Annotated in this window: 56 protein-coding genes and 1 rRNA gene (1 of these 57 running past the window's edge); 36 read left to right on the top strand and 21 right to left on the bottom strand. The window is 52.7% G+C overall.

Going from position 1 to position 51890, the window contains the following annotated elements:
• Together BA066_00610 and BA066_00605 are read left to right on the top strand one after the other, a co-directional pair.
• On the top strand, positions 1-809 hold an 809-nt coding region (locus BA066_00610), incomplete at its 5' end, for a hypothetical protein (protein ID RDD54283.1).
• Between the two features lie 9 nt (positions 810-818).
• The gene (locus BA066_00605) at positions 819-1904 is read left to right on the top strand and encodes a (Fe-S)-binding protein (protein ID RDD54282.1); all 1086 of its coding nucleotides are present in this window, start codon (positions 819-821) and stop codon (positions 1902-1904) included.
• 7 nt (positions 1905-1911) lie between these two features.
• Here BA066_00605 and BA066_00600 read toward each other — a convergent pair whose 3' ends face one another.
• Together BA066_00600 and BA066_00595 are read right to left on the bottom strand one after the other, a co-directional pair.
• The gene (locus BA066_00600; GenBank protein RDD54281.1) at positions 1912-3297 is read right to left on the bottom strand and encodes a nucleotide sugar dehydrogenase; all 1386 of its coding nucleotides are present in this window, start codon (positions 3295-3297) and stop codon (positions 1912-1914) included.
• A gap of 96 nt (positions 3298-3393) precedes the next feature.
• Positions 3394-3597 (bottom strand): 30S ribosomal protein S17e, encoded by a 204-nt coding sequence (locus BA066_00595; protein RDD54289.1) that lies wholly within the window; start codon positions 3595-3597, stop codon positions 3394-3396.
• Positions 3598-3806: 209 nt separating this feature from the next.
• Here BA066_00595 and BA066_00590 point away from each other — a divergent pair, with 209 nt between their 5' ends.
• Positions 3807-5021: a DNA primase gene (locus BA066_00590; GenBank protein ID RDD54280.1), complete on the top strand. Its 1215-nt coding sequence runs from the start codon at positions 3807-3809 to the stop codon at positions 5019-5021.
• 19 nt (positions 5022-5040) lie between these two features.
• On the top strand, positions 5041-6114 hold the full coding sequence (locus BA066_00585; GenBank protein ID RDD54279.1) for an mRNA surveillance protein pelota: 1074 nt from the start codon (positions 5041-5043) through the stop codon (positions 6112-6114).
• Positions 6115-6116: 2 nt separating this feature from the next.
• Here BA066_00585 and BA066_00580 read toward each other — a convergent pair whose 3' ends face one another.
• On the bottom strand, positions 6117-6719 hold the full coding sequence (locus BA066_00580; protein ID RDD54288.1) for a DNA polymerase subunit beta: 603 nt from the start codon (positions 6717-6719) through the stop codon (positions 6117-6119).
• 120 nt (positions 6720-6839) lie between these two features.
• Between BA066_00580 and BA066_00575 the strand changes: the two genes are divergently transcribed.
• The 3 genes from BA066_00575 to BA066_00565 all read left to right on the top strand — a co-directional run bounded on the left by BA066_00575 (position 6840) and on the right by BA066_00565 (position 9390).
• A complete protein-coding gene (locus BA066_00575) occupies positions 6840-7505 on the top strand; it encodes a hypothetical protein (protein ID RDD54278.1) in 666 nt (221 codons plus the stop codon).
• 24 nt (positions 7506-7529) lie between these two features.
• Positions 7530-8969: a proline--tRNA ligase gene (locus BA066_00570; GenBank protein RDD54277.1), complete on the top strand. Its 1440-nt coding sequence runs from the start codon at positions 7530-7532 to the stop codon at positions 8967-8969.
• A 79-nt stretch (positions 8970-9048) separates the two neighbouring features.
• A complete protein-coding gene (locus tag BA066_00565; GenBank protein RDD54276.1) occupies positions 9049-9390 on the top strand; it encodes a 30S ribosomal protein S26e in 342 nt (113 codons plus the stop codon).
• Between the two features lies 1 nt (position 9391).
• Here BA066_00565 and BA066_00560 read toward each other — a convergent pair whose 3' ends face one another.
• Positions 9392-11578 (bottom strand): hypothetical protein, encoded by a 2187-nt coding sequence (locus BA066_00560; GenBank protein RDD54275.1) that lies wholly within the window; start codon positions 11576-11578, stop codon positions 9392-9394.
• Positions 11579-11592: 14 nt separating this feature from the next.
• Between BA066_00560 and thiI the strand changes: the two genes are divergently transcribed.
• Positions 11593-12735 carry a tRNA 4-thiouridine(8) synthase ThiI gene (thiI, locus tag BA066_00555; protein ID RDD54274.1) on the top strand — a complete coding sequence of 381 codons (1143 nt, stop codon included), beginning with the start codon at positions 11593-11595 and terminating at the stop codon, positions 12733-12735.
• Here thiI and rrf read toward each other — a convergent pair.
• Positions 12730-12851: ribosomal RNA gene (gene rrf, locus BA066_00550) — 5S ribosomal RNA — on the bottom strand. The two genes, thiI and rrf, sit on opposite strands and share 6 nt — an antisense overlap.
• A gap of 77 nt (positions 12852-12928) precedes the next feature.
• On the opposite strand from rrf, the gene BA066_00545 reads away from it, so the two are divergent.
• The 7 genes from BA066_00545 (at position 12929) to BA066_00515 (ending at position 22944) form a co-directional block, all read left to right on the top strand.
• Complete coding sequence (locus BA066_00545) at positions 12929-15880, top strand: isoleucine--tRNA ligase (GenBank protein RDD54273.1); 2952 nt, start codon at positions 12929-12931, stop codon at positions 15878-15880.
• Positions 15862-17139 carry an aspartate--tRNA(Asn) ligase gene (locus BA066_00540; protein RDD54272.1) on the top strand — a complete coding sequence of 426 codons (1278 nt, stop codon included), beginning with the start codon at positions 15862-15864 and terminating at the stop codon, positions 17137-17139. Before BA066_00545 ends, BA066_00540 begins: the two co-directional genes overlap by 19 nt.
• Before the next feature lie 85 nt (positions 17140-17224).
• Entirely contained in the window at positions 17225-19636 is a 2412-nt protein-coding gene (locus BA066_00535; GenBank protein ID RDD54271.1) for a hypothetical protein, read from the top strand.
• The gene (locus BA066_00530) at positions 19627-20679 is read left to right on the top strand and encodes a hypothetical protein (GenBank protein RDD54270.1); all 1053 of its coding nucleotides are present in this window, start codon (positions 19627-19629) and stop codon (positions 20677-20679) included. The genes BA066_00535 and BA066_00530 overlap by 10 nt, the downstream gene beginning before the upstream one ends.
• A gap of 59 nt (positions 20680-20738) precedes the next feature.
• Positions 20739-21071: a hypothetical protein gene (locus BA066_00525; GenBank protein RDD54269.1), complete on the top strand. Its 333-nt coding sequence runs from the start codon at positions 20739-20741 to the stop codon at positions 21069-21071.
• 434 nt (positions 21072-21505) lie between these two features.
• The gene (locus BA066_00520) at positions 21506-22276 is read left to right on the top strand and encodes a tRNA 5'-guanylyltransferase (GenBank protein ID RDD54268.1); all 771 of its coding nucleotides are present in this window, start codon (positions 21506-21508) and stop codon (positions 22274-22276) included.
• A gap of 161 nt (positions 22277-22437) precedes the next feature.
• Positions 22438-22944, top strand: a complete 507-nt coding sequence (locus tag BA066_00515; GenBank protein RDD54267.1) for a metallophosphoesterase — start codon at positions 22438-22440, stop codon at positions 22942-22944.
• A 9-nt stretch (positions 22945-22953) separates the two neighbouring features.
• On the opposite strand, the gene BA066_00510 is transcribed toward BA066_00515, so the two are convergent.
• The 4 genes from BA066_00510 to tmk are packed head-to-tail and all read right to left on the bottom strand — an operon-like array spanning position 22954 to position 26662.
• Entirely contained in the window at positions 22954-24123 is a 1170-nt protein-coding gene (locus BA066_00510; protein ID RDD54266.1) for a pyridoxal phosphate-dependent aminotransferase, read from the bottom strand.
• Between the two features lie 32 nt (positions 24124-24155).
• The gene (locus BA066_00505) at positions 24156-25169 is read right to left on the bottom strand and encodes a UPF0104 family protein (GenBank protein RDD54265.1); all 1014 of its coding nucleotides are present in this window, start codon (positions 25167-25169) and stop codon (positions 24156-24158) included.
• A gap of 10 nt (positions 25170-25179) precedes the next feature.
• Positions 25180-26088, bottom strand: a complete 909-nt coding sequence (locus BA066_00500; GenBank protein ID RDD54264.1) for a carbohydrate kinase family protein — start codon at positions 26086-26088, stop codon at positions 25180-25182.
• Positions 26054-26662 carry a dTMP kinase gene (gene tmk / locus BA066_00495; protein RDD54263.1) on the bottom strand — a complete coding sequence of 203 codons (609 nt, stop codon included), beginning with the start codon at positions 26660-26662 and terminating at the stop codon, positions 26054-26056. The genes BA066_00500 and tmk overlap by 35 nt, the downstream gene beginning before the upstream one ends.
• Positions 26663-26711: 49 nt before the next feature.
• Between tmk and BA066_00490 the strand changes: the two genes are divergently transcribed.
• From BA066_00490 to BA066_00480, 3 genes are read left to right on the top strand one after another with little or no spacing between them, the layout of a single operon-like run.
• Entirely contained in the window at positions 26712-27617 is a 906-nt protein-coding gene (locus BA066_00490) for a ribose-phosphate pyrophosphokinase (protein ID RDD54262.1), read from the top strand.
• A 2-nt stretch (positions 27618-27619) separates the two neighbouring features.
• Positions 27620-28018 (top strand): hypothetical protein, encoded by a 399-nt coding sequence (locus BA066_00485; GenBank protein RDD54261.1) that lies wholly within the window; start codon positions 27620-27622, stop codon positions 28016-28018.
• A 50-nt stretch (positions 28019-28068) separates the two neighbouring features.
• Positions 28069-29106: a DNA repair and recombination protein RadA gene (locus BA066_00480; protein RDD54260.1), complete on the top strand. Its 1038-nt coding sequence runs from the start codon at positions 28069-28071 to the stop codon at positions 29104-29106.
• Here the strand turns inward: BA066_00480 and BA066_00475 are convergent.
• Entirely contained in the window at positions 29082-29792 is a 711-nt protein-coding gene (locus BA066_00475; protein RDD54259.1) for an N-acetyltransferase, read from the bottom strand. The two genes, BA066_00480 and BA066_00475, sit on opposite strands and share 25 nt — an antisense overlap.
• Positions 29793-29809: 17 nt before the next feature.
• On the opposite strand from BA066_00475, the gene BA066_00470 reads away from it, so the two are divergent.
• Together BA066_00470 and BA066_00465 are read left to right on the top strand one after the other, a co-directional pair.
• On the top strand, positions 29810-30028 hold the full coding sequence (locus BA066_00470; protein RDD54258.1) for a hypothetical protein: 219 nt from the start codon (positions 29810-29812) through the stop codon (positions 30026-30028).
• The gene (locus BA066_00465; protein ID RDD54257.1) at positions 30025-31014 is read left to right on the top strand and encodes a TIGR00269 family protein; all 990 of its coding nucleotides are present in this window, start codon (positions 30025-30027) and stop codon (positions 31012-31014) included. Before BA066_00470 ends, BA066_00465 begins: the two co-directional genes overlap by 4 nt.
• On the opposite strand, the gene apgM is transcribed toward BA066_00465, so the two are convergent.
• Entirely contained in the window at positions 30980-32275 is a 1296-nt protein-coding gene (gene apgM / locus BA066_00460) for a 2,3-bisphosphoglycerate-independent phosphoglycerate mutase (GenBank protein ID RDD54256.1), read from the bottom strand. The genes BA066_00465 and apgM overlap by 35 nt on opposite strands.
• A gap of 62 nt (positions 32276-32337) precedes the next feature.
• Here apgM and BA066_00455 point away from each other — a divergent pair, with 62 nt between their 5' ends.
• From BA066_00455 to BA066_00445, 3 genes are read left to right on the top strand one after another with little or no spacing between them, the layout of a single operon-like run.
• On the top strand, positions 32338-33105 hold the full coding sequence (locus BA066_00455) for a hypothetical protein (protein RDD54255.1): 768 nt from the start codon (positions 32338-32340) through the stop codon (positions 33103-33105).
• A 13-nt stretch (positions 33106-33118) separates the two neighbouring features.
• A complete protein-coding gene (locus BA066_00450; GenBank protein ID RDD54287.1) occupies positions 33119-33445 on the top strand; it encodes a PadR family transcriptional regulator in 327 nt (108 codons plus the stop codon).
• Complete coding sequence (locus BA066_00445) at positions 33442-34458, top strand: DUF354 domain-containing protein (GenBank protein ID RDD54254.1); 1017 nt, start codon at positions 33442-33444, stop codon at positions 34456-34458. The genes BA066_00450 and BA066_00445 overlap by 4 nt, the downstream gene beginning before the upstream one ends.
• 54 nt (positions 34459-34512) lie before the next feature.
• On the opposite strand, the gene BA066_00440 is transcribed toward BA066_00445, so the two are convergent.
• Entirely contained in the window at positions 34513-35865 is a 1353-nt protein-coding gene (locus BA066_00440) for a hypothetical protein (GenBank protein RDD54253.1), read from the bottom strand.
• A 46-nt stretch (positions 35866-35911) separates the two neighbouring features.
• On the opposite strand from BA066_00440, the gene BA066_00435 reads away from it, so the two are divergent.
• From BA066_00435 to BA066_00425, 3 genes are read left to right on the top strand one after another with little or no spacing between them, the layout of a single operon-like run.
• Positions 35912-36679 (top strand): hypothetical protein, encoded by a 768-nt coding sequence (locus BA066_00435; GenBank protein ID RDD54252.1) that lies wholly within the window; start codon positions 35912-35914, stop codon positions 36677-36679.
• An 18-nt stretch (positions 36680-36697) separates the two neighbouring features.
• The gene (locus BA066_00430; protein ID RDD54251.1) at positions 36698-37690 is read left to right on the top strand and encodes a prohibitin family protein; all 993 of its coding nucleotides are present in this window, start codon (positions 36698-36700) and stop codon (positions 37688-37690) included.
• A complete protein-coding gene (locus BA066_00425; GenBank protein RDD54250.1) occupies positions 37683-38105 on the top strand; it encodes a DUF296 domain-containing protein in 423 nt (140 codons plus the stop codon). The genes BA066_00430 and BA066_00425 overlap by 8 nt, the downstream gene beginning before the upstream one ends.
• Here the strand turns inward: BA066_00425 and surE are convergent.
• Complete coding sequence (gene surE, locus BA066_00420; protein RDD54249.1) at positions 38085-38969, bottom strand: 5'/3'-nucleotidase SurE; 885 nt, start codon at positions 38967-38969, stop codon at positions 38085-38087. The two genes, BA066_00425 and surE, sit on opposite strands and share 21 nt — an antisense overlap.
• Positions 38959-39666: a hypothetical protein gene (locus BA066_00415; GenBank protein RDD54248.1), complete on the bottom strand. Its 708-nt coding sequence runs from the start codon at positions 39664-39666 to the stop codon at positions 38959-38961. The genes surE and BA066_00415 overlap by 11 nt, the downstream gene beginning before the upstream one ends.
• 112 nt (positions 39667-39778) lie before the next feature.
• On the opposite strand from BA066_00415, the gene BA066_00410 reads away from it, so the two are divergent.
• The 5 genes from BA066_00410 to BA066_00390 all read left to right on the top strand — a co-directional run bounded on the left by BA066_00410 (position 39779) and on the right by BA066_00390 (position 43617).
• On the top strand, positions 39779-40339 hold the full coding sequence (locus tag BA066_00410; GenBank protein ID RDD54247.1) for a hypothetical protein: 561 nt from the start codon (positions 39779-39781) through the stop codon (positions 40337-40339).
• 187 nt (positions 40340-40526) lie between these two features.
• Positions 40527-41114, top strand: coding sequence for a pyruvate synthase (locus BA066_00405; GenBank protein ID RDD54246.1), 588 nt, complete (start codon positions 40527-40529; stop codon positions 41112-41114).
• Positions 41111-41386 carry a 4Fe-4S dicluster domain-containing protein gene (locus BA066_00400; protein ID RDD54245.1) on the top strand — a complete coding sequence of 92 codons (276 nt, stop codon included), beginning with the start codon at positions 41111-41113 and terminating at the stop codon, positions 41384-41386. Before BA066_00405 ends, BA066_00400 begins: the two co-directional genes overlap by 4 nt.
• A 6-nt stretch (positions 41387-41392) precedes the next feature.
• The gene (porA, locus tag BA066_00395; GenBank protein RDD54244.1) at positions 41393-42637 is read left to right on the top strand and encodes a pyruvate ferredoxin oxidoreductase; all 1245 of its coding nucleotides are present in this window, start codon (positions 41393-41395) and stop codon (positions 42635-42637) included.
• Positions 42637-43617 carry a pyruvate ferredoxin oxidoreductase gene (locus BA066_00390; GenBank protein RDD54243.1) on the top strand — a complete coding sequence of 327 codons (981 nt, stop codon included), beginning with the start codon at positions 42637-42639 and terminating at the stop codon, positions 43615-43617. Before porA ends, BA066_00390 begins: the two co-directional genes overlap by 1 nt.
• A gap of 99 nt (positions 43618-43716) precedes the next feature.
• Here BA066_00390 and BA066_00385 read toward each other — a convergent pair whose 3' ends face one another.
• The 3 genes from BA066_00385 to BA066_00375 form a co-directional block, all read right to left on the bottom strand.
• Positions 43717-43962 (bottom strand): hypothetical protein, encoded by a 246-nt coding sequence (locus tag BA066_00385; protein ID RDD54242.1) that lies wholly within the window; start codon positions 43960-43962, stop codon positions 43717-43719.
• An 85-nt stretch (positions 43963-44047) separates the two neighbouring features.
• Positions 44048-44449, bottom strand: coding sequence for a disulfide bond formation protein B (locus BA066_00380; GenBank protein RDD54241.1), 402 nt, complete (start codon positions 44447-44449; stop codon positions 44048-44050).
• 37 nt (positions 44450-44486) lie between these two features.
• Positions 44487-44741 (bottom strand): DUF504 domain-containing protein, encoded by a 255-nt coding sequence (locus BA066_00375; GenBank protein RDD54240.1) that lies wholly within the window; start codon positions 44739-44741, stop codon positions 44487-44489.
• Positions 44742-44802: 61 nt separating this feature from the next.
• Here BA066_00375 and BA066_00370 point away from each other — a divergent pair, with 61 nt between their 5' ends.
• From BA066_00370 to BA066_00360, 3 genes are read left to right on the top strand one after another with little or no spacing between them, the layout of a single operon-like run.
• The gene (locus BA066_00370; GenBank protein ID RDD54239.1) at positions 44803-45513 is read left to right on the top strand and encodes a metallophosphoesterase; all 711 of its coding nucleotides are present in this window, start codon (positions 44803-44805) and stop codon (positions 45511-45513) included.
• A 4-nt stretch (positions 45514-45517) separates the two neighbouring features.
• The gene (locus tag BA066_00365; GenBank protein ID RDD54238.1) at positions 45518-45850 is read left to right on the top strand and encodes a divalent-cation tolerance protein CutA; all 333 of its coding nucleotides are present in this window, start codon (positions 45518-45520) and stop codon (positions 45848-45850) included.
• Positions 45813-46514 carry a HesA/MoeB/ThiF family protein gene (locus tag BA066_00360; GenBank protein ID RDD54237.1) on the top strand — a complete coding sequence of 234 codons (702 nt, stop codon included), beginning with the start codon at positions 45813-45815 and terminating at the stop codon, positions 46512-46514. Before BA066_00365 ends, BA066_00360 begins: the two co-directional genes overlap by 38 nt.
• Here BA066_00360 and BA066_00355 read toward each other — a convergent pair whose 3' ends face one another.
• The 3 genes from BA066_00355 to BA066_00345 are packed head-to-tail and all read right to left on the bottom strand — an operon-like array spanning position 46515 to position 48890.
• Positions 46515-48041: a glycine--tRNA ligase gene (locus BA066_00355; protein RDD54236.1), complete on the bottom strand. Its 1527-nt coding sequence runs from the start codon at positions 48039-48041 to the stop codon at positions 46515-46517.
• Complete coding sequence (locus tag BA066_00350) at positions 48022-48603, bottom strand: phosphoribosyltransferase (protein ID RDD54235.1); 582 nt, start codon at positions 48601-48603, stop codon at positions 48022-48024. Before BA066_00350 ends, BA066_00355 begins: the two co-directional genes overlap by 20 nt.
• A complete protein-coding gene (locus tag BA066_00345) occupies positions 48600-48890 on the bottom strand; it encodes a nucleotide pyrophosphohydrolase (GenBank protein RDD54234.1) in 291 nt (96 codons plus the stop codon). Before BA066_00345 ends, BA066_00350 begins: the two co-directional genes overlap by 4 nt.
• Before the next feature lie 245 nt (positions 48891-49135).
• Here BA066_00345 and BA066_00340 point away from each other — a divergent pair, with 245 nt between their 5' ends.
• Positions 49136-50059 carry a hypothetical protein gene (locus BA066_00340; protein RDD54233.1) on the top strand — a complete coding sequence of 308 codons (924 nt, stop codon included), beginning with the start codon at positions 49136-49138 and terminating at the stop codon, positions 50057-50059.
• On the opposite strand, the gene BA066_00335 is transcribed toward BA066_00340, so the two are convergent.
• Entirely contained in the window at positions 50054-50551 is a 498-nt protein-coding gene (locus BA066_00335; protein ID RDD54232.1) for an Lrp/AsnC family transcriptional regulator, read from the bottom strand. The genes BA066_00340 and BA066_00335 overlap by 6 nt on opposite strands.
• Positions 50552-50675: 124 nt before the next feature.
• Here BA066_00335 and BA066_00330 point away from each other — a divergent pair, with 124 nt between their 5' ends.
• Positions 50676-51890: the 5' portion of a DUF2070 family protein gene (locus tag BA066_00330; protein RDD54231.1), read on the top strand. Its footprint extends 435 nt past the window's final position; 1215 of the gene's 1650 nt are visible here — the first part of the coding sequence; it begins with the start codon at positions 50676-50678; its stop codon lies beyond the right edge, outside the window.

The raw sequence follows: 51890 nt of genomic DNA, 5'->3' as shown, positions 1-51890 counted from the left end.
CCCTAGAACAACCCGGTCCCCCCAGTAAGAGGAATGCCATTGAGCTCATCGTCGGATCCGAGGGCATACTGGGCGTGATAGCCTCTGCCCTGGTGAGGCTCAGGTACCGTCCGGAGTCGAGGGTCTCCTACTACATGGAACTCAATGACGTCTCAGACTCACTTCTGATACAGGACTCACTGGAGAGGGCTGGCATCGAGGTCTCTGGGTTCGAAGTTTATCACAATTACAAGGAGCTGATGGAGGGAAAAGACTTCACCGGTGTTGAGGCCATAGGTTTCTTGGAGATCTCGGGAAGTCCCGAGTGCATCGAGAGATGGAGGTCTCGCGTCCATGAGGTGCTGTCTGAGATAGCGATAGAGCACAATGAGGTGGAGGGAAGCGAGGTGGACAGGGTCTGGGAGAGGAGGGAGAAGATATACAGGGTAGCCGGATCCAAGAAAGTTTCTATCAAGGTGGTGAGCATGCTATCTTACAAACATTTGATCAGAGATATCGTCCAGGAAATAGATAGGACCAGCGCGAGGATGAAGATCCCCTCAGTGACCGTGATAGACCCTCCCCTAGGATGGGTGACGGCCATCTTCCTCTATAACGCGAGGGATCCCAAGGAAGTTGAAAGGACGGAGAAGGCCTCACTCAACCTAATAGAGAGTGCATCCTCGCTGGGTGCATCCTTAGGATTCGGGACGGGAGTTGGTGTGCAGAGGATCAACGAGAATTTCGATGAGGGATACTTTCACATGATAAGAACTCTCAAGCAGATGCTGGATCCGAAAGGGATAATGAACCCCGGAAAGCTCCTATGAGGTGATCCCTTGGAGGTGGAGTTTGATCCTGAACTCTCCTCAGAGCTCTCCAGGTGTTTGGGCTGTGGTGGTTGCAACATACCCTGCCCCCTCTTCAATGCCGAGGACAGGCTCGAGAGCTCAGGTATGAGATCTAGGATGAAGATACTCTACATGCTCTCAAGAGGCAGCATTGAGCTAACTGAGAGCACTCTCAGGCACATATTCACATGCGCCAACTGCGGCCTGTGCGATCGCTACTGCCCCGTTGACATCAGACCCTTCGACCTGCTGGTCAGAACCAGAGGTTCATTCATAGACATGGGTTATGTCCCCCTAGTCACCGTCGGTATGAGGGACTCCTTCAGGAGATCAGGCAGTCCAATAGGTGGGGACCTGATAAAGGGCAACTGGCTTCCTCCGGATTTCCAGCCTAAAAGGGGATCAAGTGTTCTCTTGTTCGCCGGATGTTGGATGCATAAGGCCACTGAGATCGCCTTGAACACCATGAGGATCCTAGGGAAGGTCTCGGAAGATTTCACTACGATAGGTCCCGATGAGCCCTGCTCCGGCGCTCTTCTCTACATACTCGGAGAGAGGGATCTCGCCAGCGAGTCGAGGGAGAGGCTAATGAGCATGATATCGGAGCTCAGCCCCAAGGAGGTCATTTCAGGATGCTCGCTGACCCCTAGGGTTTATGCTGAACTCAACTTCACTGCTCTGACATCATTCATTCTCAGGTCGGTCAGATCCGGGGATCTGAAGCTGAGCAGGTACAAGGGTAAGGAGCTGAGAGTGCTGCCTCTACCCTCATGCAGCAGTGAGAGCTCCCTTAAGGTGCTACTCACGAGCATCGAGGGGATCGGTGTTATAGAGCCCCCCGAGTGGCTCTGCTGTGATTGCGGGTTCACATTATTGTATAGGGAAGAGGGGGAAAGGTTCTCTAACTGGGTTCAAAGGGTGCTGTCTCTCGCCAGCGCTCACGCCGCGACACACGTGGTGATAGAGGACGTGGGGTGCTATGCCATGTTCACCGATATTTTGGAGACGAAAGTTAGATCGAAGGGGATAAAAGCTTCCCATATATCCAGTTTCATGTTAGAATTTATAAAATAGTTATCCATTAGAGCCGAAGAATTTTTTGGATGGCAGGTCCCTTAACGCACCTCAGGGAGGTGATGTTCCCGACGGACGCGTAGATGAAACCAGAGTCCTCAGCTTTTTGCGCATCTAGGATGAGTCTGCCATCCAGAAGGAGGACAGGGTCTTCTCCAGCAAGGCTTCTCAGCTTCTTTAGATTCACTTCCTTGAATATGGAATGATCGCTCGCTATTATTACCACATCGGCCCCCCTCACGGCCTCCTCCAACTCATCGAAGAAGGTAGCTCCGAATGATTCGCGCACTAGCGGATCATGAACCCTGACCTCATGACCCCTTCTGACCAGCTCCCTTATCAGATAACCAGCAGGCGACTCCCTAGTATCAGGCACATCCCCTTTGTAGGTTACACCGAGGACGCAAACCTTTCCCCTTCCCTCCGGCCTCTTGCTCCTCAGGAACTCATCCACCAGCTCCGCATACCTGTAGGGCATCCGTTCATTGAGACTCCTCGCTGTGTTTATCAGCTCGGGCGAATATCCCTCCTCTACGGAGGCCCAGTAAAGGAAGAGAGGATCCTTGGTCAGGCAGCTACCACCTACCCCTATCCCGGGAACCAGCATCCTCACCCTAGGATGCCTGTTTACTATCTCCCTGACCCTCCTCACGTCCACTCCCAGGCTCTCACAGACCCTAGCAACTTCGTTCGCGAAGGCTATGTTTACGTCCCTATATGCGTTCTCAACGAGCTTCGATATCTCCGCAGTTAGGGGATCGGTGACTTCTATGCCTCCCTCAACGAACGACTCATATAGCAGCCTGGATATCTCAGCCGACCCCTCATCAATGGCACCTATTACCCTGCAGCTCCTGATGAGCTCCTCGATCAGATTTCCAGGCATGGCTCTCTCGGGGCAATAGGAGATGAAGAGATCTTCGCCTGGCCTGAAACCAAGTTCCACTACTTCCTTTAGTATTAGAGTCTCGAAGGTCTTGGGTGGGAGCGTGCTCTCAATGACTATCAGCCCACCCCTGTTGATCGAGGATAGAGCCGTCCTGAGCGCCTGCATGAGCATGCTCAGATCCGCAGATCCATCCCTTCTAGGAGTGGGAACCGCTATTATTATCACATCCGAACCCATGAGTTTCCTTTGGTCATTGGTTGGGAAGTATCTAGACCCTAGATGCTTGAGTAGGAGTCTCTTGATCTCCCTTTCCCCCTCAAGCCTAGTCTTACCGCTGGACAATTCTCCTATTACTCTCGGATCGATATCGTACCCCACCACCCTGAATCCGGAATCCGCTAGGATGAGTGCTATGGGAAGACCTATATAGCCCTGTCCTATCACGGAGATCTTCGCACTCCTACTCAGAACTCTCTCTCTTAGGTCGGAGGGGCGCTCATTCATTCCGATCCTCCTTCATGGCCCCCTCGTCGTACAAAAGCTATTCCATTGAAATCATTGAAATCGATGAAATCCAAGGGAGGGAAAAACGCTCTCAGCCTATATCAAGGTTCCCTGCCTCTCCCTGACCTTCAGGCGGGTTATGTACCCGGCTATCCGGTTTCTATATGTCTTGGATTTTATCTCAGCTATCTGAGATAGGATCACCTTGTTGTGCTCGAAATCCTCCGTCCAAAGATCCGGATACTGTTTCACAAGCTTATAGGCTGTTCTCTTGATGGCCTTCTCCCTGACGGTCCCCATAATCATCCGCTTCACCTCACGAGTGGGAGCTATAAGCGTTACCCCACCCTCACGGGGGTCGCCCGAAGAGATTATATTAGCGGCAAGTGTCGTATAATCACCGCCCGCCACCTCATGACCCCGGGGGTAGGGAGGAAAGCGTGGGCTGATCGATGACCCTCGGGGACTAGTTGGCGGGCGGACAGGCGGAATTAAGGGAGGTTTATCCGATGGAAGGTAGGAGAGATGTCTTCCATCCCAAGTACATAGCCAAGCTTGAGGTCTCCGTTAATGGGGTCGTGGAGACGAGCGATGTCATAGGCGCAATATTCGGACAACTCGAGGGACTACTGGGTCCAGAGTTGGAGTTAAAAGAGCTTCAAAGGACTGGAAAAATTGGTAGAATAAACATAAAGCTGAGAAGGGAGGGCGAAGGATCTAAAGGAGTGGTCGAGCTATACTCAGGGCTGGATAAAGTGAGAACCGCTCTCCTCATCGCCGCGATGGAGACCATCGATAAGGTAGGTCCCTATCAAGCCAACTTCAAACTCATAAAGGTGGTTGATGAAAGGGAGGAGAAGAGAAACGAAATAGCTAAGAGAGCCGCTGAAATACTGAGAAATTGGTCAATAGAGAGAGAAGATAGTTTCAGGAGGCTCATAGAGTTCGTAGAGAGGGAGAGCGCTAAGTCGAACTTCATACTCTATGGTGAGGAGCAGCTCCCGGCGGGCAGGGGAATCGAGGAGTCCCAGGAGATAATAGTGGTTGAGGGAAGGGCTGACGTGATGAACCTGCTGAAGTATGGCTTCGATAACGTGATAGCGATGGGCGGAGCTCTGGAAAGAGTTCCCAAATCTCTGGTAAAGCTTATATCGGAGAAGGAGGCTACAGCTTTTGTTGACGGGGATAGAGGAGGAGAGATGGTCCTCAGAACGCTCCTGGAGCAGACGGATATAGATTACGTGGCTAGAGCACCTGAGGGGAAGGTAGTGGAGGAGTTAACAGCGAAGGAGATAAGGAAGGCCCTATCCTCAGCTGTGCCCGCCGATGATGTGAGGAGGGAGCTCGGTATACCGGTAGTAGGGGAGAGGCAACATCAGGCAGGCCCTAAGTCCATTTCGGAGGGAAAGAAGTCAGCTTCTGAGGTGGATGAGAGGCTTTCCAGGATACCGGAGATTTTCAGAGGGTTCTATGAGAGAATAAGGAACACGGATAAGGTCCTCCTATTGGATGAGGGACTAAACGTCTTGAAGGAGATTTCTGTAGGAGATCTCCTTAACGAGCTCAACAGCCTCAAGGGAGTCAGCTACATAGTTTACGATCGAGTGATCACGCAGAGGATAGTCGATCGGGCTTACGAGATTGGAGTGAAGGCCATAGTCGCTAACGTGGCGAAGGACGTGGTGAGGAAGGGCGCCGGTCTAGCGATATACACGGTACAATGAGGATCGAAGGTGTAAAGACTTGAGGGTCTTGGAGGAGGATCTGAAGAAGGGATTCGTGAGGCTGAGGGTGGACAGCCTGAATGATATGTACTGGCTGTCCACGGTGCTCGAGAGGGGAGACCTAGTCACCATGAAGACTCTGAGGAGAGTCAAGCAGGATGGGATAAGGGCTGATAGTGGGGAGAGAGTGCCAATGACACTAACGATAGAGGTGGATAAGGTGAAACTTGATCACTACTCCTCCAAGTTGAGGGTATCTGGCATCGTCAGGGTGGGGCCTGATAAGTTCGGCATACAGGGGCAGCATCACACCTTCTCCGTCGAGGAGGGCTCTGTGTTAACAATAGTTAAGAAGGAGTGGAAGAGGTCTCACTTGGATATCCTCAGGAGGGCTGAGAGTCTCTCGGAGAAGGGAGAGTTGATTTTTGTGGCGATGGATGACGAGGGAGCTACTATAGCTAGGGTGAGTCCAACGAGAGCTGAAGAGGTTGCCTATGTAAGATCGAGGCTTCCGTCCAAGATGGAGGACCTGAGAGGGAGGGAGGGGGAGGAGAGAAGATACTTCTCCGAGGTCCTGGGCGTTTTACGTGAGTTGGATGGTAGGGTGAAACCTAGGGCAATAGTGGTTGGAGGTCCGGGGTTCACCAAGGAGAAGTTCATCTCCTACGTGAAGCTCAAGGACCCCGGGATCGGAGAGAAGGTGAGGGAGGGTGATGCCAGTAGCGCCACGTTCTCAGGAATAATTGAGATGTTGAGGAGAGGGGAGGCGGATAAGGTCCTGAGGGAGCTTGAGCTCATCAAGGACATGGTGAGCGTGGATGAGATCTTCAACCTACTGGCCAGAGGATCGGATCTCGTGACATACGGGCTCAAGGAAGTCATCGAATCTGTCAATCAGGGGGCGGCGGAGCTGGTCCTCATATCGAGCACCCTGTTCTTCGATCCGGACACTAGGGAGGAGATATTTAACCTGATAGAGGGATGCGAGAGAATAGGAGCTGAATTCCGAATAATAGATTCGGAGAGTGAACCCGGGGAGAGGTTGAAGGGCATAGGGGGCATAGCCGCCAAGCTGAGGTACAGGTTGCATTAGCGCTAGACACCCTCCCTCCTGAGTCTCTCGTCAAGCCATTTTTTGACCCCTCTGAGCCTTAAGAGGGCTTCTTCTATGGATTCCCCTGGCATCAGACGGTAATTGGCGTACAATCCCGTCTTGCCAACGACTCTTCTCTTGGTCAGGACTTTAACTCTCTCCTTAACGGATGCCTCATCTATCCCGAGTATCTTAGCTACAGCACTCTCGTGCCCCACTACTGGGAGCAGAAGGTGACCCGAAGGAGTGGGATATATCAGCTTGAGCTCTTTGTTCACCCCCGGTACTCTAATGCCGTTCCTCACTTCCTCTAACCCGATCCTTCCACCGAATTTGTAGAATTCCCTTTCCTTCATCCTCACCGTCCCCAAGGGGATGGAAACGACTAGTTCTTCATCGAAGTGTATGTGACACTTCGGTACGCTCCTCGGGGAGGCTTGAATTATCTCCCTGTAATAGGGCTCCCCCAGCTCGCCAGACAGCATATCCTCTATCAGCGAGGGAGGTAGGGAGCAGTCAAGGATCACCACATCTATATCACTCTCCCTCCTAACATCCCCCCTGGCTACACTCCCGTAAATGAATCCGATGATCCCTCTCCTCATGAGGATTTCTAAAACAGCTGTCCCTCTTTCCCTCTTCTCCCTCAGTATCTTCCATCTCTCCTCATCGTAAATCTCCTCCCCCTCCGGTTTTATATCGAATGAGCCCTGCACTCCGGATGGATGAGAGAGACCCCTAAAAACTTGATCCGTTGCTCCAAGTGCGGGGCTCCAGAGATCGTGGTAACCAGAAGGTACTCCGGCGAGAGCTTGTGCAGGAGATGCCTCAGGGACTCCCTCCTGAACAGGATGAGGAGGTTTGTCAGTAGGAATAACCTGCTCTCGAGGGATGATGAAATACTTTTCTTGAGGACCGAGTTGCCATACGATGATGTGCTTTCGGATCTTTTCTTCGAGATGGAATCGAGGTTCCCTGTAAGGATAAGCTCCTCCAAATTAAGCCTCGACTCCAGGGAGAGGATCCCTGAGGTGCTCCAAGAGGCCTTGAGAATGTTCAGGTCGAGGGATGAGAAAATCGTTCTCCCTCTGGTGCTCGATGATGTCGTGTACCTCCTGCTGAGATCGATATTCACGGGATCGCCGGATCTGCTGGTGATCTCAGGAAGGCTACACCTCGCTCTCAGGAGGATCGAGAACTTCATCGCACCGTTCAGCGAGATACCGCTGGAAGAGGCGATCGCCCTCTGCGGATGCGAAGTAGAAGGCCCATCTGACGATCCCTACATCAGAATGGTGGAAGAGCTTGAGAACGAGAGTCCGGGAATCAGATTCAATCTTTTAAGGTTCACCGAGAGGGCAGATTTTTTAAGAGCGATGGGGATCAGGTAGGCCAGCGGGTGGTGATGCAAAGACATGTCCGAGAGGGAAGCCTACGAGGTGGTGCCCAAGGAGGAGGACTTCTCCAGGTGGTTCGATGAGGTGATCTTCAAAGCGGAGATATTGGATGAGAGGTATCCAGTGAAGGGAATGTACGTATGGCTGCCTTATGGCTATGAGCTGATGGAGAATATAATGAACATCATGGAGAGGCTCCTCAGGCAGACAGGGCATAAAAGGGTTTATTTCCCATCGATAGTACCGGAGAGCGTTCTTAGTAGGGAGTTTCGTTTCATCAAAGGCTTTCAGGACTCGGTGTTTTGGGTGACCAGGTTAGGTAGGCAGGAGATAGAGGAGAAACTGGCTCTCAGGCCCACGAGTGAGGCAATAATGTATGAGGTTCTCTCTAGGTGGATAAACAGCTACAGGGATCTCCCGATAAGGATCTACCAGATAGCTCCGATCTACAGGTATGAGACCAAGGCGACGAGGCCCATGCTGAGGGTCAGGGAGGTCGCCTTCTTCAAGGAGGGTCATAGCTTTCACGCCACATACGAGGAAGCCGTTGAGCAGGTCAACCTGGAGGTCTGGATATACAAGAGCTTCTACGATGAGCTGCTCATTCCCTACATAGTCGTGAAGACGATGCCGTGGGACACATTCCCCGGCGCCCTCTACAACTACGACATCGTGACGATAATGCCGGACGGTAAGGCATTGGAGCTCGGTAGTGCCATAAATTTTGGAGATTTATTCGCCAAAACTTACGAGTTAAGATACATGGATGAGAAAGGAGAGAAAAGAAACGTTAATACTACTTCATTTGGGATATCCGAGAGATCGCTGGCCGCGGTTATAGCGATACACGGGGATGACAGGGGACTCAGGTTACCGCCGAAGATAGCCCCAATTCAGGTGGTCATAGTCCCAATACCCACGAAGGACTATGAAGAGAGGATAATGGATTACTGCAGGGAGGTGAGATCCGTTCTCTCCAGGGACTTCAGGGCGCACCTCGACGATAGCGATGAGAGACCGGGATACAAGTTCTACAAGTGGGAGATGAAGGGAGTCCCCATTAGGGTGGAGATCGGGAAGAAGGAACTCGAAAATAGGGAATTAACGATATTCAGGAGGGATAAGATGGAGAGAATGACTACACCATTTGAGGGGGTCACTAAATTCATCGATGAACTCTTGAGGGATATCGAGAGGGTACTCGCAGAGCAGGCGTGGAGCTACTTCAAGCAGAGGATTTATCACGCTAGGAACCTAGAGGAACTCATTGAAAACGTCAAAACAAAGGTGGTGTCCTTCGCCTGGTGCGGGAAGGAGGAATGTGGACATGAGGTAGAGGAGAAGGGTGGTTATGGACTGATAGGATATGAGGAAGGCGCCTTGGAGGGGAAGGGCGAGAGGTGCATCATCTGCGGGGAAGAAGCTAAGCATAGGTGCTGGATAGGCAGGTCCTACTGAGCACCCCCACGGCGAGAGCGCGGGCCCATGGGAGAGAAACCTTTTATTCTCATGAGGATCATAGGAGCTGGGTGAGTGTATGCCCAAAAAGAGGAAGAACAGGGGTAGGAAGTTAGGCGGTTCCGGCCATGAGAGAACAGTCCAATGCTCCCAATGTGGCAGGGTGGTTCCGGCTGATAAGGCCGTGAAGGTCACTAGATGGGTATCTCCAGTGGGCGGGAGCTTGGGAAAGGATCTTGAGAGGCAGGGCGCTTACATATCGAAGAGGCTTGAGACCAGGTACTACTGCGTCAGTTGCGCCGTCTACCTGGGTATAGTCAGGCCAAGAGCAGAGGAGGAAAGGAAGGAGTCCCTACCACTCAACAGGGCCGCCACGAAGAGGCAGGTATCGAACCTACCGCTCAAGTTCCTCAAGGTCTGATTCAGAACCAGTCCTCCAACCCTCCCTTCTTACCCCCTGGGGAGAGCTTAAGGGGTGCGAGGGTCCTCTCGATCACCTGATCGAACAAGTTCAAGTAGTATTCCGTATCCGCGTCTTCAACATCAAAGAATTCTGCCGGTCTGGCCCTCTCCGTCACACTGCCCGGACCTTTGACGATTATCATCCTTATAACCTGACCTCTGTGCAGCTCGATCCCCTTCACCTCCTTAAGCCAGAGGGAGACCCTGAGACCCTTCGTCATCCTCTCAAACTTCTCCTCCTCCTTGCCAATCGTCTCAAATATTATCAGGTCCTCCTTATCGAGATCGCCACTGATTATCTTACTCCTGAACCCCTCCACTATCTCCCCTATTCTCTCCCTCTCCCCCCTGAGGATGGCCTCGACGACCGCGCGTTGGGCCTCCTTCACTATCTTGGGATAGTCCCTCCTCACGAACTCAAGGCCCTTAGCTATCACCTTGCCATCCTCCAGCATGTGAGCATACTTCTTCTTGGCCAGGTAGATCCCCCTCAGGGCCCTGTAGCGGAGCTCGAGTTTCAGGGGTATCACCTCAACTATCTCATCCAACACACCCTCACACTCTCCCCTGATGAATTGAATCCCATCCGTGTCCATGTATATGACATCTAGGCCCCTCGACTCCAAGAACTCCTTGACCTTCTTTATGTAGAACCTACCGTAAGCGGATGTGAGCCTTGCTGCCGCTAGATTCTTGAAAGTGGCACCTTCCCATCCCATGTACCCGTACATAGCGTTCGTCACAACTTTTATTGCCTTCTGAGCGGCTTCAAGTCTCCTGTATTCTGGATCATCGTACCCGAGTTTCCTTAGAGACTCCTTGATCCTCGATCTCTCCTCCATCAACATCCCAACGACGTCGGGAATCAACCCCCTCGCGTCCCTGCAGAGCTTGGCCCTGACTCCCTCCACGTTGACCTCCTCCACCTCCCCGCACAGGCCCTCCTCAGGGTTGACCGTTTCGAAGCTCAGGTTGTGCAGGCTCATTATCGAGGGATACATGCTCGCGAAGTCTAGGTAGCAGATGTCCTCATATACTCCGGGGGATTTCATCCAGACGAGGCCTCCCTCATACTCCCCCTCAGATTTCTGGGCCGACTGGGAGACCACCCACCCCCTGTTCCTAGCCTCCTTGAGTAAAATAGCCTCCACTATCTCACCGACGGAGCTCCTCAGCAGCCTGTGAATCGGGATCAGGGACATTCTACATAGCTCCACTTGGTGGTCTATTATTTTATTGTATATTCCAGTTATAGTAATTAATTTCTTTTTTAGATACTCTAGAGCTGCATCTCTATCGCTCTTCCAGACCTCAGGGATCCTGAACTTCATCATTACCTTGGGCCTGCTGACGCCAAGCTCATCGGCTAGCTCGTACCAAGTCCTCTCGGGGAGGTATGGGAAGTCCCTCCAGGCCACCGAGAACAGATCTAAGTTCGCTCTACCCCTAACCCTAGTCTCAACTATGATCGTTCCCCTGAAAAACTTCCCGGTTTCAACAGGCTCAGATCCATCCCTACCCACTTGAAATCTGATCCCTAGCGCTTTCGCCCGCGCCATTATATGCTTGAATTCATCCGCATCCTGGCCATACCCTATCAGGACGTCGGGATCCTCCTTGGCTATTACTGAGGAGAACTCCTCTATCAGGGAGGCATCGTCTAGGTCGCTGACCGACATGATCTCCACAGGGCCCTCGTCCACGGCGTAGGAGATGGCAACCAAGGGACTCTTCCCCTCTATGGGAAAACCATCTTCGCTGTAGATCATGCCGGAGAAGAAGAGCTTCCTCAGTTCCTCCATTCCCTTCTGCTCTCCCGAGTCGGGAGCCGTGAAGGGGACCAAGTTCTCATCAATCACGTATTTGAACCAGGAGGGCAGCCCCGCCTCCATGGGGTTCCTCACGCCCTTGGCGGCCCTCTTCATGGACCTCTCATCCTTGAAGTGAAACTTCACTAGCTCCCTCTCAACTCCCATGACCTTCCTCTTGACTCTCTCCTTCTCCAAGAAGCCTGTGACATTTCCCTCTTCCTCCGGAAAGACGTAGAAGTAGGGTCTAAACTTGACCTTCCTGCTGGATCCTCCCGAGAACCAGAGCGTCAAGCCTTCCTCGGACTCCTCTATGTGGAAGTACATGCCCTCTCCCATGCTGATTCCGTTATATACGCTGGATCCCGAGTATAATAATTGTGAGGGAGTTCAACTCGCTAGTTGTGAGGTACTCGGAGATAGGCCTCAAGAGCTCTACTGTGAGGCATCGGATGGAAAGGATCCTTCAGAGGAATTTAGAGGAGACATACAGGAGTGAAGGTGTCCATTTCTTTAAGATAGTCAAGAGAGCAGCTAGATTGATAGTCTACACGTCAGATCCTAGAGTCAGGGATTCCACAAGGCTTGTCTTCGGTGTGAGTTCGTACAGCCCCTCCATCGAGGTTGAAGCCGACCTTGATGGGGCCGTTGAGCTTGTATCCAGTTGGGGGAATGGTAGTTTCGCTATAAGGGTCCAGAGGGTGACCAAAGAATTTCCAAAGACCTCCTTAGAGTTGGCTAAGGAGCTGGGATCCATCGTTAAGGAGAGAACAGGAAGACCGGTCAACTTGGATGATCCGGATCAGGAGATAATCGTGGAGCTGATCGGAGGCTATGCTTACGTTTCGGATGAGAGGATAAGTGGATACGGAGGGTTGCCGGTGGGCACTCAGGGTAGTGTTGTGGCCCTCATCTCGGGTGGAATCGATAGCCCAGTGGCGGCTTGGTTGATGATGAAGAGAGGGGCTAGGGTGATCCCGGTGCACTTCTCCAAGAGCGAGGCCGAGGAGGAGACGTTCAGGAGGATAATTGAAGTGCTGAGGAGATACTCTTATGGTTATGAGTTTAAACCTGTGGTGGTGGAGCATGCGGGCTTCCTAAGCGAGGTCGTCAGCAGAGGCGCCAGGGAGTGGACCTGCCTTCTCTGTAAGAGGAGGATGCTCATCATCGCAAATAGATTGGCCAAAGAACTAGGGGCCCATGCCATCGTTACGGGAGATTCCTTAGGGCAGGTGGCATCTCAAACGCTGGCAAACCTAGAGGTCGAGAGCAGATGTCTGGAGAAGCCCGTACTCAGACCTCTCATAGGCATGGATAAGGAGGAGATCGTTAGGCTGGCAAAGGAGATTGGAACCTACGACATCTCGATATCCCACAAAGATCCGTGCCCCTTCGTACCGGCGAAGCCCAAGACCTCAGCGGAATGGAGGAGTTTCTCGAGGGTCGTTGAGAGGATCGGATTCAAGGAGATCTTAGAGGATTGTAAGGGGGCTTAGCAGCTTCCGCGTTTCCCGAGCCCTTGGGGAGCTCAGTACTCCGCGGAACGCGGCCAGGCTTAACTTCCGGGTTCGGAATGGGTCCGGGTGTGTCCCTGGCCGCTATGGCCGCTCGCCCCCGTGACGCGAGGGGTGACTCACTTTAAAAACTTGCGTCCCCGGAGTAGGGGGACAGCCGGAGGGGTGCGAAGCCATGCATAAGATGAGGAGACTAGGAAGAAAATTTGATCCAAAAAGCTATGAATCAGAAATTCTTAAGTACTGGGAGGAGGAAAAGATATATGAAAAGCTCAGGGAGTTGAGAGCCAGGGCTAACAAGTTTCATTTCCTAGACGGTCCGCCTTACCCCTCATCGGACACACCTCACCCCGGCACCGTGTGGAACAAGATCATTAAGGATGCTATAGTGAGATTCAAGAGGGGAGAGGGATTCTCCGTATTGGATAAGCCTGGATGGGACACTCACGGGTTGCCCATAGAGGTGATGACGGAGAAGACCCTTGGGTTCTCCTCGAAGAAGGATATAGAGAGCTTTGGGATAGATAAGTTCGTGGAGATGTGCAGGGAACTGGCCTCCAGAAACATAGAGTCCATGACTAGGCACTTCAAGGAATTCGGGGTCTCCTTGGACTGGAGCTCCCCGTACAGGACGTACGATAAGGAGTACATAGAGAGCGCCTGGTGGGGTCTTAAAAAGATATGGGAGGAGGGAAGGCTTTATCAGGGAGAGAGAGCTGTGCATTGGTGTCCGAGATGCGAGACAGTGCTTTCTGATTATGAGGTCAGTGAGAGCTACAGGGACATGATGGATCCCTCGATATTCGTCAAGTTCAAGGTGGTCGGGAGGGATGAGTACCTAGTCATCTGGACCACGACCCCCTGGACCCTACCGGCCAACGTGGCCGTGATGGTCCACCCCGAGGAGAGGTACGTGAAGGTTAGGACGAGCGAGGGTGTCCTGATAATGGCGGAGAAGAGACTTGAGCACGTGCTTAAGGAATCCGGCCTCAGAGAATATGAGATTCTGGAGGAGTTTCAGGGGAGAGCGATGGAGGGTTTGAAGTACGAGCATCCACTCGAGGATGTGGTAGACCTTCAGAGGGACATCAAAGATTTTCACAAGGTGATCCTGAGCTCCGAGTACGTCAGCATGGAGGAGGGAAGCGGCTGCGTCCATGTAGCACCCGGACATGGGAAGGAGGACTTCGAGATGGGTATGAGATACGGGCTTCCAGTGAAAAGTCCCGTCGATGAGAAGGGCGTTTTCACCCCCGAGGCCGGAAAGTACGCTGGCTTGCAGGTGAGAGAGGCCAACGGTTTGATAATCAAGGATCTGGAGGATAGAGGATTTCTCCTGGCTAAGGGCACGATAGTACACAAGTACCCGGTCTGCTGGAGATGTGACACCCCCCTGATAATAAGGACGACGAGGCAGTGGTTCATCAAGCTCTCCGATATAAGGGAGAAGCTCCTTAACGAGAGCGATAGCGTCAAGTGGGTTCCCAAGTGGGGTGGGGAGAGGAGGTTCAAGGACTGGCTGCTGGGCATCGAGGACTGGATAGTGTCGAGGCAACGTTACTGGGGAATACCTATGCCGGTATGGATCTGTGACAACTGCGGTAACATCGAGCTGATTGGATCGTCAAGGGAGCTCGAGGAGAGGTCCGGTGTGAATTTGAGTGATTTGCACAGGCCATGGGTGGATGGAATTTCTTTCACTTGTAAGTCCTGCGGGGGTACCATGAGGAGGATACCTGACATAATGGACGTCTGGTACGACTCCGGAATATCGTTCTTCGCCAGCTTCGGTTATCCGTACGAGAACGCTGACTCCTTCAGTGAGATATTCCCGGTCGATTTCATAACCGAGGGTCACGACCAGGTGAGGGGATGGTTCTTCTCCTTGCTCAGGATAGGGGTCCTGCTCTTCAACAGGGCTCCCTACAAGTCCGTTCTGATGCACGGCTTCATGTTGGACGAGAAGGGGAGGGAGATGCATAAGAGGCTCGGGAACTACGTGCCCCCTCAGGAGATAATAAGGAGGCATGGAAGGGACTGTTTTAGAGCTTTCGTGCTCACTAAGGTTCCTTGGCAGGATCTGAGGTTCTCTTGGAAGGGTATGGAGGAGATGGAGAGGAAGCTGAACATAATATGGAACGTCTACGTCTTCGCATCGACTTACATAGGGGACAGGGAAGTTGAGTCCCTGAGCCCGGATCGGGTGAGGGATCCCATAAACAGGTGGTTGATCTCGAGATTGAATACCGTGATGAAGAACTTCAGGCACGCCATGGAGAATTACAACACACATATCGCTTCAAATGAGATAATTAACTTCCTCATAGAGGACGTGAGTCATCTCTATCTGAGGATCTCGAGGAAGAAGATAAGATCTAGAGATGAATCTGTCTCCTCAGAGTGGTCCAGTGTGCTATATCACGTGCTTAAAAGCGTTCTACCCTATCTGTCCATCGTCACTCCTTTCCTAGCTGAAAAGATATACTTGGATTCTTTCAGGATGGAGGGAGAGCCTGAGAGCGTTAACATGCTCACCCTCCCGCAACCCGATAGCTCCCTAATAGATAGCGATCTGGAATCCCTTATGGAAGTGGCAAGGGCGATAATAAGCTCTTCGGGTCAAGTCAGGGCCAACGCAGGATTAAAGAAGAGACAGCCCCTCAGGGAGATGATAATAGTCCCGGAGAACCCCCTCGTCAGAAGGGCCGTTGAGACGTTCGCCGAGGTCATAGAGGCGGAGGCTAACGTGAAGAGGATAGCCATAGGAGGCCCGCCTGAGGGTAAGGGATGGGCTGAGGGCAGTTTCGATGGAGGAAAAATCTATGTGTCGCTGGAGATAGGTGAGGAGGAACTCCTCGAGGGTCTCTCTAGGGAAATAATAAGGAGGATTCAGCTGATGAGAAAGGAACTGGGTCTTACCTTGGGTGTCGAGAGGATAGAGGTTTACATACAGGGAGATGAGACCGTGAGAAGGGCTGTAGAAAGCTTTTATGACGATATAGCTTGGAACTCAGATGCGGATGCTATTCATCTGGTTAATAGTCCGGAGGAGGTCTCAGGCATCTCCCTAGGTAAGGAGTGGGAGGTCGATGGAAGGAGGGTGTTCGTATGGGTGAGGAAGCTCTAGTTAGGCTACACGGCTGGGTGAGTGAGGTCAGAAATTTGGGAAAAGTTAGGTTCATAGTGATCAGAAATTGGAATGAAAGAGTTCAGATAACGCTGAAGAAGGGCATCGTTGATGACAGACTATTCGAGATATCTGAGAATCTGACACAGGAGTCGGTAATAGAGGTCCTCGGGAGGGAGGTACGGGAGAAGATCGCAGTGGGTGCTGACAGAGAGGTAATACCGGAGAAGATAGTGGTGCACTCTTACGCGAGTCCTCAGCTTCCTCTAGATCCCAATTGGAAGGTTCCCGCCCAAGTTCACACCAGATTCGACAACAGACCACTCGATTTGAGAAGACCCGAGGTTCAGGCAATCTTCAAGATAGAGTCCTCCCTGCTCGATGGTATGGAGGACTGCCTACGGAGGAGGGGGTTCATCAGGGTCTTCACGCCATCTCTGATAGGAGCAGCCAGTGAGAGCGGCGCGGAGGTCTTCAGGGTCGATTACTTCGATAAGGAAGCTTACTTGAGGCAAGATCCTCAGCTTCACAGGCAATTGACAATTCTGGGAGGTTTCGAGAAGATATATGATTTAGGAACGAATTGGAGAGCGGAATTAAGTCGCACCCCTAGGCATCTGAGCGAGTTCAGGTCGCTGGCAGTAGAGATGGCCTTCATCGAGAGCGAGCAGGATACCATGAGGATAGAGGAGGAGATCATCAGGGAGGGAATAAAGAGGGTGATTGAGGAGAGATCCAAGGAGCTGGAGATACTTAAGGTGGATCTGGATGTCCCTAAAATCCCCTTCCCTGAGCTCAGGTTCCCAAAGATTTACGATATATTGGCTGAGTACGGGAAGGAGGTCGCCTACGGGGAGGATTACGATACAGAGGGCGAGAGGATCCTGTGGCAGTACGTAAGGGAAGAGTATGGTTCGGATTTTTTCTTTGTAAACCGCTTTCCGTTCAAAGTAAAGCCATTCTACGTGATGAAGGAGGATGACACTTGGGCCAGGAGCGTGGACCTCCTCTACAAGGGGTTGGAGCTGAGCAGCGGAGGTCAGAGGGAGCACAGGTATGAGGTCCTGATATCCCAGATAAGGGAGAAGGGACTTGATCCAAGGAGCTTGGAGTGGTTCACTAAGTTCTTCGCTTACGGAGCCCCGCCCCATGGTGGATTCGCGATAGGCATAGAGAGACTGCTGATGAAGATGCTGGACCTCAGTAGTGTTAAGGAGGCCTCTCTCTTCCCGAGAGATCCAGATAGAATATTGCCGTAAACTTGCGATCATGAGGACGGCGATCAACTCAGCAAAGAATAAAGTAGGGAGGTGAAAGTTCATAGGGATGGAACGGGTGCCCCGAGTGGTGAAGAAGCTGTGGTTTCTCCTCTTCCTATCGATGATAATACTCACTCACCTGAGGATCTGGGCTCAGCAGGAGGTCTTGAGATACGGGGGAGTCGTCGCTGTAGTGGGGGAAGGTCCTGAGTTGGTCAGCAGGGCTTACAGGGTCAGGCCGCTAGCTATCCTTCATTCGAGCGGTACGTCCCCTTTAATCGCACAGAATGATACGTTTAATAAGGTATCCTTCAATGGAACGCATGTGAGACTGTTATTGGAGAGAAACTCTTCGATCATCACGGTCGGAGATCTCAACGTATCTCTTCTCCCACCACTGCTGGTGAGCTCATCTGGTGGGACGGTCGAGGAGGTCAGCCTGCTGGAGGGAGCTTGCATGGGAGATCTTGAGATCACTGAAGCCAAGAAAGAAGGAATAGCGAGGATACGCTTGAATAACGAATCGCTCCAAGGGTATTGGTCGGCGAGCATTGGGGGGTGGATCTTCCGCAGGGATTGGAACTTGGAGGGAGAGCTGTCCTACATCACGCTCTTCGACAACGGAACATGCCTAGCATTCCGAGGGATCTCTAAGCCCCATGAAGATCTTGCTGTATTGGGGAATGTTACGGGATCCTATGATAGGATTGAGATCTCGGCAGAGGATGGGTCCGTCATCGTCAGGGCGTATGGGCCGCCCATCAAGCTCGCCAGATCCAGTTCTATTGAGCTGAGGAGCGGCCTCCTCCTCTACGAGGGTGAGGTTAAGGCGCTGCTGGAGATTGAGGAACTGAGTGGGGTTCCTTACAGGATAATCGAGCCATCCTCCTGCAGTACATGTGAGTTCAGCGGGATTAAGTATTACTTTGATCCAGGTCTCAGGCTGGACGTTGAGGCGGAGGTGCCGAGCGTCGTTCTGGGCGGTACCACGTTCCAGGTCATGTTAGCACCACCCGACCGCTCGAGGGAGGTCACATTGATCTTCGGAACTACATCGGTCATGTTAGAGGGGATGAATGTGCCGGTGAGAATAGAGATGAACGCACCCACCGTCGAGGTAGAGCGTACCATTAAGCTGCTCATAAGCGTAAGGACTGAATATGAGCTTTTCGGTTGGGAAAGGGACGTCAAAATTTTACCGGCATATGGGGTTTCCCTGGTAAATACCACCCGGGTGTACCTGCTGGGAGGGAGAGGTACCCTACATGTGAGGGTGAGCAACTCCGGTGACCTACCGGCTAGAGTGAGCAGTTTAATCGTGCAATTATCGGATGGAGGTTCCCCGATCAGGCTCTCTTTCCCGATGTATGAGCAGATTCCCCCGAGGTCCTCCATTGTCCTCCCGGTACCCCTGAGCATCCCGATGGGGGGGTATGCGGGGAAGCTCTCTCTCAACATCACGGACTACTCAAATAAAAATTACACAATAAATCTCCCTGATAGTATAATGGTGTATTCTGTTCCCGAAACTCCAATTAACATTATGACCTTCATATCACCTGAGGATCCGAACTTGGGCGATGAGGTGAGGCTCAGCATAAGCTTTAGCTCGATGGTACCTTTGAAGGGAGTCCTAATAAACGTCAGCTCATCCGGCATGGATCCGATATCAGATACCTCCAAGCTCCTAGCTGATATAGGTGAATGGGAGACAGTAAAGCTGGATTTCTCCTTCAGAGCCAAAACTGTAGGACCTTCCTCCATAATGATCTCCTTGCACTACCTCCCCGAGGGATACGGCTCATACAGAACCGTCTTCAAGGAGCTACCGATATTCATCGGGGAGGTGAGCGGGAGGGTCTACGCTGAAACCAGGAGGGCGAGGGTCATGGTTAATGAGAGCGTCGAGGTCAGCATCAGGGTAGAGACCCCCAAGGGTGAGGTCACTCTTGAGTTTCCGCGAGAGGCATCCGTTGTGGAGTCTCAGGGGATGCTGGTGGGCAATAGATTGAAAGTGACGGCCCCTTCTCAATTTAAAGTTGTGTTGCGCTTCAACGCATCGGGCAACTTCACGATCCCCAGCTTGGCGCTGTTTAATGACAGTAGGATCCTGAGGGTAGATGCCGCGCATATATATGTCGTGAGCGAGGCTACGCGTGAGAAGGAGAGGGAGATTCGATCGAAGCTGGCCGACCTCAGCAGGAGGTATAGAACCCTATTGGAGACATTGAGGGGATCTCCTCAGTACGAGGAGGCTTTAAGCACGGTAGAAGAGTTCCTTAAGGAGGGCGAGGCCCTGATAAATGAGGGCAGGATCTCCGCAGCTGAGGAGTCCCTAAAGAGAGCTGAAGATATCATCTTGAGTTTGGAGGAGCGAACTTATACGCAGATGGGAGCCATCCTCAACTTCCTGATATACTTCATCATAGGGGCAGGGCTTTCCCTCTTGCTCCTCATCTTGAGGAGGGCCAAGAGAGGTAGCCGCATATGGAAGTAGAGGGCTGGGCTGAGAGAGCTGCTCGCATCCTTGAGGACTCCCTGAGAGGGATCGAGAGGGTGGGGATCGTACTCCCACCTACTCCCGATGGAATAGCTTCTTCCGTAATCCTTTCCGAACTCTGCTCTCAGATGAGTATAGATTCTGAGTTCTTGGTCTCACTCCCCGAGACGAGTCTAGATGCCGTGGAGTCCATGGTGAGCAAGTGCGATTACTTGATCTTCCTAGAGCTTCCCCCTCACGGTTACGGTCCGATTTCAGTGGCTAGAGACCTCTACAAGGGTCTGATGGTGATAGATCATGGATCCACAGAGATTCCTACCAGCTGGAGCGTGAGCAGGGTGAGATATCCATTGGGTGGCGTTTCAACCAGCCTGATGCTCTACCTAATATCCTGCTATCTATCCAAAGAGAACGACTATCTCTCCTGGATAGCTTTATCAGGTTTCAGAAGCAAATGCTCCTCTGAGCTTTGTGATGATGTTAAGAGGAGATCACAGCTCTATTGGCCCGATTTAATGGAGGAGAATGCCATAGGACTTATCCAAAGAGCTCTATCAGCGGCCTGCTTTGAGGGGGAGGAATGGATCATGATCGCGATATCCTCCCTCCAGGACTCCATAGATGACCCATGGTGGTTTGTGAAGGGAAGTTCGGCCACATCGAGCATACTCAGGTCTAAGTTACCGGAATTCGAGAGGAGGATGAGGGAGCTTCTAGCTGAGCCTTTCATGGTAGAGGGAGGCACGGGCCTCTGGGAGGTGAATGAACCATATCAAAGGTTTGTAGTATCCATAGAAGCGAGGATGATGACTAGAGTAGCAGTATCCTTCTTCTATGATCCTCCACTTGGTCTAGTCTATGTCCTAGCACCTCAGAGTATCGACCTCTACGCTGAGGCATCTCATTTATTAAGGAACGAACCTGAATGGTCCGCTTTCGGAGGAATGGGTTTCCTGTCGATGATAATTAGCTCGAATGCTATGTTAAATGTGCTCATTAGATTAAAAGATAGGCTAAACAGCATGATCGGACGCGACTAAAAACATTAATATCTTCCCGCTCGCCGTAATTCCGGGCCTGACTGGGAGGATGAGAGGGTTTGCCCATTAGGGTGGCCGTTGCGACGGATGACGGTAAGAGCTTAAATGAAGGATCGTTTCACACTGCTAAATTCTTCGCCATATACGATGTTCTGGGTAAGAGCCCTACCAGGGTCGAAATGAGGGTTAACACGAGGAGGGAGAGCAGGAGAGGTCCGGCCTCCGTGTTAGAGATCCTAAGAGACTGTGAGGTCCTGATCGCTAAGAAATTCGATCCGAAGTTGAAGGAGATAGTTGAGGCTAGGGGGATAATAACGTTGGAGACCGAGAAGGAAGATGTTGAGTCAGCTGTACTGGAGGTCGCCGAGAACATCTCAAGGTTAAGCGGATGACTTCGTGCCCACGTTCCCACATGAAGGTCATCATGGGAAGCTTTTTGGCTCAGTTATGCTCTCCGTCTGGGGATGCTTCCTCCCGCCTCAGGTGAATTGGCGGAGTCGTTCCGAAGGATGAGGACGAGATCGCTTGATATGCCTTAAGCACCGCCCAGCATGCTTCCTGATGCTCAGCTACCTCGGACCATAAAAGTTTCAGTTCAAGCATCGGGATCTTCCCAGGAACCCATCTTAGCTTCCAGCTATCATTCCGAGGGCTCATGAGACCATTGCCTGGGATGCTCAGGAACCTGGGGTTCGCTTCGAGTTAGAGTGCTGGGATCTTGCATCAACCTCTTTGCTCGATTAAACTAGCTTGATGGACCAGCGAGGGCCATCTTGAGGCCCCACCTACCGAAGAGCATTTAAAAGATGTAGGGGATGGTTGATTTGTGCTGGAGAGGAAGTCTTATGAGATTTATAGAGATCAAGGTGCTTATTGGAAGAGCAGGGAGATCTTCTCCGCGCTTAGAGTGCCTTCAGATGACCCCGTGGTTGTGAGGATAGATGGGTGGAGGTTCCACAGAGTGGCTGAGGAATTGAAGTTAGATAGACCGTTTGACAGGAGATTAATCGAAGCTTTGTCACAGGCACCCCTCAGATTGATGCAGATGGGATTTCCTCTAGCCTTGTCTTTTCTGTTCTCGGATGAGATATCCTTCCTGCTATACCCCCCGATCCCGTGGAATGGAAGAATAGAGAAGCTGATCAGCGTGATTCCGTCTTACTCCTCCGCCATAGTGTCCACGGCCTTGAATTACCCCGTTTGCTTCGACGCTAGGGTAGTGATCATTCGGGACATTGATGATCTCCTGAACTACCTGAGCTGGAGGCAATCGGAGGCCTGGAGAAATGCCCTCAACTCATATGCCCTACTCGCCTTGGAGAGCAGCGGCTTGGGGAGGGAAGAGGCCGCGAGAGAGCTGGAAGGGAAAAAGGCCGAGCAGCTTCATGAGATAATCTTTGACAGGTTGGGGATCAACATAACCAAGGTACCGGCCTGGCAGAGGAGGGGTGTCATCGTCAGGAAGGGCCATGGGAGGGAGGCTTCAGAGGGGGTCAAGAGGAAACTCCCGCTCGTCGACTGGGAGGTTCCCCTGTTCTCGGCACCCGAGGGCAGGGATTATCTGATAGAATCCCTGAGGGCTTATGAGGAGTCCTGAACATCCACCTCCCAGCAAACTCCACGTCGGCAGGAAACTGTAAAATAATATAACTTGTCACCGATATTAAATGAATATTTTAATTAATATTCCATAAATTCACTAGATCCTAAGCGAAAGTCTTTTAAGACCTAACTCAGAGGACCCACAGGTGACATCCCATGATTCTGGGAATAATCTCGGACTCCCACGACGATGTTGAATCGCTGGAAAGAGCTTTAGAGCTCTTTCAGAGGTTTGGAGTCGATGAGTTAATCCATTTGGGTGATCTAATTTCTCCATTTTCCCTGGATCCAATTTTAAACTCCGGAATCCCATTCAGGGTATTGAGGGGAAACAACGACGCCGAGGTTCTAGTGGCCCTCAAGATCTTGGAGGGAGGTGGCACCTTTCACCCATCGCCAGTCGAGGTGGACCTCGGCGGGGCCTCCTTTTTGCTTTTCCACGGATTCGGGGATAGCGAGCTGACGAAATTCACTGCAATATCTTTGGCTGGAAGCGGTAGGTTCGATTTCATCCTCTACGGACACACGCACGAGGTTCACGTTGAGGAAATCGGTGAAACGCTTGTCATCAACCCTGGCGAACTCTGCGGAAAGCTGAGTGGTAGAAAAACTGCGGCTCTGCTCGATACAGAGGCTAAAAAAGTGGAAATTTTTGATATCTGAGCGGCCTTCCTAGAGAGATTCTATATATTCCCTGATCCTTCTCATCCCCTCTTTTATGTCCTCCATGGGACCCGCGAATGATAGCCTCAGGTAGCCCTCACCAGCCTCCCCGAAGGCCGTCCCGGGGAGCAAAGCCACTCCGGCTTCAAGCAGTAGCTTATCAGCAAGCTCTCTAGAGGAAAATCCAGTAGCCTTTATGTTGGGAAAAGCGTAGAAGGTCCCAGCAGGCTTTATCATGCTGAATCCCTTTGTCCTGGAGACCTCCTCGTATATTACCTCCCTCTTCCTCTCGTAATCTCTCAACATCTCATGGACCTCATCCTGCGGTCCCCTGATCGCCTCGATCGCCGCTATCTGGGCGAAATGGGGAGGACAGGATGACGTGTTGAGTTGTATTTGGGCTATCTTATCAACGAACTCCTGCCTCCCAACGGCATAACCCAGCCTGTAACCTGTCATCGCCCAAGTTTTGCTGAATCCGCTTATCATTATGGCAACGTCCTCCGCCCCCGGGATCGACAGGATGCTCTCATGCTTCCTACCGTCGAACACAATGTCCTCATATATCTCGTCGGATACTACCAGTATGTCCCTCTCCCTGGCCACCCTGACGATCTCCTCGAGGTCCTTCCTGCTATACATGCCACCCGTCGGGTTGGATGGCGTATTTATCACTATCGCTTTCGTCCTGCTCGATATTTGACTCATGATGTCCTCGATGCTGGGGGAGAATCCCCTCTCCTCCTTAAGGACGACGGGTCTCACCATACCACCTATGAAGTTAACTACGCTCTCATAAGCGGGATAGGCCGGCATGGGAATTATCACTTCATCCCCCGGATCCACGAACGACATGAGCGCTCCAAATATGGCCAGCTTCGCTCCCGTGGTGACGACAACATTCTCAGGTTTGACATCTATCCCCCTGCTCTCGGACACCCTCTCCGCTATCGCCTCCCTGAGCTCATATATTCCCGTGGAAGGCGTGTATTTGGTCATACCACTTTCAACAGCTCTCTTGGTGGCTTCTATCACGTGTCTGGGTGGATTATAACCCGGTTCACCTATTTCCAAGTGTATCACGCTCTTTCCCTTTCTCTCCAGCTCCCTAGCCTTAGCGAGTACTATGAAGGCTCCCTCCACGCCCAACTTGCTCATCCTGGAGGCGAAGCTCGGCACACGATCACCTATTGTCTGATCATCCGGCTTTATTAAAAACTCTTGCCCTCATTCCCGGGGCCCTGTGAGGTTACTAGGATGGAGTAGGCCGCTAAGCCGAAGATCAGCTCGTTCAAGAAGACGGTTATCGTTGATGAGGCTAGCGTGAGAGCCAAGGCATCGCCACCGCTCAGACCCATGAGCACCAAAAGGCTGGTCATGACCCACTCCCTTACCCCCATGTTCCCGGGGATCCCAATCGGGATCAGTATCAGGATTATGGAGACCGAGTATATTAAAATGCCTAAAAGGGGATCTATTTTATGTCCCAGGGCCTCAAAGTAGATGAATATCGGCAACATATCGAATAGCCAATTCAGGAAAGCACAGAGTGTCGTGATCAGGAGCAGTCCTCTCTCGGACATCAGATGTCTGAAGGATCTCGAGTAATCTCTAGCCGATTTCTCGAGACTGTCAAGGTTTCTCCTCAGGATTCTCTCAAGCAATTTTATGAGCCTCCTCACGTAATCCTCCCTCATGCTGAATTTGTACATAAGATAGAAAGCCAGTGCCAGGAGCGTTATCGGTACCGCCACCACCAAGCTATTACCGTCCAGCCCTAACGACACCAGGTAGGAGAAGCCGAGGGTCACGCTGACCAAGAAGGGGATTATCATTATAACCCTGTGAGCGACAACGGATGACAAGGCCTCTGCAGCGGTTATGTCAGATCTCTTGGTCACGAAGTATACTCTAGCCACCTCCCCGGTTGTAGACGCTGCCGGGATCAGCAGGTTTATGAAGAGGCTGGTCCATCCTATGAGAAAGACGTCCTTAAATGGCACCCTCCTCCTTAGGAGGAAGTACCATCCTAGGTTATAGAAGAGAACGCCCAGATGTATTGAGGCGAACGCTAGAGCTACAGAAGTCAATCCCATAGATGCCATCCTCTCAGCAGCCGATCTGACGTCGAAGGTCATCAGGAGGGGTAACGTTAGGGCTATGCCGACTGTTATGAGAAGGAAGTTCTTCTTACCTATCCTGGGGATCTCCTCTTGGCTCTCCATGTTACCACACTCATTTACCGTAGAACATCAGCCTCATCGTCTGCACTTCATCCCAGCTTGGCATGCCATCGACGGTACTCGGTCTCGAGACCTTTATTGCTGATGCGGCGTTAGCCAGCCTCAGACACTCCCCCACATCGTAGCCCCTCCTCCTGGCCTTCAGGTAGACGGCCGCGAATATGTCCCCCGCCCCCGTGGTGTCGATCACCTTCACGGGGATCGCATCTACCCTGTAAGTCTCGCCCTCAACCCAGGCCAAGGAGCCCTTCGCCCCCATCTTAACTATCACCTCGTTCGGGCCCTTCCCCGCTATCTTACTGATGCCGGCGACTGGATCTGTCTCGCCCGAGAGAGCCTCAGCCTCCCTCTCGTTCAGGAAAACCTTCCCCGTCTTGCTGAGCAGGGACCATATCCTCTCCCTGTACCTCCTTATCATCCTCATTCCCGGATCCCATGAGGCATCCCTCCTGAGCTCGAGGACTGATTCCGCTATCTCAGGCCTCACGCTCGCCATGTGAACCTCATCTGCTGATGTTATCAGCTCCCTCCTCTCGAAGATATCGGATGGTGTCAGCTCCTCATTGGCTCCGGCGCTCTCTATCATCCTCCTATCCTCCCCCAGCACGTTGAGTATTACCACCAAACCCGTCCTGATCCCTTCTACCATCTTCACACCCGAAGTATTGACCCTGCATCGTCTCAAGGCCTCCAAGTATATTCTCCCCAGGTCATCATCCCCCAGGCATGCGATCACGTATGACTCAACTCCTATCTTAGCTGCAGCCATTGCGAAGTTCGAAGCCGCCCCTCCGGCATTCACGGTGGCTGCCAGGGCTTCTATGGACTCATCCGGACTCGGTATTCTCTCCACGAATATCTTTATGTCAACGTTCGCATTGCCCACTGCCACGAACCTCATTTTCCTCCCTCAGCCTCCCGAGGAATATATTAAGGATTTCATCGAAGACGACTCCCTCTTCCCTGCTCGCATCTATCATGTAGGTTCTTGACTTCCAGGGCTCCTCTCCGATGAGCTTGATGTAATTCTCCCTCACCTGCCTGAGGAAGCTCACCGTGTGGTACACGCTTCCCTCCGGTGCCCTCTTTACAGCCACCTCAGGGCTCAGGTCCAAGTAGAAGATGACGTCGGGCAGCTTGGCCCACCTGTTTATCTCTAGGATCCACTCGAATGGCACGAAGACCCCTTGGTAGGCTAGAGATGAGAGAACGCACCTATCAACTATGATTATTATTCCATCCTCAGCCAACCTCCTCATGTTTTCTATCCTGTCAGCGGCGAATAGGAGGGCCAGGGTTCTCTGATCCAGCTCCACCTCTCCCCTGAGGGCACCCCTGATCAACCTGCCTATCTCCCCATCCGAGGGTTCCTTGCTCCACACAGCCCTCATTCCCAGCTCCATCAGCTTAGCGAATAGCCTCTTGCTCTGAGTGGTCTTACCGGCACCATCTATCCCCTCGAATGCGACCAGCATCCGACCACCTCACGGCCTAACTTTTAATTCACCAGCGCCCCCACCTCATATGCTAGTGGTCGGACCTCAGGACGATTTCAACGTAGCACTCTCCAGGGAGCTTGGGGTGAGGCTGGTCCCCGTGGAGAGGAGGGTCTTCCCGGATGGGGAGGTCTGCCCCAGGGTCATGGGGAGGGTGGATGGTGAGAGCATCTTGCTCTCCATGAGGATGAGCGCCGGCAATTGTAGACCAAACGATTACCTGATGGAGGTGCTCCTCACACTCAGGAACCTGAAGGAGCACATGAAGGCGGGTCGCGTGATCGTCTTGATGCCGTACTTCCCCTACTCAAGGCAGGATAGCATATTCAGGGAGGGAGAGCCCCTCTCCTCAAAGTACGTGATCAATCTCCTCGAGGAATCAGGGGCTGACAGCATAGTGACTGTTACAGCCCACCTCCACAGGCTGAGGGATCTGAGGGGGTTGTCCATCAGGGCCGATTTCCTTAATCTGAGCGGGTTCAAGCCCTTGGCTGAGGAGCTCAGGAGGCTCCCTCTCAAGGACCCCTTCATCCTAGGCCCGGACACCGAGAGCATAAACTGGGCCAGGGAGTTAGCTGAGTACTATGGGGCGGCTGAATACGACTCCCTAGAGAAGGAGAGAGATGTAAGCACCGGCGAGATAAGGACCTTCGTCAAGAGCTTAGATCTGGAGGGAAGAGACGTCATAGTGGTCGATGACATCGTCTCAACGGGCGGAACTATGGCGAATGCCCTCACGGCGGCTAGGAGGATGGGCGCGAGATATCTAGTTGCGTCCTTCGTCCACCCCGTGCTCGTCCCTGGCTCTCTAGAGAGGATACTGAGGGCGGGGGCCGACATTTTGGTGGCAACTGACACCATAGAGTGGGCGGGATCCAGGGCCAGCGTCGTCCCGGTGATAGCGGAGGCTTTAAGGTCGGGTGGTCTCACTTGAAATTGAGGTTAGGGGTGATGATCTCCAGTCTCATCACGGTGTTCATCTCGCTCCTACTGTTTTACATCTCCTCGGAGCTCCTCCCCTACTTCCCCCTCTCCCTCCTAGGCATCATCGCCGGCTCGGTGCTCATGATCCTCTCAATAGCTATGATGCTAGGTAAGAGAATTGCTTTCGAGATCCTCTCGATCTTCTACTTCATCCTAGCTCTAAGCGGCATCCTGCTGATGCTAAACCTACCGCCTGAGGGTTTGCTTGTGTTCCTACCATCGCTGGCATTGGGGGTTTATCTCCGTAGACAGATCGCGGCCTTGAGGGAATCTGATCGCGTCCCTCGAACTGATATTGAAGGGAATCTGCTTTCTCAGAGCGAGGGATTGGGAGAAGATCTATCGGGTTAGTGAAAGGTTATATAGGCCAAAGGGGTGTTAGTACTCGAAGGTGATGCCGCATCCCGAGGAGGAAGGTTCGTGAGGAGGAGATCGATGAGGAGGAGGGGGAGCTGGGGGAGGTCGATGAGGAATACTATGAACCCGAGGCCGAATACGATGAGGGACATGATCTGACGGAGCTCGAAGGGGTAGGCCCCGCCACGGCCAGGAGACTCAGAGAAGCGGGATTCACGAGCATCGAGTCGATAGCCATGTCCACGCCCGCTGAGCTAGCTGTTTACGCAGGCATAAGCGAATCAGTGGCCCAGAAGATCATACAAGCTGCTAGGAACAGGCTTAACATAGATGTGATGTCTGCATACGATTTCTACCAGCAGAGAAAGGCAGTTCAGAGGATAACGACCGGATCAAAGGCCCTTGATGAGCTGCTGGGAGGGGGTGTGGAGACCCAGTCTATAACAGAGATTTACGGTCCCTACGGATCCGGTAAGACCCAATTCTGCCATCAGATGGCTGTTACAGTCCAGTTGAGTGAGGAGAAGGGTGGTTTAGGAAGGGGAGCTCTCTACATAGATACGGAAGGTACCTTCAGACCCGAGAGGATTCTTCAGATAGCTGAGAGGTTTGGGATGGATCCGGAGTCAACATTGAGGAATATATTATACGCCAGGGCCTTCACCAGCGATCACCAGATGATAGTGACTGAGAGAGCTGAGCCACTCATAAAGGAGAGGGACATAGGGCTCATAATAGTGGACTCCCTGATAAGCCACTTCAGGGGTGAGTACGTGGGCAGGGAGACCCTCGCGGAGAGGCAGCAGAAGCTCAACAAGTACCTCCACAAGCTGCTCAGGCTATCGCTGGGATACAACTTGGCGGTGATAGTTACCAATCAGGTGGTAGCTGATCCCGGGGCCTTCTTCGGCGACCCGAACAAGCCCGCTGGAGGGCACGTCCTGGGTCACGGTGTCACGGCCAGGCTCTACATAAAGAGGGGGAAGAAGGACAGGAGGGTTGTCAAGTTGGTCAAGAGTCCCTATCTACCCGAAGGGACCGTAGAGATCGCGATAACTCAAGGAGGAATAGAGGACGTCTGAGTTCCCTCGTAATCCCTCTTCTTCCTCTCATACTCATCCCTAGTTCCGACGATCCTAGCAGGTGCCCCCATCACCACCTTACCCGGGGGGACGTCCCTCGTCACGACGGCGCCTGCCGCCACAACGGCACCCTCGCCTATCCTCACTCCAGACACCAGCACGGAGTTGGCTCCTATGACCGCTTCGTCCTCAACCACGACTCCCAGTAGCCTCCTACTTGGCGGGTACTTATCATTGGTGATCACAACGAAGGGCGCTAGGAAGACCCTATTCCCTATGAGGCTCATCGGGGGTATGTAGACCCCGCTCTGTATGCTCACACCGCTCCCTATCCTGACCTTCCCATCTATCACGGAGCTAGTGCCTATAAGAGTACCATCGCCGATCCAGGAGTCCTCCCTTATGAGGACGAAATGACCCGTGTGAACATCGTTACCCATGATGACCCTCTCGTAAACGACCGAGTTGCTCCTTATGAGACACCTCTCCCCTATCCTAGCCCCCTCGCTTATATCGTCATACACTTCCAGACCGGCTCCCGATTCCCTCAGCTTCCTCAGGATGGGATAGCCTATCACGGAGTAGAGGCCCACTATGCTCCCCCTGCCTATGACCGTGGGCCCCAGCACGGTGGCCTCGCCCTCGAAGATGACCCCATCAACTGATGCCTTTTTAGATATGTACATGAGGATCCCGGGGGGTCATGAGGGAGACTATAAAAGTTTCCATAGCTGGCGATGATGTAGAGCTCCCAGCCAATACCAGACTTTCCGATCTATATGATCTTCTGGGGTTCAGCAGATGGGAGATCCTCCTCTTGATCAACGGTAAGCCGTGCTCAGACGATCGTTACCTGGAGGAAGGTGATCTGATCACTTGGATCAGGATAACTTACCACGAGAGCCCGGTGAGGGATGGATGAGGATCTGTGATGTTTGCAGATCCAAGGAGGCTATATACACGAATCACCTGATAGGGGCCTCCCTCTGCACGGACTGCCTCATGAACTCGATAAGGAGGAGGGCCTGGTCCGTCCTTAGGAGCGAGCTTCAGCAGGACGATAGGATCATGGTGGCGCACTCGGGGGGAAAGGACAGCTCACTCGCCCTCCTTTTAACTAAGGAGTTCTCAGACAGGGCTAAGGAATTAGGGACAAGGATTGTCTCAGTAACCGTGGATGAGGGGACCCTCTACAGGAGGGCCTCAGTGGAGCTGGCGAAGAGGTTGGCTGAGAGACTCGGGGTCAATCACATAACCGTTCAGATGAGCGAGGTCCTAGGCTTCTCCATCGAGGACCTGAGGTCGGCCATACCCAAGGATTGGAAGAGGAACGCCTGCACGTACTGCGGAGTGCTTAGAAGACAGATAATAAACGCTGTGGCCAGGGAGAGTGGAGCCACTGTTGTCGTCACGGGTCATAATCTGGATGACCTGATCCAGACCTCCCTGATGAACCTAATCAGGGGGGATCTGAACGCGTTCGCGAAGGTGATGAGGCATGAGAGGAAGTATGAGGAGGGGCTTGTTCCGAGGGTCAGACCCCTTAAGTACGTTTATGAGAGGGAAATAGCCAGCCTGGTGGTGGCTCTTGGGATACCAGCCCACCTGGGGAAGTGCCCCATGGCCCAAGGGATGAGGATAGGGGTTAGGAGGGAAATAGATCGTATCGAGGACTCGGAACCAGGAGCGAAACTGAGAGCCCTCAGGTTCCTTGAGAGGATCTCCTCCAAAATTGAAATCGGTGTTACAGTGGGTAGGTGCTCCATCTGCGGCGAACCCACGACATCAGATACCTGCAAGGCCTGCCAGTTCAGGGAGGAGGCCTCCCTTCTCATGGGGATGAAGGAGAAGATAAGCATCAGGCTGGATCCAATCAGAAGAGTAGCGGGCTCAGCATTTCCATCTTAGGTATGAAGGCCCTGGCCTCGGGTAGCGGCCTCAGACCGTACTCCAATGCCCTGTCGGAGTAATTGAGTATCAACTGCATCATGCTGGATCCCGAGAACCATCCAAGGCCACCAACTTGAGCGTCCAGCTCGTGGAAGTTCGATGAGTCGTCCCTGGGGAGACCCTTACCGTAGAACAGCACGGGCACGGGGTCTCCTGAGTGCTTACCCAAGGAGCAGGGGGTCGCGTGATCACCTGTCACGACGATAAGTAGATCCTCAGGCGGGTCCGTCAGGGGCTCCATCGCTGTATCTATTCTCTCCAAGACCTTAACCTTAAGCTCGGGATCCCTGTTGTGAGAGGCCACATCCGTACCCTTCATGTGGACGTAAACGAAATCGAATTCATCCAGTAGGTCTAGGGCTTTACTCACTTTGGCGGAGAAGTCGGAGTTTGGCAGACCCGTCGCTCCTTGGGGATGGAAAACCTCGAATCCCAACGCCCTGGCTATGCCCTTGTACATGGGGCCCGCGGCCACGGCAGCGGGTCTGAACCCCCACCTAGCTGAGAAGGGCTCAAGCTTCACGGGGCCGGAGGCCCCCCTGAGAAGGATGAAATTGGCCGGCCTCTTGCCCTCGACCACCCTCCTCCTGTTAACCTCGTGATCCCTCAGTATCTCGTAAGATACCCTCAGGAACTCCTTGACGGCCTCTGCAGTCCTCGCAGCACTCTCCTCAATGGGTTTAGGCTCCAGTACGTAGTAGCCCTCCTCGTGGGGATCTACGTCAGTCACACGACTGGATAAGCCCTCACCCTGGAGCAGAAGGAAGCCCCTATGCTCTAAAGTATGGATGAATCTCGCCTTGACTTCCCCATTGAGGAGATGCACCTCCCTGAGCTCCGAGGCCAGTGATGAGGCGTCCTCTCCATCTATCCTCCCTGCCCTCCTATCAACAACAATGAGCTTTCCGTTTTCCTCCCTGACTGTCGCGAAATTCGCTCTGAAGGTTATCCCCTCCCACTCTATGCCCTCGCTCAGGGCCTCGAAAGCCCCCCTGCCTGGATACTCCCTCTCCAGATCGTAGCCGAATATTGACAGGTGGCCCGAGTCGCTACCGGGCGGGACTCCCGGGGCTATCGGATGCATCATGCCCAAGATGCCCTTCGCCGCCATTAGATCCATGTTGGGGATGTCAGCGGCCTGTAAAGGCGTCAACCACCTCAAGGAGGGGCATGGTCTATCTCCTATCCCGTCTATTATGAGAAGGAGCACCCTCCTCATGGGGATATCCCGGCATCGCTTCCTTTTAATAAGTGATCCCCGCGGGTGATGTGGGGCCGCAGATGGGATGGATGAAGGTAGTGGAGATGTCCAAGCCGGTGGGTGCAGAGACAGCCATAATAGGCTTTCCGGGCGTCGCTAACGTCGGGGAGCAGGTGATAACCTATTTGGTGAGGGAGAAGAGAGCCGTGCCTGTGATGAGGATATTCTCGGAGTACCTGATCTTCCCCAATAACATGGTTGGGATCTCCATCACGGAGGATGGGAAGTTCTCACTTCCCTCCGTGTCGGTCTTCCAGCTCAAGGATCCTCCCCTAATACTGGTGACAAGCGACGTCCAACCCGTACCTTGGGGATCGATGGAGATAGCCAACGAGATACTGAAGGCCCTCTCCAATATGGGCGTGAGGAGGATAATCGTGATAACGGGATTCGTTGAGGAGAGCGCTGCAGGGAAGGTTATTGTCTTTGGGAATGATGGGGAGCTTCTTAGAGCTTTCTTGGAGGCGGATGCCACGAAGGAGGACCTCATAAAGGTGGTCGTGGGACTTGCAGGCTCCGTGCTTGGCGTCGCAAAGATAAAGGGAATCAACAGCGTCGTGGTGAGTGGGGTTTCACCGGATTACTCTCCCGACCCCAGAGCTGCTAAGAGAGTCCTACAATCGCTGGACTCGGTTTTCTCGCTCAACCTGGATTTCGAGTCCCTCGACAGGCAGATAGAGGAGATAGATAAGATAAAGAGTGAGATACTGAGGGAGATCGAGAGGAGGATAAGGGAGGAACAGGGACTTCAGGGTGAGGGAAGTGAGTCAACGGAGTACGTCGGGTAAGGCTCCGGCTCCCCTGCAGAGGCTAGAGGAGAAACTCACGAAGGAGAACCTCTGGATATACGTTCTCTCGATACTCAAGGAGAGGCCCGCCTATCCTTATGAGATATCGGAGCTCATAGAGAAGAGGTTCGGCTGGAAACCGGCCAGGGTGACCGCTTACATGGTGATGAGATCCCTCAGAAGTAAGGGATATGTGAAAGTTTCTGTTAGGAGAGGGGAGGACACGGGGAAAATGAGGAACTATTATGAGATAACGGAGTCCGGAGTGAAGCTCCTCGAAAAGGGCCTCCAGTTCCTAGAGAGGACTCTGGAATCCCTCAAAGGAGAGGGTAAAGGATGAGAATCTGGCTGGATGTGACGACACCGAAGCAAGCGAGGCTTATGTCGTCGATAGCGAGAAGCATAGGAGCAGACTACGTGATCACCGTGAAGGACTATCCTGAGTCCGTGGAGCTGCTCAGGAAACTCGGCGTCAATTTCCTCCAAATAGGGAAATATTCCTCAAGAAATTTGATGGAGAAGCTAATCTATTATGCTGATAGAGTGAAGCTTCTCACAGAATTTGTCACACAGTACGAGCCAGATTTCCTGATATCTCTCTCATCACCGGAGGCCATCAGGGTGGCCTACGGTCTCTCGATAAGGTCCATCACGATGAACGATTCCCCTCACTCCTATCATGTCGGTAGACTCACCCTCCCACTCTCCTGGAGGGTAATTTATCCTGCAGCGATTCCAAAGGATGAGATGATAAAGCTTGGCGCCTCTGAGGATTCCCTCATCCCTTACAATGGAGTGGACGAGATAGCATGGGTGAAGGATCACTTGGAAGGCGGAATTAGCGCTAATAGAGAGTTCAAGGTCTTCATCAGGCCGGAGGAAAGCGGCGCCTCTTACATGCTGGGCAGGGAGGGCTTCTCCCTTAAGCTCATAGGGGTCATTTTGGAGTGCGGAGCCGATGTGGTAGTGAAGCCGAGGTATGGGGAGCAGGCCAGGGTCATAAGGGAGATCTATGGTGATAGGGTGACCGTGTTGGAGAGCGCTGTAGATACCTTGGATCTATTCAGGAGGGTCGCCATGGTCGTGACCGGAGGGGGCACCATGGCGAGGGAATCGGCCCTCTTGGGCACACCTTCCCTATGCATCTTCCCACTGAATACAAAGCTATACGTCAATGACTACTTGAGGGACATGGGCTTCCCTATATGGAGAGCGAGCTCCTATGAGGAGGCCGTGAGCATAGTGAGGACCATCCTGAGGGATCCCGACTCCTACGTAAGGGATACGAGATCCCTGCTGAGGAACCTAGAGGATCCCAGGGAGATCGTGAAGAGTGTGGTGGCGAGCGGCTAGATCAGTATCACCCCAAGTTGACGTGAAAGTCCTCGGCTTCGCCCTAATCTAATCTCAGGAGATTTCTGATAGATCTCCTCTTGGTGATAGATATTTCCTATACATTCCCTCGGCGGCCGTCGCTATCGGCTCCACTACATCGCAAACCTCCGGCTGGTAAGCGAACTCCATTATCCTGATGTCCTGCACCTTGAAGTTCGCATAGATGGCCGCCGTAAGGAATAGTATCCTTTCCCTGACACCCCTCCTCCCGAAGACCTGAGCTCCCAGCACCCTGCCCTCTCTATCCGTGACCATCCAGATCACCACGTTGTCCCTCCCTCCCATATACCTGGGTAGATCCGCACCGGAGAACCTGAAGGCCAGGTAGTCAATGGAGAGGGCCTCAGCCCTGCTCGCTGAGAGACCGACTCCTCCGAAGAAGCGATCCCCGACTGGCACTAGGAACGGGGATAATGCGCCAGGATATTTAACTCTCCCTCCTGCAGCATTCTCAGCGGCGATCCTCCCCTGAACAAGCGCAGTGGAAGCTAGTCCAGTTAAGGTTGGCATTCCTGTGACGAAATCCCTCACCTCGGCCACATCACCAGCAGCCAGGACGTAAGGATCTGAGGTGAACATGTACTCGTCCACCTTGACCCCACCGGTCTCCCCTATACGCAGCCCCGACTCCAAGGCCACGCTCACATCGGGCCTCGCGCCTATAACCACTACGGCTGTATCAGCCTCGATCGCACCCTTAGGAGTGACCACGTGTGTCAGCTTCCCCCCAGATCCCTCAAGTCTCTCCATGGGGGTCTTCAGCATCACCTTAACCCCCAAATCGTTCAGCGCTTTCATCACGAGAGATGAGATCGGTGGATCGACCTTCCCCGGCATCAGCTGCTCCGTCGCCTCTATCAGCGTGACCTCCCTCCCCGTCCTAGCGAGCTCGGATGCCACCTCTATGCCCGTGGCGCTGCCACCCACGACCACCACTTTGTTGCCCAGCTGTCTGAGAAGATCGCTCACACTCTCCAGATCCCATACGGTGCCTACTCCCTCTAGATCGATGCCTTCCACTCTCGGCACTATCGGCCTCAGGCCTGTCGCTAGGATAACTCTATCATAGCCTATCGATTCCAGAGATCCATCTTTGATGAAGTAGACGACTTTCCTTTCCCTGTCTATCCTCTTGGCCTCGCTACCCGAGATCAAATCCACCTTACCCCTCGGTACCCTCTCCTCAACTTCGGCCAGGGACAACCTACCGCTGAGCACCATAGGAAGCGAGCAGGGATGTATGGCCACATGTCTTCCTTTCTCGATCACAGTAACTTGAGATTCCGGATCCACTTTCTTCAGGACTGCGGCCGCTGTCTGACCGGCCGTGCCGTGACCTATCACAACGTACTCCATGAGAACCACCCTCTGAGCCTCCCTTTTTTAAGCCTGTTATTTATATCTATTATAGTTGAGGTGTCATCGCTTGGGGTACTTGGAGCTCGTTAAGGTGAAGGAAGTCAAGCCGAGGAACCCGGTCCTGGTGCAAGGCGTACCAGGACTAGGTCTAGTCGGGAAGATAGCTGCAAATTACCTCATAGAAAATCTCGAGTCTGAGAAAATAGCCTCCATATATAGCGATTATCTGCCCCTGCCCGACGGGACCTCGGGGGTGAGGGTGGACGATGGTGACATCATACCTCAGAGTTATGACCTTTACCTAGTGAGGGGGAAATGCTGCGATCTCATAGTTCTGACGTCTGACGTCCAGCCGACGGTGTTCGGTCAGTACGAGATAGGGGAGCTCGTTCTAGATTATGCGCAACATCTGGGAGTGAGGATCGTGATAACCATGGGTGGCTATGTCCCCGGATCCCCTGAGGTCAAAGGGGTGTTCGCCTGCACCAACGATGAGGAGTTCATGAGGAAGCTCAGCGAGGTCGGGGTGAAGCCCCTCACAGGGGGCTACGTCACCGGCGCGGCCGGTCTGCTCGTGGGCCTAGCTGATCTCAGGGGGATGACAAGCGCCTGCCTCCTAGGGACGACTAACGGTGCTTTTCCGGATCCCAAAGCATCTAAGATGGTTCTTGAGGTCCTCTCCAAATTGTTCGATCTGACACTGGATCTGAGTGATCTCGAGAGGGAGGCCGAGATTCATGAGGAGGTGGCTAGGGAGGAGATAAAGCTGCCAGAGGTTGAGTACAGGGAGGAGGAGAGGGAGCTGCCTTACCATGGATAGTGAGTCTAGGGAGGTGAAATCGTGCCCAGGAGAGGTGATGATGAGATACCTGTCTACGCCCCGGAGATACCGATCAGGGGCAGACCTAGTGCTAGAATATTGATCGCTGCCTTCCTCGTGCTGATCTTCCTCTTGATCTCATATCTCAGCGTATACGTTGTCGATCTAGGATACGCGGCCGTGACAGTGGATCCCCTGACGGGCCAGATATCCGACCCCATAGTAGGCCCGAGGATAGCCCTCAAGATGCCCTGGCAATCGTTGAAGAAGATCTATGTGGCCAGCGATGCTCTACACATGTGGACGGATGTTAACGCGACCACGTACGGCTATGGAGGTGCTATAGGTGACTATCCGGCCGTTGAGACCCTTACCAAGGATGGTCTTCAGGCTTGGGTGGACCTGACGGTGAGGTGGCACGTGTCCCCGAGCTCCGTGCCCACGATAGTGAGGAACTACCCCGCGATTGATTATAAGGATAAGCTTCTGGTGCCTTCGATAAGGCAGGTCTGTAGGAACATAATCTCCAACTATGAAGCCGCTGAGGTTCCCCTGGTAAGGGGAAGAATAGGCGCGGAGATCTTCGAGGCGTTACAATCCTCATTGAGCAGGGATCCGACGACGGGAGGGGGGATAATAATAGATGAGGTCTACGTGAGGAACATAAGGTTGCCTCCTGAGTTCCTCAAGGCCATACAGGATAAGCTGACATCTCAGCAGAGGATGATAGCGGCTTACTTCGAGAGGAACAGGACCCTCGTACTGGCCAATGCGAGCGCCACTGCTAAGATACTCGAGGCCGAGGGGGAGGCTAGAGCAAGGTTAATATTGGCGAACACTACTGCCAAAATTGTTGAGATTTTGGTAAGTAAAGGGGCTAAGCCGGAGGAAATAGCAACGCTCATAGTCTATATGGAGGGATTGAAGGACGTGTCCAAGTCGAACGCCACAGTGATAATAACGGGTGGGGGGAGCGCACCCATAATCTACCCGGTCCGAGGAGGTGGTTAGGTTGAGGACCTTCGGGCTGAGGAATATCCACGTGCTCAGGGTCGATGAGGGGGAGGAGGTAGTGAAGGAGATACTCCGCGCTTGTGAGGAGAGAGGCATCAGAAGCGCAATCCTAGTGGGCCTGGGTTTGCTCTCAAGGAGCAAGATAGCGTTCTTCGATCCAGCCACCCAGAGCTACAGGACGATGGAGATAGATGAGCCCCTAGAGCTGGCCTCGTTGATCGGAAACATCAGCCTCAAGGATGGCAAGCCCTTCGCCCACATACACGTCGTTATTGGGGATGAGAGGAGAACTCTGGCCGGTCATCTCGTCGAGGGATACGTCGGAGGGACCGTTGAGGTTGCTATATTCGAGCTTGAGGGAGAACTCTTGAGGGATATAGTTAGAGGCGGCCTAACCCTTCTGAATGTCTGATATCTCCTTCAATAAATCCATCAGATCATCCGCCAGCTGCTGAAGCTCTTCTAGGGCTTCTCTCCTCTTTCTGATCAGGTCCTCGCAGTCGATTATGCTGACGCTCATATCTAAGGATATTGGGGTTATCGAGACGGCCCTCTCCACGGTCAGTGCATATAGATCAGTCCCCCTGTCCCTTTCCGACACAGGGACCGGGTTCCCTCCCAGCCAATAGTACGGATTTCCCCTCGTATCGATCCTCTCGAGCACGTAATTCTCGTACTTGACCCTGCCCAGCCTGGTCACCCTCACGGGGGTGTCCACCGATATCCTGTAGGGGAAGTTCACGTTGAGCAGGTCAACCCCCTCGGGCAGTCCCCTCCTGATCATCCAGTCCGTTATCTCAGCCGCTATCCTGGCCTGTATCTTGAACCTCTCAACGGGTCTGCTCAGCTGCCCCCCAGGCACCTCAACGCTGAAGGCCGCGGATCTTATGCCCGCGATCGCTGCCTGGAGGGCCGCCGCTATAGTGCCGCTGGTGAATATGTTATCCAAGGTTATGTTGTCGCCCACGTTTATTCCGGAGACCACGACCTCCGGTGTTGAGTTCATTATGAACTTGAGAGCGACCGTGACCGCATCCCCGGGCGTCCCGCTAATGATGTAGGCCTCCCTGTAACCGAAGTTTCCCACCCTGACCGCTAGCTTCCTAATCCTGAGAGGCTTGTGAAGGGTTATCCCCTTGCCCGCGGCGCTCATCTCATGCTCCGGTACTACTGCCGTCACCTTACCGACTTTTTCCTCTAGTAGCGCTATCCAGAAGGCCCTGAAAGATGCTGAGTGTATGCCGTCATCGTTTGTGAGTAGTATTTCACTCTCCATACTTGGACCTCAGGGCCCTGACGAGATCCATAGCGTACTTCTCCTCCGGCTGGGATCCCACAGATACGTCCAAGACCTCCTCCGTGCCATCTTCCTTAACGGATATGATGTTATGGGGAACTGCGGAGACCTGATACCTGTCCGCTAGGTCGGGATTCTCGTAGGCTTCCACGCAATTCGCCTCCACTATTCCCTTCAGTTCTATCGCGAACTTGTTGGCGAGGAGTACCTGATAGGGACAGTAGGGGCATGTTGGCGTGACGAAGGTGATTATTTGAACATCAGCATCATACTTACGTGCTGATTTCAGGATCTCCCTGGTCCTCTCACTCAAAGCGCTGTCATCCCTGCTCAGCAGGATCATGGTTTCGACGAAAGCCCATGCCTCATATCCTATGGGCGCCCCCGTGTACCTTATCCTGTAGCCCCTCTTGGGATCGAGCAGTATCGTAGGGGTCCTAGTGACTCCGTATTCCTCAAGTGCGTGAGGCTCCATTCTCACGTCCACGATCTCCACCTCTATCATTTCCGACAGATCCCTCAGCTCTGCCAACAGCTCCTCCACCCAATCGGAGTATTCATCGTTCCCCAGACCCTTCAGCAGGATGATATCAATCGGCCTCATCATCTCCGATTCGAATCTCGCCCTGAGCTGAGCAGCCGTCTGCTCATCTATTATCCTCCCTTTGGATCCCATGCGTTCACCGGGCTCCGGGGAAAAGGGTCTATTTAAACCTCACTGAGGTTAGATGATCGCACCGCGGGATTTAAATATTTTGGATAGATAATCCATCCAAGGAGATGATAGGGTGCTGGGGATGTCGAAAAGCCCCCATGAGGGAGCCTCCTCCAGAATCGTCTCGAGAGCGGGCATCTGGGTGTCTTTGGGTGTCCTCACTAGGATAGCGAAGCACCTCCTGATAGGGCCTATGCAGGTGATTAACCTGCCCCTACTCTTCACGATGCTGGCTGGCTGCCTCGATGGTGCATCAATGGGCTTAATCGTTGGTTTTCTATCCTTCTTGGCCTCAGATGCCTTCTTGGGAATTGGTCTCTGGACACTCGTCGATGGTCTCATCGCAGGACTCGCCGGATCCATCATGGGCATCCTTGGGAGGGTGAGCCTCGGCTGGGGCATGGCATTCCTGCTATCTTACATTCTGACTCTGGCCTACGACATACTGACATCTTGGATACTTTATATGGCTTTCGGATTAGCTCCTCTCCACTCGCTGATTATGGGGATCATCGGGCTTTTCCTTCCAACCGGTGGGGGGAGCGTCTTCATGATAGGACCAGTCACAGAGATCTCAACGGCACTATCCTTCTCGCTATTGGTCGTTGAATTGAGGAGGAGGTCCCTTGATTGAGCACTTAATGCTCTCGGTATAAGCTCCTACATTGGAATATTTTTGAATTTTATACCGGATTGAAGTAAATTCGCCAAAGGAGTTCCCGTTTAAAAACCAATCATGGAACGCTCTCTCCCGCGTTCGCGGCGGCCGTTCCAGATAACTTTTTACCTTAAGCCGCTCCTTTAACTGTGGTGACCTCGCCTTGATGGAGATAAGATGGCATGGGAGAGGGGGTCAGGGGGTCTGGAGCGGCTCCGCGGTCCTCGCTTACGCTGCAATAAAGGCTGGCAAGTACGCGCAATCCTTCCCTCAGTTCGGACCCGAGAGGCTGGGAGGACCCGTGACGGCATTCAACAGGATAGATGATAAGCCCATAGTGGAGAGGGGTCCCATCTATGAACCCGATGTCGTCATAGTGATAGACCCCAGCCTAGTGAAGCCCAGGTATGTTTCATCGCTTATCGAGGGATTGAAGCCCGGTGGTAAGTTCCTAGCCAACTCCGAGGAGGAACCCTCCTCTCTAAGATCTCAGCTGGGCCTACCGGACAGGTTCGAGATCTGGAGCGTCGATGCGACGACGATAGCCCTTGAGGAGATCGGGAGGGCATCCCCCAACACGACCATGCTAGGCCTGCTCCTAGCAGCGACAGACCTACTGCCTGTGGAGTACTTGGAGGAGGGAATAAGGTGGAGATGGCCAGGGGAGGTGGGTCAGAAGAACATAAACGCCATGAGAAGGGCTATTAAGGAGTCGAGGGTGGATCGCGCGAGGGAGGTGATTAGAGCATGAGCTCCCAACTCTTGGGGTGGAGGGATCTCCCCATAGGGGCCGTGGCTTTCCTGAGCAGCAAGGAGTATCCCACCGGTGAGTGGGCCGTCTTCCAGCCCAAGATAGATGAGAAGAAGTGCATCAAGTGTGGCTTATGTTGGATGTATTGCCCTGATGGCGCTTACAGGTGGGACGGTGAGAGCGTTCCGGTACCCGATTTAGATCACTGCAAGGGCTGCGGGATCTGTGAGGTCGAGTGTCCAACGAAAGCCATTCAGATGGTGAGGGTCTGAGGGGGGATGTGTATGGCAATCTTGAAGAAGGTTGAGCAGACAATGATGGCCCTTAACGGCGATGAAGCTGTTGCTTGGGCCGTAAAGCAGAGTAACGTTGACGTAGTGTCTGCTTACCCTATAACTCCACAAACAATAATAGTTGAAAGGATCTCAGAGTTCGTGAACAACGGTGAGATGGACGCCGAGTTCATCCATGTGGAGAGCGAACACAGCGCGTTGAGCGCAGCGTGGGGGGCGGCCTTAGCGGGTGCGAGGGCATTCACGGCAACGGCGGCCAACGGACTGGCACTGATGTGGGAAATTTTATACATAACAGCATCCACTAGGACACCAGTCGTCATGGCTGTCGTCAACAGGGCATTGAGTGCCCCGATAAACATACATAATGATCATAGCGATACCATGGGAGCTAGGGACTCCGGCTGGATACAGATATACAGTGAGGATGCTCAGGAAGCATATGACAACACGATAATGGCGTTCAGAATAGCTGAGGAGTCCCTATTCCCTGTGATGGTGACTTTGGACGGTTTCACGATATCTCACACTCTCCAGAACGTCTCCGTGCTCCCGGACGATGTCGTCTCGGAATTCGTTGGTGTGAGGAGGATCCCCAGGATCAAGCTCCCCAGGATACATGGTGATAAGGAGATACCTCTAATGCTCAATCCCAAGTATCCGATAACTTTCGGGCCCCTGGACCTGTACGACTACTACTTCGAACACAAGGTGCAGCAGAATGAGGCGATGAAGGAGACTTTCCCGATAATAGAGAGGGTTCACAGGGAGTTCGGTGAGATAAGTGGGAGATCCTACGATCCGGTTTTCATGGTTCCCTACAGGACAGAGGATGCTGACGTAGTAATCCTGGGACTATCTTCCACGATGAGCGTCGTTAGGAAGATCGTAGATGATCTCAGAAGTGAGGGAAAGAAGGTCGGCGCCATCAGGCTCAGGGTCTTCAGACCATTCCCAGCGGATCACCTCAGGAAGGAGTTATCTGAGTTTCATGCGGTCGGCGTACTCGACAGATGCATAAGCTTCGGTGGGGAGGGCGGCCCTCTCTTCACGGAGGTAAGGTCAGCCCTCTACGGTCTCCCCTCGAGACCCATAGTGCATGACTACATATATGGGTTGGGAGGAAGGGACCTGCCGCATAGCCTGATAAGGAAGATCTACGAGGAGCTCCTCTCCGCGAGGGCGGAACCGGAGGTTCCTGTTGTGAGATACGTGGGGGTGAGGGAGTGATGTCCACGTGGAGACCGGACATCAAGGAGCTCGCGAGGAAGGAGATGCAGACTAGACCCTTCGAGTCAGGTCATAGGCTCTGTGCTGGCTGTGGGGCTCCAATCATAATTAGGCAGATAATGATGGCCGCCAGGAAGCCGGTGGTCTTCGTTAACGCGACCGGCTGCGTTGAGGTGGCCACCTCGATATTCCCATACACGTCTTGGAACGTTCCCTGGGCTCATAATGCGTTTGAGAACGCGGCTGCGGTGGGATCTGGGATAGAGGCCGCTAGAAAGAAGCTCTTCATGGCTAAGAGGTTTGAGAATGATCCCGACGTGGAGCTGGATTACGACGTGGTCGTGCTCGGTGGAGATGGCGGTACGTATGATATAGGACTTCAAGCGATATCCGGGGCTTTTGAGAGAGGTGACAAGATCCTCTACGTCCTATACGATAATGAGGCATACATGAACACGGGCATCCAGAGATCCGGCGGCACCCCCTTCGGGGCCAGGACCACGACGACCCCAGTAGGGAGTGTCATAAAGGGGAAGGTTCAGTTCAAGAAGCCCATAGTTGACATAATGGTGGCCCACAGGATACCTTACGCTGCAACAGTCTCCTCTGCCTACTGGAACGACGCGCTGGTGAAGTTCAGGAAGGGATTTGAGGCCGAGGGACCGGTATTCATACACGCGTTCTCCACCTGCCCGCTGGGCTGGGGCTCTGAGACTGCGGAGACCGTCAAGATAATGAAGTTAGCGGTTGAGACATGCGTCTTCCCGCTTTATGAGGTTGAGAATGGACAGTACAAGTTGACAGGTCCCAGCCTGGCTATAGCGAAGAATCCAGATAGGAAGAAGCCTGTTGAGGAGTACTTAAAGCTGCAGGCCAGGTTCAGGCACATGTTCAGACCCGAGAACAAGTGGATGCTCGAGAGGTTCCAAGAGTGGGTGGACAGGGAATGGGAGCTCCTCCTCAAGAAGGCTGGATTTTAAACTATAACTCCCCTCTACTTTTACTTTTTCCGGTAATTCCTATCTTCTAGATGACCATCCTTAGCTTCAGTGCAATAAAGAAAGTTGAGACGGTATCCCTCAGAATTCCTCCTCTTCTTCCTCCTCCCAGAAGCTCTCCTCCTCACCCTCCTCCCAGAAGTCCTCATCGTCGAGCCACTCTTCCTCCTCCAAGCCCTCCTCCAGGGGCACGATGTCCTTCACGTCCCCCCTCTCTATAGTGACTTCCAGCAGAGTCCCGCAACTGGGGCACTGTATCTCTCCCTCGTAGTCATCCTCGTCCAGGTAAAATTCATAGCCACATACGGGGCAGACTATCTCCGGCAAAGTCTCCACCGATCCCCAGGAGCTCGAGGGACCTATATATACATTTCGCTGCCGTTTCCGCATGAGAGAGGCGATCGTCGGTGATCTACCCCACTCCCCTGCGAGCCAGCCTCAGGGCCTGCAGCATCAAGAGGAGCTCCACCACCCCGCCGACCAGCGAGAGGGAGAATAGCCTGAAGCCTATACTGAGATCCCCTTCGTAAGGGCATGCCTCGATGCAGGGGCTAGAAGTGTAGTTCATGTAACCTAATACCCCGTTAAGGGACACCAAAACTATGAATGCGGACAGCATCACGGTCAACATGGTCAGCTTCCTCCATCTCATCGATATCAGCTGTAAGCCAATCAAGGAGAGGTAGCTATACCTCAAAACGTAGCATGCGAAGCATGGACTAACCAACAAAACGTACTCCGTATAAAAACTTATGATTTCTCCGACGATCGCGAGCGATATTCCCAGGAGCATGATGCTCTTATGGGAGTTCATCGCCGGATCACGCGTCTAAACAGCTTAAAAAAATTTCCTAAAAGTTCGATGAACCCCCCCTCGAGTAGAGCAGTTCATCACCCCTCCATATCGCCACTATCCTATGTTGGGGTATCTCCCTTCCATCTCTCAGCACTATTCTGTCCGATTTAACTTCTATCTCATCCCCTCGGACTTCGCTGATGTCGTTGGGCATGCCCCTATCTCTGAAGAGTATCCTGTAATCTTCCCTCCTGTTCCTGGCATCCCATATCATCGACTCAAGGATCAGGCGGATCTCGCCTTTTCTCACAGGAGCTCAATGGAAGTGCGTATAAAAAGGGGAGCTGGTGCATGCCGATGGGGGTTATTAAATGAGGATACTGGCTTTGTCCGACGTGCATGCTCCGGTCTTCCTAAAGGAGCTGAGGGAAGCTTTCAGCGACTGTGGAACAGCGGATCTCCTTCTGCTAGCGGGAGACATAGTGGACAGGGGAAGGATAGAGTACTACGGCGAGGTGGTGGACATACTGTCTAGCACAGGTGCCAAGATGATCGCCGTGTTCGGGAATGACGAGTTCGATGATCTGAAGGATGAGTTAAGAAGAAACTTAACGAGGGTGTCCTTTCTAGACGATGAGAGAGCCATCCTGAGGATAGATGATATAATGGTGGGGGTAGTTGGCTCCAGGGGTAGTCTCGAGCTCCCCACAGTCTGGCAGAGGAGGAAAATACCAAACATAGATAAGATTTATGAAGAGAGAGTGATTATATTAGGAGAAATGCTTAAGGAATTAAGAGGTAAAGTTGATATCACAATACTACTCACTCATTACGCCACGACTACGAGGACCCTTAGGGGGGAGAATCCCAGGGCGTGGAGGTATTTGGGCCACAGGGGATTTGAGAAATACCTGCAGGATGGTTTAGTGGATATAGCGGTACACGGCCACTCCCATAACGGAACCAGATCCGCCGTCGTTGGAAGGGCCACCGTTTATAACGTGGCCTTCCCTCTCTGGAGGAAGGTTGTGGAAATCTCACCCAAGTGGAGGTTGACCATGGAAGAGTACTTCGAGAGGTGATAATTTGCTGAGGATCCTAATAACGACTGTTGAGAATCTAGAACAGGCTGAGAGACTGTCTAATGAGATATTGGAGCGTAAATTAGCTGGTTGCGTTTCCATGTTTCCCGTGATCAGTAAGTACTGGTGGGAAGGGAAGATTGAGAGATCTAATGAGATCATGCTCCTGATAAAGACCCATCAGGCCCTTATAAGGGATCTCATCGACTTCATAGAGGAGAGGCATCCTTATGAGGTTCCGGAGATCTTAGTGCTACCTGTAGATGTCGCTGGCGAGGATTACCTGAGGTGGATGGAGGATGTCACGCTACGAAAGGCAGCTGATGCTGATAGGTGAGGAGGGCCAGAGGAGGCTCAGAGGGTCGCGAGTGGCTGTCGTCGGAGCTGGGGGAATAGGCTCTCCCCTCTCCCTCTACCTAGTCTCAGCTGGTGTCAATCTGAGGATAATAGACGGAGATGTCGTCAGCCTCAACAATCTCCATAGGCAAATAATTTATGGGGAGGAAGACATAGGGCTTCCAAAGGCCCTAGTCGCGGAGAGGGAGATCAGAAGGAGGAACTCCGACGTCGAGGTTGAGGGTGTGCCTGAGAGGCTGAGCGAGGACAACGTGGATAGCTTACTGAAGGGCGTGGACTTGGTGATGGATGCATCAGATAATTTCAAGACCAGGTACATAATAAACGATTATTGCGTGAGAAAAAGCATACCATTTGTTTATTCTGCGATAAACGGGTTCTACTTTGCCACATCGTTCATAATACCTAAGAAGACAGCATGCCTGAGGTGCCTATTCCCCCACGTGGAGGACTCAGGCCCTGTGCCCGTGATCGGGATGACGCCCGCTGCTGTGGCCTCGATAGCCGCTGCTGAAGCGATAAAGTATTTAGCAGGATTGGAGGTTACACTTGCAGGAAAATTACTCATTGGTGACCTGAAAAGTATGGAATTCACCACAATAAGGGTAAGTAAGAATAAAAACTGCCCTGTGTGTGGCGAGTGATCAAAGCTCCTCTATGCTGAGGTTGGTGTTGAGGAACCTCCTGACCTTCCCGACCAACTCCCCTACCCCAACCCTCACCTGCTTCATCGTGTCCCTGTCCCTGAGGGTCACCGTGTTATCTTCAAGCGTCTGGTAATCGACTGTGACGCATAGAGGTGTTCCTATCTCATCCATCCTCCTGTACCTCCTACCTATTGTCCCGGAGTCGTCGTAGAAGGCGATTATACCCTCATTTATCAGATCCAGATATATCTCCTTGGCCCTCTCGGGGAGCTCATCCCTCTTCATGAGGGGGAAGACGCCGACCTCTATGGGCGCCAGGTTCCTCGGGAGCTGAAGCCAGACCCTCTCCTCATCCTCCCTGTAAGCCAGCATGAGCTCATGGAAGATCACCCTATCCACGCCTATGGATGGTTCATACATGTGCGGCAGGAACTTCCTGCCGGTCTCCGGATCAGTTATCCTCAGATCTACTCCAGAGACCCTCATGTGACCCGAGAGGTCGTAGTCCGTCCTGTAGGCATTGTTCACAAGCTCAACCCATCCCAGGTCCTCGGTGTATACCTCTAAATCCCAGTGAACCAGCGAGTAATGGGCCTTCTCCCCTTCAATCAGCTCCCTGTACCTCAACCTCTCCAGTGGGAAGCCCAAGGTTTCGTTGAAGAACCTCTGGTAGAGGACGAGCCAGTAGGTTATAAGGCCATTGACGGTGTATCCGCTGCTCAGGGCCTCCTCCGCCGAGATCTCGGATATCCTACCGGAGGCCCTATCCTCCCTCCTGAGGAACCTCAGCTTGTAACCCAGATGGGGCTTCAGCTTCTCCATGTACACATCATCGGGATTCTCTGGATCGAAGAATATCTGCACCTCAAGCTGCTGGAACTCCCTCATCCTTATGAGTGCCCTCCTTGGGGAGATCTCGTTCCTGAAGACCCTTCCAACCTGACCCAATGCGAACGGGAGTTTCCCCCTCATGACCATGAAGGTCCTCCTGAACTCTACCACGCTACCCTGAGTCGTTTCGGGCCTGAGAGCGGCGTTGGGCTCCTCGGCCTCGGCCCCAACGGCCAGCGTGAACATCAGGTTGAAGTCCTTCAGATCCCCCCATTCAGTGGAACCGCAGTTGGGGCATCTCACGCCGTTATCGAGGATCATCCTCAGGAGCTCATCATCCGGAAGTCCCTCTAGGTTCTCCTCGATAGCTAAGGATTCCTCTAACAATTTGTCTATCCTGAACTTGGAGTGGCACCTCTTGCACTCTATTAATTTATCGAAAAAGTGCTCTAGGTGACCGGATGCTTCGAAAACTTTTATCGGTAGAATGTTGGGAGTTTCTATTTCATTGACTCCTTCTCTCAGTACTATCTCCCTCCTCCATAGGGATATCAGCTTCTCCTTCATCCTGACCCCGAGGGGGCCGTAGACGTAGAAACCCGCGGGGGAATCTGAATAAACCTCCTTGGCGGAAGGCCAGAAGAAGCCTCTTCTGCTCGCGAGGTCCACCACCTTATCGTAAATGCCCCTCATTCCCGAGCACCCACCTGACTATCTCATCCGGTATCCCGGCCCTCCTGATGAGATCTAAGACGTAATCCTTGCCTCTGTCGGAGAACTTCTTCATGAAGTAGTTCACTGTCTCGGCATACTCCCAGAAATAAACAACCCAGGCTTCTGTTTCCTCGGAGTAGTAGTCCGGCTTGAGCTTGCTCCAGGGCTTGTAGTGCATGGTTGCCACCCTGACCTCGGCCGCCCCCCTCTCGAGCACGTGATTCCTAGCTAGGATCAGGCTCTCCCCCGTGTCAGCGACGTCATCCACTAGGAGCACTCGCAGACCGTCGAGCCTACAATTCACAGGGTCAACTATTTCCGCAACTTTCTTTGATTCCAAAGCATCATAATGAATAACTCTCATCATTTTTATCTCCCTAACATTAAGTAAGTCACTGAGCAGTCTGGCCAGCACAACGCCTCCTCTCAGTATGGCCACTATCACGTCCGGCTTGTATCCCGATTCCACAACCTTTTTAGCTATTCTTTGGGCGTGAACGAGGGCATCCTCGGGGCTCACATTCAGGAATTCCATGATCACACCTCCGGGCACTTGCAGGGGATGGAGGAGCACTTAGGGCAACCCCTCTCGTACTTCCGCAGGAAGGCCCTCTCTAGATCCACCCCGAGAAGATCTGAAACGCTTATGAGCCATGCCAAAGAATCTGCTAGCTCATTCTCAATACTTTCACTGTCATTGCTCCTTATCGCCCTGAATAATTCCCCAATTTCCTCTACCAGATGGAGTGACGTTCCCGGAACCCCCCTCTTCGAATCCCTCTCCCCGTATATCTCCCTGATGAGCTTCTGGGCCTCACTTATCCTCATTTTTGAACTACCTTCTGCTCACATGAGGTTCAACGCGATCACGGCGATTCCGGTAGCTATGGATAGGAGGATAGGGAACCATTTAGGCACCTTGAGGCCACCTGCCTCCTCCGTGCTGAAGGTCAATATACCCGCGACCGACATGGGCATGAATCCCCTCTCCTTCTTCCCCGCCTTGGGCATGGTGATCCCTTCGTGAGCTGGGACCAAATAGTAATAAACCCTTTCGCTACCATGCTGCCCGGATGAGGCTGAGGTACGAAAACGGTCTTGAGATCGACTGCGGAGGTAGGAGAATACTGATAGACCCAAGGATCGCCCTAGAGGGAGTTCCCATTCTAATATCTCATGCCCACTCAGATCATGTTCCCAAGAACCTGAGGAGTGTTAGGAGCGACATCTTCGTGACTGAGGGAACATCCTCGATACTCAGGAGACTCTACGGTGGTGATTATAAGATACTGAACTTCAATGAGGGGATTGAGATCAATGGGGTGGAGGTTTACACGTTTCCCGCTGGTCACATACTGGGATCAGCTGGTTTCCTGATAAACTGTGGGGGGATCAGCCTCTTCTACACGGGGGACGTGAACCCTCATGGCGGGCTCACCGTGGAGTCCCCGGCCAGGATCCCTAGAGCGGATGTCCTAGTCATAGAGGCTACTTACGGGCTTCCCAGGTTCAGGTTCCCAGATCCGGAGATCACGAGGGCTAGGTTGGCCAAATGGGCCGTTAAAGAGGTGATGGAGGGAAGGTTCCCGGTAATAAGCGCTTACCTTGTGGGGAAGTCACAGGAGGTCGTTGCCTCGTTGAACAGATACACCAATCTGGAGGTATCCGTTTCGAAGGGAGTAGCTAAGGTGAACGCGGCTTACGAGAGGTTCGGCCTCAGGTATGTGACCGATAAAAGTAGCTCGATGGTTCACGTGACTAACAGAGCTGAGGGGGCGAACGCTGCCAGGGTAACTGGATGGGTCCTCTTCTCAAATAAGGAGAGCGACTTCCCTCTGAGCGCTCATGCTGACTTCTACGATCTGCTGAGCATAGTGGACCACTCAAATCCGAGAAGGGTGCTTACGGTCTATGGATTTGCGAGGGAATTCGCTAAAATTCTCAAAAAAATGGGTTTTGATGCCGAATGCCTAGGCAGTGCCTGGGTCGAGCTATGATCCCTTCTTGGTTATACCGGGTATCTCTGAGGGAACTATGGAGGGCCTCTCCTTCGTCGTGTCCAAGACCAGCGAGGTGTTCGTGTCCCTCACCCCGGGTATCGTCTGTATCTTCCTCAATATCTCGTTCAATTCCTGCTGGCTTCCTGCAATTGCTTTAACTATTACGTCGTATTGTCCCGTTATCTCGTGGACCTCCAGTATGTTATCCTCCAACATTGAGGCTATCTTCTTCGCCACCTCGCTGTGCTTCCCTGGCTCGACCTCGAGCAAAATTATATATTTGCTGCCCTTGCCGAGCTTCGCGTGATCCACTATAGCGGTGTACCCCTTGATTATACCGAGATCTTCGAGCTTCCTGACCTTCTTCATCACACCAGCCGGGCTCATCCCGAGATCCCTGGATACCTGAGTGAAGGTTACTCTCCCGTTCTCGACCAACTTCCTCAGGATCTCTATCTCCTTAGCCGTGATCCCCTTCACTCTAGGCATAAACTACACCCCCACGATGTCCTGTGCGGAGTCAACTCACCTCCACTACAACCGTACGTCATCCTAATAAAAAGTTTTTTGTTTAGAGTGATGAGGTGTCACAGAAGTGAGTAGTAATTCCGCCTTGGACGTCTCCAAAATGAGGAGTAAAGATCTTTTCTCGCTTCCCGGACTGAAATGGGCCATACTATTTATCTCAGCCGGGATCCTGTCCCCTATATTACTCATTTACGCAATCAAAGGGACATTAATGCCACGAGAACACCTGATTGTCTACATCATTATTCCGGTGGCATCGACGCTCTCTCTCTACGGAGGGGAGAGGTACTTGGATCTCAGGAGGGCCCTTTGGGCCTCCAATTTCATCTCATTTCCCCTGGTAATTGATGCCTTTCTAAGGACCTTGGGAGCCCCCCCATATTCAATGAGTTACACAGTGGTCTTCCTGGCATCTCTCATCTCCGGGGCCATGACCAGCAGCCTTAGAGCCAGATCACTCCCCTTCATCATATCTATCCTTATTCTAGCATCGGAGCCTTCTGTGAACGTATTCCTCTCTGTATTGGCATCCTTCATCTCATTCTATCTTTTAAGGAGCATAATAGGTGAAATAGGCCACCAGTTCCTAGGGCTGAGGGGTTTCGGCGTCGTGAGGGTGCTGGCCGACCTGCTGCTGGGAGAGAGCAGGGAGCTGGAGGAAGTGCTGGAGGGGAGGTGTGAGAAGGGGAGGGTCAGCTTCGATCTATTATCATTGGATGGGATATCCATCTTGATCACAGATGTCCATCCAGGTCCCTTCAGGTTCGGCAGCTATGATCTCCCCTTCAGGATACTCGAAGAGCTGGATTCACTAGGGTATGGCTCCATTTTCCTGAGGAGGGCTTGCTCCCACGAGAGGGATCTGCCCTCAAGGGAGTCCGTAGAGAGGCTCCTGATGGAGATCTCCTCCTGTCACCAGGCTCATGGTTGCTGTATTGGGAAGCTTGTCTACGAGCGATCGGATCACTTCGAGGTGACCGCTCAGAGGATCTGTGATTTTATTATGTTTACTGTTTCTGGAAATCCTATAAGAAGTTTTGAGGATATTCCGAAAAACTTTGAGATTATTTTATCAAGATTGCTGGGAATGAGCACCCCGATAGTTGATAGGCATGACTCACTGCTGGAAGAGTGGTACGTCAGGGCCCTACCTGGGACCGATCTAGGAGAGGAGCTCACAGATGTTCTTCTGAAAGCCGGAAGGATTGCTATCACCTCCGAGTGTTATAGGGAAGTTTTAGTCGGATTCTCCAGATCAAATCCGGGATGGAGATCTGTTGGGAGAGGGGGAATGAGAGCT

It is taken from the genome of Candidatus Korarchaeota archaeon NZ13-K (genome assembly GCA_003344655.1).
In the GTDB taxonomy this organism is placed as follows: Archaea; Korarchaeota; Korarchaeia; order Korarchaeales; family Korarchaeaceae; genus Korarchaeum.
This window is presented reverse-complemented; position numbering and strand designations above follow the sequence as displayed.

Excerpts from the sequence above, each read along its gene's own strand:
- BA066_00530 (RDD54270.1), top strand. The coding sequence starts at position 19,627 with ATGGAAGTAGAGGGCTGGGCTGAGAGAGCTGCTCGCATCCTTGAGGAC.
- BA066_00340 (RDD54233.1), top strand. The coding sequence starts at position 49,136 with ATGAGGCTGAGGTACGAAAACGGTCTTGAGATCGACTGCGGAGGTAGG.
- BA066_00360 (RDD54237.1), top strand. The coding sequence starts at position 45,813 with ATGTCACGCTACGAAAGGCAGCTGATGCTGATAGGTGAGGAGGGCCAG.
- BA066_00455 (RDD54255.1), top strand. The coding sequence starts at position 32,338 with ATGGGATGGATGAAGGTAGTGGAGATGTCCAAGCCGGTGGGTGCAGAG.
- BA066_00570 (RDD54277.1), top strand. The coding sequence starts at position 7,530 with ATGTCCGAGAGGGAAGCCTACGAGGTGGTGCCCAAGGAGGAGGACTTC.
- BA066_00465 (RDD54257.1), top strand. The coding sequence starts at position 30,025 with ATGAGGATCTGTGATGTTTGCAGATCCAAGGAGGCTATATACACGAAT.
- BA066_00335 (RDD54232.1), bottom strand. The coding sequence starts at position 50,551 with ATGCCTAGAGTGAAGGGGATCACGGCTAAGGAGATAGAGATCCTGAGG.
- BA066_00505 (RDD54265.1), bottom strand. The coding sequence starts at position 25,169 with ATGGAGAGCCAAGAGGAGATCCCCAGGATAGGTAAGAAGAACTTCCTT.
- BA066_00545 (RDD54273.1), top strand. The coding sequence starts at position 12,929 with ATGCATAAGATGAGGAGACTAGGAAGAAAATTTGATCCAAAAAGCTAT.
- BA066_00575 (RDD54278.1), top strand. The coding sequence starts at position 6,840 with ATGAGAGAGACCCCTAAAAACTTGATCCGTTGCTCCAAGTGCGGGGCT.
- porA (RDD54244.1), top strand. The coding sequence starts at position 41,393 with ATGTGTATGGCAATCTTGAAGAAGGTTGAGCAGACAATGATGGCCCTT.
- BA066_00500 (RDD54264.1), bottom strand. The coding sequence starts at position 26,088 with ATGAGGTTCGTGGCAGTGGGCAATGCGAACGTTGACATAAAGATATTC.
- tmk (RDD54263.1), bottom strand. The coding sequence starts at position 26,662 with ATGCTGGTCGCATTCGAGGGGATAGATGGTGCCGGTAAGACCACTCAG.
- BA066_00380 (RDD54241.1), bottom strand. The coding sequence starts at position 44,449 with ATGAACTCCCATAAGAGCATCATGCTCCTGGGAATATCGCTCGCGATC.
- BA066_00490 (RDD54262.1), top strand. The coding sequence starts at position 26,712 with ATGCTAGTGGTCGGACCTCAGGACGATTTCAACGTAGCACTCTCCAGG.
- BA066_00580 (RDD54288.1), bottom strand. The coding sequence starts at position 6,719 with ATGAGGAGAGGGATCATCGGATTCATTTACGGGAGTGTAGCCAGGGGG.
- BA066_00595 (RDD54289.1), bottom strand. The coding sequence starts at position 3,597 with ATGGGGACCGTCAGGGAGAAGGCCATCAAGAGAACAGCCTATAAGCTT.
- BA066_00515 (RDD54267.1), top strand. The coding sequence starts at position 22,438 with ATGATTCTGGGAATAATCTCGGACTCCCACGACGATGTTGAATCGCTG.
- BA066_00470 (RDD54258.1), top strand. The coding sequence starts at position 29,810 with ATGAGGGAGACTATAAAAGTTTCCATAGCTGGCGATGATGTAGAGCTC.
- BA066_00355 (RDD54236.1), bottom strand. The coding sequence starts at position 48,041 with ATGAGGGGCATTTACGATAAGGTGGTGGACCTCGCGAGCAGAAGAGGC.
- BA066_00415 (RDD54248.1), bottom strand. The coding sequence starts at position 39,666 with ATGGGATCCAAAGGGAGGATAATAGATGAGCAGACGGCTGCTCAGCTC.
- BA066_00475 (RDD54259.1), bottom strand. The coding sequence starts at position 29,792 with ATGTACATATCTAAAAAGGCATCAGTTGATGGGGTCATCTTCGAGGGC.
- BA066_00600 (RDD54281.1), bottom strand. The coding sequence starts at position 3,297 with ATGAATGAGCGCCCCTCCGACCTAAGAGAGAGAGTTCTGAGTAGGAGT.
- BA066_00400 (RDD54245.1), top strand. The coding sequence starts at position 41,111 with ATGAGCTCCCAACTCTTGGGGTGGAGGGATCTCCCCATAGGGGCCGTG.
- BA066_00560 (RDD54275.1), bottom strand. The coding sequence starts at position 11,578 with ATGGGAGAGGGCATGTACTTCCACATAGAGGAGTCCGAGGAAGGCTTG.
- BA066_00590 (RDD54280.1), top strand. The coding sequence starts at position 3,807 with ATGGAAGGTAGGAGAGATGTCTTCCATCCCAAGTACATAGCCAAGCTT.
- BA066_00565 (RDD54276.1), top strand. The coding sequence starts at position 9,049 with ATGCCCAAAAAGAGGAAGAACAGGGGTAGGAAGTTAGGCGGTTCCGGC.
- surE (RDD54249.1), bottom strand. The coding sequence starts at position 38,969 with ATGGAGAGTGAAATACTACTCACAAACGATGACGGCATACACTCAGCA.
- BA066_00390 (RDD54243.1), top strand. The coding sequence starts at position 42,637 with ATGTCCACGTGGAGACCGGACATCAAGGAGCTCGCGAGGAAGGAGATG.
- BA066_00345 (RDD54234.1), bottom strand. The coding sequence starts at position 48,890 with ATGAGGATAAGTGAGGCCCAGAAGCTCATCAGGGAGATATACGGGGAG.
- apgM (RDD54256.1), bottom strand. The coding sequence starts at position 32,275 with ATGAGGAGGGTGCTCCTTCTCATAATAGACGGGATAGGAGATAGACCA.
- BA066_00540 (RDD54272.1), top strand. The coding sequence starts at position 15,862 with ATGGGTGAGGAAGCTCTAGTTAGGCTACACGGCTGGGTGAGTGAGGTC.
- BA066_00370 (RDD54239.1), top strand. The coding sequence starts at position 44,803 with ATGAGGATACTGGCTTTGTCCGACGTGCATGCTCCGGTCTTCCTAAAG.
- BA066_00445 (RDD54254.1), top strand. The coding sequence starts at position 33,442 with ATGAGAATCTGGCTGGATGTGACGACACCGAAGCAAGCGAGGCTTATG.